At 53.6% G+C, this 57,671-nt stretch carries 46 protein-coding genes (1 of these 46 running past the window's edge); 22 read left to right on the top strand and 24 right to left on the bottom strand.

Going from position 1 to position 57,671, the window contains the following annotated elements; all coding sequences use genetic code 11:
• The 6 genes in view from VN12_RS00235 to VN12_RS00210 are tightly spaced (at most 33 nt apart) and all read right to left on the bottom strand, a layout consistent with a single transcriptional unit that may run on beyond the window.
• On the bottom strand, window positions 1-702 hold the 5' end (the start) of the coding sequence (locus tag VN12_RS00235; RefSeq protein ID WP_168164106.1) for a formylmethanofuran dehydrogenase subunit A. The gene continues 978 nt to the left of window position 1, outside the view; the window shows 702 of its 1,680 coding nt (coding positions 1-702); its start codon is at window positions 700-702; its stop codon lies beyond the left edge, outside the window.
• On the bottom strand, window positions 699-1,976 hold the full coding sequence (locus VN12_RS00230) for a hypothetical protein (RefSeq protein WP_146674940.1): 1,278 nt from the start codon (window positions 1,974-1,976) through the stop codon (window positions 699-701). Before VN12_RS00230 ends, VN12_RS00235 begins: the two co-directional genes overlap by 4 nt.
• Window positions 1,977-1,988: 12 nt before the next feature.
• Entirely contained in the window at window positions 1,989-2,348 is a 360-nt protein-coding gene (locus VN12_RS00225; RefSeq protein ID WP_240491272.1) for a P-II family nitrogen regulator, read from the bottom strand.
• A complete protein-coding gene (locus tag VN12_RS00220) occupies window positions 2,341-3,528 on the bottom strand; it encodes a PQQ-binding-like beta-propeller repeat protein (protein WP_146674939.1) in 1,188 nt (395 codons plus the stop codon). The genes VN12_RS00225 and VN12_RS00220 overlap by 8 nt, the downstream gene beginning before the upstream one ends.
• Before the next feature lie 33 nt (window positions 3,529-3,561).
• On the bottom strand, window positions 3,562-5,013 hold the full coding sequence (pyk, locus tag VN12_RS00215) for a pyruvate kinase (RefSeq protein ID WP_146674938.1): 1,452 nt from the start codon (window positions 5,011-5,013) through the stop codon (window positions 3,562-3,564).
• A 15-nt stretch (window positions 5,014-5,028) separates the two neighbouring features.
• Window positions 5,029-6,036 (bottom strand): NADPH:quinone reductase, encoded by a 1,008-nt coding sequence (locus VN12_RS00210; RefSeq protein WP_146674937.1) that lies wholly within the window; start codon window positions 6,034-6,036, stop codon window positions 5,029-5,031.
• Between the two features lie 157 nt (window positions 6,037-6,193).
• Here VN12_RS00210 and VN12_RS00205 point away from each other — a divergent pair, with 157 nt between their 5' ends.
• Genes VN12_RS00205 through VN12_RS00185 form a run of 5 tightly spaced genes read left to right on the top strand, consistent with a single transcriptional unit; the run spans window position 6,194 to window position 13,876 of the window.
• The gene (locus VN12_RS00205) at window positions 6,194-7,474 is read left to right on the top strand and encodes a hypothetical protein (RefSeq protein WP_146674936.1); all 1,281 of its coding nucleotides are present in this window, start codon (window positions 6,194-6,196) and stop codon (window positions 7,472-7,474) included.
• Window positions 7,447-9,345 (top strand): S1C family serine protease, encoded by a 1,899-nt coding sequence (locus VN12_RS00200; RefSeq protein WP_240491271.1) that lies wholly within the window; start codon window positions 7,447-7,449, stop codon window positions 9,343-9,345. The genes VN12_RS00205 and VN12_RS00200 overlap by 28 nt, the downstream gene beginning before the upstream one ends.
• Window positions 9,345-10,385, top strand: a complete 1,041-nt coding sequence (locus tag VN12_RS00195; protein ID WP_146674935.1) for a S1C family serine protease — start codon at window positions 9,345-9,347, stop codon at window positions 10,383-10,385. The genes VN12_RS00200 and VN12_RS00195 overlap by 1 nt, the downstream gene beginning before the upstream one ends.
• Window positions 10,386-10,388: 3 nt before the next feature.
• On the top strand, window positions 10,389-12,413 hold the full coding sequence (locus VN12_RS00190) for a trypsin-like peptidase domain-containing protein (protein ID WP_146674934.1): 2,025 nt from the start codon (window positions 10,389-10,391) through the stop codon (window positions 12,411-12,413).
• Window positions 12,414-12,415: 2 nt separating this feature from the next.
• Window positions 12,416-13,876, top strand: coding sequence for an NAD-dependent succinate-semialdehyde dehydrogenase (locus VN12_RS00185; protein WP_205855155.1), 1,461 nt, complete (start codon window positions 12,416-12,418; stop codon window positions 13,874-13,876).
• A gap of 2,296 nt (window positions 13,877-16,172) precedes the next feature.
• On the opposite strand, the gene VN12_RS00180 is transcribed toward VN12_RS00185, so the two are convergent.
• The 4 genes from VN12_RS00180 to VN12_RS00165 form a co-directional block, all read right to left on the bottom strand.
• Window positions 16,173-16,679 carry a hypothetical protein gene (locus VN12_RS00180; protein ID WP_146674933.1) on the bottom strand — a complete coding sequence of 169 codons (507 nt, stop codon included), beginning with the start codon at window positions 16,677-16,679 and terminating at the stop codon, window positions 16,173-16,175.
• A 130-nt stretch (window positions 16,680-16,809) separates the two neighbouring features.
• Window positions 16,810-17,163, bottom strand: coding sequence for a hypothetical protein (locus tag VN12_RS00175; RefSeq protein WP_146674932.1), 354 nt, complete (start codon window positions 17,161-17,163; stop codon window positions 16,810-16,812).
• A gap of 301 nt (window positions 17,164-17,464) precedes the next feature.
• The gene (locus VN12_RS00170) at window positions 17,465-17,896 is read right to left on the bottom strand and encodes a hypothetical protein (protein WP_146674931.1); all 432 of its coding nucleotides are present in this window, start codon (window positions 17,894-17,896) and stop codon (window positions 17,465-17,467) included.
• Window positions 17,897-18,709: a recombinase zinc beta ribbon domain-containing protein gene (locus VN12_RS00165; RefSeq protein WP_146679728.1), complete on the bottom strand. Its 813-nt coding sequence runs from the start codon at window positions 18,707-18,709 to the stop codon at window positions 17,897-17,899.
• A gap of 241 nt (window positions 18,710-18,950) precedes the next feature.
• Here VN12_RS00165 and VN12_RS00160 point away from each other — a divergent pair, with 241 nt between their 5' ends.
• The 4 genes from VN12_RS00160 (at window position 18,951) to VN12_RS00145 (ending at window position 24,814) form a co-directional block, all read left to right on the top strand.
• Window positions 18,951-19,514 (top strand): ECF-type sigma factor, encoded by a 564-nt coding sequence (locus tag VN12_RS00160; RefSeq protein WP_146674930.1) that lies wholly within the window; start codon window positions 18,951-18,953, stop codon window positions 19,512-19,514.
• Complete coding sequence (locus VN12_RS00155; protein ID WP_146674929.1) at window positions 19,511-21,802, top strand: serine/threonine protein kinase; 2,292 nt, start codon at window positions 19,511-19,513, stop codon at window positions 21,800-21,802. The genes VN12_RS00160 and VN12_RS00155 overlap by 4 nt, the downstream gene beginning before the upstream one ends.
• Window positions 21,803-21,939: 137 nt before the next feature.
• The gene (locus VN12_RS00150) at window positions 21,940-23,844 is read left to right on the top strand and encodes a PQQ-binding-like beta-propeller repeat protein (protein WP_205855154.1); all 1,905 of its coding nucleotides are present in this window, start codon (window positions 21,940-21,942) and stop codon (window positions 23,842-23,844) included.
• 601 nt (window positions 23,845-24,445) lie between these two features.
• On the top strand, window positions 24,446-24,814 hold the full coding sequence (locus tag VN12_RS00145; protein WP_146674928.1) for a helix-turn-helix domain-containing protein: 369 nt from the start codon (window positions 24,446-24,448) through the stop codon (window positions 24,812-24,814).
• A 428-nt stretch (window positions 24,815-25,242) separates the two neighbouring features.
• Here the strand turns inward: VN12_RS00145 and VN12_RS00135 are convergent, their stop codons facing one another.
• Window positions 25,243-26,787: an IS1380 family transposase gene (locus VN12_RS00135; RefSeq protein WP_146674927.1), complete on the bottom strand. Its 1,545-nt coding sequence runs from the start codon at window positions 26,785-26,787 to the stop codon at window positions 25,243-25,245.
• Window positions 26,788-26,817: 30 nt separating this feature from the next.
• On the opposite strand from VN12_RS00135, the gene VN12_RS00130 reads away from it, so the two are divergent.
• Window positions 26,818-27,330, top strand: coding sequence for a Fic family protein (locus VN12_RS00130; RefSeq protein WP_315850194.1), 513 nt, complete (start codon window positions 26,818-26,820; stop codon window positions 27,328-27,330).
• A gap of 124 nt (window positions 27,331-27,454) precedes the next feature.
• A complete protein-coding gene (locus tag VN12_RS00125) occupies window positions 27,455-27,694 on the top strand; it encodes a hypothetical protein (RefSeq protein WP_146674926.1) in 240 nt (79 codons plus the stop codon).
• A 62-nt stretch (window positions 27,695-27,756) separates the two neighbouring features.
• Here VN12_RS00125 and VN12_RS00120 read toward each other — a convergent pair whose 3' ends face one another.
• Both VN12_RS00120 and VN12_RS00115 read right to left on the bottom strand, forming a co-directional pair.
• Window positions 27,757-28,635 carry a hypothetical protein gene (locus VN12_RS00120; protein ID WP_146674925.1) on the bottom strand — a complete coding sequence of 293 codons (879 nt, stop codon included), beginning with the start codon at window positions 28,633-28,635 and terminating at the stop codon, window positions 27,757-27,759.
• Between the two features lie 8 nt (window positions 28,636-28,643).
• Entirely contained in the window at window positions 28,644-28,895 is a 252-nt protein-coding gene (locus VN12_RS00115; RefSeq protein ID WP_146674924.1) for a hypothetical protein, read from the bottom strand.
• 822 nt (window positions 28,896-29,717) lie between these two features.
• On the opposite strand from VN12_RS00115, the gene VN12_RS00110 reads away from it, so the two are divergent.
• The 3 genes from VN12_RS00110 to VN12_RS00100 all read left to right on the top strand — a co-directional run bounded on the left by VN12_RS00110 (window position 29,718) and on the right by VN12_RS00100 (window position 32,330).
• A complete protein-coding gene (locus VN12_RS00110) occupies window positions 29,718-30,176 on the top strand; it encodes a hypothetical protein (RefSeq protein ID WP_146674923.1) in 459 nt (152 codons plus the stop codon).
• A gap of 140 nt (window positions 30,177-30,316) precedes the next feature.
• Window positions 30,317-31,441 carry a hypothetical protein gene (locus VN12_RS00105; protein ID WP_168164104.1) on the top strand — a complete coding sequence of 375 codons (1,125 nt, stop codon included), beginning with the start codon at window positions 30,317-30,319 and terminating at the stop codon, window positions 31,439-31,441.
• 271 nt (window positions 31,442-31,712) lie between these two features.
• A complete protein-coding gene (locus VN12_RS00100; protein ID WP_146674921.1) occupies window positions 31,713-32,330 on the top strand; it encodes a hypothetical protein in 618 nt (205 codons plus the stop codon).
• A 413-nt stretch (window positions 32,331-32,743) separates the two neighbouring features.
• Here the strand turns inward: VN12_RS00100 and VN12_RS00095 are convergent, their stop codons facing one another.
• The 4 genes from VN12_RS00095 to VN12_RS00085 form a co-directional block, all read right to left on the bottom strand.
• Window positions 32,744-33,610: an IS3 family transposase gene (locus VN12_RS00095; RefSeq protein ID WP_240491269.1), complete on the bottom strand. Its 867-nt coding sequence runs from the start codon at window positions 33,608-33,610 to the stop codon at window positions 32,744-32,746.
• A gap of 26 nt (window positions 33,611-33,636) precedes the next feature.
• Window positions 33,637-33,918, bottom strand: a complete 282-nt coding sequence (locus VN12_RS26315; protein ID WP_240491268.1) for a transposase — start codon at window positions 33,916-33,918, stop codon at window positions 33,637-33,639.
• Between the two features lie 212 nt (window positions 33,919-34,130).
• The gene (locus tag VN12_RS00090) at window positions 34,131-34,595 is read right to left on the bottom strand and encodes a hypothetical protein (RefSeq protein WP_146674920.1); all 465 of its coding nucleotides are present in this window, start codon (window positions 34,593-34,595) and stop codon (window positions 34,131-34,133) included.
• 61 nt (window positions 34,596-34,656) lie between these two features.
• The gene (locus VN12_RS00085) at window positions 34,657-36,366 is read right to left on the bottom strand and encodes a DUF1598 domain-containing protein (protein ID WP_168164103.1); all 1,710 of its coding nucleotides are present in this window, start codon (window positions 36,364-36,366) and stop codon (window positions 34,657-34,659) included.
• A gap of 217 nt (window positions 36,367-36,583) precedes the next feature.
• Between VN12_RS00085 and VN12_RS00080 the strand changes: the two genes are divergently transcribed.
• The gene (locus tag VN12_RS00080; protein WP_205855153.1) at window positions 36,584-38,719 is read left to right on the top strand and encodes a prolyl oligopeptidase family serine peptidase; all 2,136 of its coding nucleotides are present in this window, start codon (window positions 36,584-36,586) and stop codon (window positions 38,717-38,719) included.
• Between the two features lie 76 nt (window positions 38,720-38,795).
• On the opposite strand, the gene VN12_RS00075 is transcribed toward VN12_RS00080, so the two are convergent.
• Together VN12_RS00075 and VN12_RS00070 are read right to left on the bottom strand one after the other, a co-directional pair.
• Window positions 38,796-40,592: an alpha/beta fold hydrolase gene (locus VN12_RS00075; RefSeq protein ID WP_146674918.1), complete on the bottom strand. Its 1,797-nt coding sequence runs from the start codon at window positions 40,590-40,592 to the stop codon at window positions 38,796-38,798.
• 148 nt (window positions 40,593-40,740) lie between these two features.
• Complete coding sequence (locus VN12_RS00070; protein WP_146674917.1) at window positions 40,741-41,193, bottom strand: acyl-CoA thioesterase; 453 nt, start codon at window positions 41,191-41,193, stop codon at window positions 40,741-40,743.
• Window positions 41,194-41,285: 92 nt separating this feature from the next.
• Here VN12_RS00070 and VN12_RS00065 point away from each other — a divergent pair, with 92 nt between their 5' ends.
• Together VN12_RS00065 and VN12_RS00060 are read left to right on the top strand one after the other, a co-directional pair.
• Window positions 41,286-41,954: a metallophosphoesterase family protein gene (locus tag VN12_RS00065; protein WP_146674916.1), complete on the top strand. Its 669-nt coding sequence runs from the start codon at window positions 41,286-41,288 to the stop codon at window positions 41,952-41,954.
• Window positions 41,951-43,030 (top strand): hypothetical protein, encoded by a 1,080-nt coding sequence (locus VN12_RS00060; RefSeq protein WP_146674915.1) that lies wholly within the window; start codon window positions 41,951-41,953, stop codon window positions 43,028-43,030. Before VN12_RS00065 ends, VN12_RS00060 begins: the two co-directional genes overlap by 4 nt.
• 25 nt (window positions 43,031-43,055) lie before the next feature.
• On the opposite strand, the gene VN12_RS00055 is transcribed toward VN12_RS00060, so the two are convergent.
• On the bottom strand, window positions 43,056-44,357 hold the full coding sequence (locus tag VN12_RS00055) for a phospholipase D-like domain-containing protein (protein WP_168164102.1): 1,302 nt from the start codon (window positions 44,355-44,357) through the stop codon (window positions 43,056-43,058).
• A gap of 219 nt (window positions 44,358-44,576) precedes the next feature.
• Window positions 44,577-47,402 (bottom strand): C45 family autoproteolytic acyltransferase/hydolase, encoded by a 2,826-nt coding sequence (locus VN12_RS00050; RefSeq protein WP_146674913.1) that lies wholly within the window; start codon window positions 47,400-47,402, stop codon window positions 44,577-44,579.
• A gap of 170 nt (window positions 47,403-47,572) precedes the next feature.
• On the opposite strand from VN12_RS00050, the gene VN12_RS00045 reads away from it, so the two are divergent.
• From VN12_RS00045 to VN12_RS00030, 4 genes are all read left to right on the top strand, one after another.
• Window positions 47,573-49,369: an AAA family ATPase gene (locus VN12_RS00045; protein WP_146674912.1), complete on the top strand. Its 1,797-nt coding sequence runs from the start codon at window positions 47,573-47,575 to the stop codon at window positions 49,367-49,369.
• 32 nt (window positions 49,370-49,401) lie between these two features.
• A complete protein-coding gene (locus VN12_RS00040; protein ID WP_146674911.1) occupies window positions 49,402-51,048 on the top strand; it encodes an ABC transporter permease in 1,647 nt (548 codons plus the stop codon).
• A 68-nt stretch (window positions 51,049-51,116) separates the two neighbouring features.
• Window positions 51,117-52,373, top strand: a complete 1,257-nt coding sequence (glyA, locus tag VN12_RS00035; RefSeq protein WP_146674910.1) for a serine hydroxymethyltransferase — start codon at window positions 51,117-51,119, stop codon at window positions 52,371-52,373.
• Between the two features lie 8 nt (window positions 52,374-52,381).
• Window positions 52,382-52,816 carry a response regulator gene (locus tag VN12_RS00030; RefSeq protein WP_146674909.1) on the top strand — a complete coding sequence of 145 codons (435 nt, stop codon included), beginning with the start codon at window positions 52,382-52,384 and terminating at the stop codon, window positions 52,814-52,816.
• 103 nt (window positions 52,817-52,919) lie between these two features.
• On the opposite strand, the gene VN12_RS00025 is transcribed toward VN12_RS00030, so the two are convergent.
• Window positions 52,920-53,960: an NAD-dependent epimerase/dehydratase family protein gene (locus tag VN12_RS00025; protein WP_146674908.1), complete on the bottom strand. Its 1,041-nt coding sequence runs from the start codon at window positions 53,958-53,960 to the stop codon at window positions 52,920-52,922.
• 355 nt (window positions 53,961-54,315) lie between these two features.
• Here VN12_RS00025 and VN12_RS00020 point away from each other — a divergent pair, with 355 nt between their 5' ends.
• Window positions 54,316-55,278: an acyl-CoA desaturase gene (locus tag VN12_RS00020; protein ID WP_146674907.1), complete on the top strand. Its 963-nt coding sequence runs from the start codon at window positions 54,316-54,318 to the stop codon at window positions 55,276-55,278.
• Window positions 55,279-55,381: 103 nt separating this feature from the next.
• Here the strand turns inward: VN12_RS00020 and VN12_RS00015 are convergent, their stop codons facing one another.
• Both VN12_RS00015 and VN12_RS00005 read right to left on the bottom strand, forming a co-directional pair.
• Window positions 55,382-55,747 (bottom strand): VOC family protein, encoded by a 366-nt coding sequence (locus VN12_RS00015; protein WP_146674906.1) that lies wholly within the window; start codon window positions 55,745-55,747, stop codon window positions 55,382-55,384.
• A gap of 271 nt (window positions 55,748-56,018) precedes the next feature.
• Entirely contained in the window at window positions 56,019-57,671 is a 1,653-nt protein-coding gene (locus VN12_RS00005; protein WP_168164649.1) for a DnaA ATPase domain-containing protein, read from the bottom strand.

Genomic DNA, 57,671 nt, shown 5'->3' with positions numbered 1-57,671 from the left:
ATGCGGTAGGCCAATACCATCGACAGCCCGAGCCAGCGTCAACAAAATATCCCGGGGTGTGATGGGATAGTGTGCGGCCTTTTGATCGACATTCAAATGCCGTTGGTTGAATTTGAATGCCTCGATCCCACCCGCGTTGACCACCTTGACTCCACAGCATTGATGAAGCCGTAACATCGTCGCCACATAAGCATCGATCTGCGATTGCGGAGCACGCTGCGCCATCCATTCAAGCAGAAGGCGATCGTTTCCCAGCATCAAATAGCCGCCCGTGTCCAACCAAGGGATATCAGCCATCTCGCGATGGGCATACCGAGCGTTTGCGGGAAGGACAGCGGGTTCGAAACAGGTCGTGTATCCCATCTCGAGATACCGCAATCCAATTTCACTAGCAGGTGGTACTGGCGATGTGAGGGGACGCTGCTCCGTCCAGCGATCGGGTTCCCTCGCCCCACCCATGGAAGTGTCCCACGCTACCAAATCGGGGAGTAGAAAACGAGCCAAATTGACTTTTCCACCCCCGATGTGGGTGTGCATATCGATTCCCCCCGCCATCACCACGTGACCACTTAGGTCCAAGATGGAATCTGGAATGCGATCGGGTGGCGTTCGATGGATCACACCATCGATCAAATACAAATCCTGGTGAGCAGAAAGCCCGACTCCGTCGACGCAATACCCATTCTTGAGATGTACGATCATTGCCGGGGCTCCTTCGGAAGCATGCTCTGTAGCCAGCGATCGCATCGAAACAATTCCTTGCGCCGAAGCTGTGCATCTCCTTCGGGATACGCCATGACCACCTGATCGGCTCGAAGAACCGTAGCCGGATAATCGACACCTGGCCGTCCAATAGGAATGCGCTGTCGAGTCAGTCGCTTTCGCCCAGGAACGAGTTCCACAGAATCCGAATCGCGATCCTGTGTAACCAATTCAATCACCTGCATTCGATCATCGGGTCTGGCGCCCCAAGCGGTGGTCGGTTCCCTTTCGGAGGACTCGTCAATCCAAATCAATAAGGCGTTCTCATTGTCTCGATTCCTTTCCAACCATCGATCGGTCGATGCTTCGGCGCGATCCCAACGCATCACTCCCGCTGCGAAATCGAGGCGTGAAGGAAATCCCGTCAGCCACGTACACGTATGCTGGAAGACACTTGCAGGAGGTGACAGCATCAGACCACTGCTTCGCGAATGCTCGTTATGTTGTAGAAACCACGTCTGCATGCGTTCTGCCCACAAGTCGATCGCAGGAATCGGCAGCGCGATGCTTCCCCAAATCACTACCGGATATTTTGCGCCGCGAACCTGCTGCATCCACTCCTCCTGCGTCTCCCCCCCGGCTTTTGCCGTAAGCCCAGTGGCCGTGTCTTTCTCGTGCCTAGTGAGTCCCGTGAGAACCTGAGGAAGCGACTCGCAGTCGCATGGACCGTCGAGGACTTTGGAAAAGTGCTGGCCCCAGCGCTTCCGATGTTCCCCGTCGCCACTCCCGATGAGGATGACGCAAGCCTCCGACTTCGGTGCACTACTGTGTTCGGTACCCATTCCGGATTCGCCACCCAATAGATGCTTGTTCAGAACCGCAGGGAGTTGTGGGAAGTGCTCTAACATCCCTTCCGGGTTGACGACGAGCAAGCAGTCGCTGGTGGATCGTGCTTCGGCTAAGGTTGTGAGATAAGCGCCGTGGGCGGCGATGGCTTGCGTCACATCGAACATTCCCGATGGATGGGATCCATCAATCGAAGCTTGATAGGCTCGTGCGAGTTGGATAGCGGCCCTGCTGGTCTCGACGGAATGAAACCGGCCTCCGATGTGAATCGAAGTCGCCGAGCCCAACACCGCGTTCAACGAGGCTGGGGATGAAGACAGCACATCCCTCGCTGGCGACGTGGATTGGGAGAGTTCGTGCAGGCGGCGGGGGCACGTGTCATGCAGGACTGGTTGGTCGCAGAGCAGGGAACATAGGCTGCAGATCATGATGGAGCTCGGTTATCGGCTGGGAGGAGCCCAATCCTCCGTCGACAAGACCATGATCTTTCCGTCCCCCATCCGACCGCTCCGAGTGGAGCGAACGATGGTATCCAGGACCTCTTCTAATCTCAGGTCATCGACCCACAGGGTAACCTCGACCTTGGGGAGGAAGGAGAGGGAGAATTCGGTCGACGAATACTGATCCAAATAACTTTTTTGTCGGCCAAACCCCTTCACCTCGGATACTTGTAACGCCTCGAGAGGAGCGAGTTTGAGATGATCTAGAAGTTTTTCCGCTAGGTAGGGACGAATGATGGCGATGACTTGCTTCATGATGAAATCTTGCTGGAATGATTCGCGAACGGTGCGATCACTCACCGAAGCAAACAATTGCTCCTTTCTCGGTCGCAATCACCAACTTGCCATCGGCGATAGCGGGGGAAGCCAAGATCTGCCCGCTCAATTGATACGTCCAACTTTCTTTTCCACTCTCAATATCGATCGCATAGACCATCCCGTCGGAACCGCCGATCCAAGCTCGTCCGTCGCAGATGACCGGGGATGCGTCGGATCGCTTTCGCAACACAGTTTCCCATTTCAATTTGCCTGTGGCCGCATCGAGACCAATCAATCGCTTGTTGCGACTGGGAACGACGACGACCCCTTCTAGCGTGCCATCTTTCCAAGTGGCGAGCGTCGCCGAGGAAGCTCGCATGTCGGCGTTTGCACCCCCATCTGGCTCATAGCTCCAAAGTATCTTTCCTGCTTTCGCGTCGATAGCGAACACCACTCCTGGTTGTGTGGGAACGATGGCCACGTCGCCAATAATATTGGGGGTGCTCAACGTCGGGGCCATCAACGGCTCCCCTTCGCTCACAGGCTCTCCCTTTGCGATATCGATTTTATGCAACTTGCTATCGCAGCCACCCAACAACGCAATTTGGTTCCAAAGACTAGCGGTCGATCGAAGTTGGTCACCCGTCGCGTAGGTCCACCGCTGCTTGCCGGACTTCAAGTCCAGAGCGTAGAGCGATCCCGAGTCGCTGGAAAGCAAGACCTCGTCGCCGACGAAGTTGCCTCCGCTCACGATGGCTTGATCCAACTCTCCGGTCCAAACCTCGGATCCATCGTGAACGCGATAGCAATAGATGTTGGCACTAAAATCACCCATGACGAGATAGTCGCCCTGGATAGCCCCTGCGGCCACGAACCCTTCCTTCGCTTTGACTTTCCACACGACTTGGCCCGTGGCGAGATCGAGCGCGTACACGTTCCCTTGGAAATCCCCTAGGAAGACTTTCCCCCCTGCGATGACCGGCGTCCCTTCAAATCCTGCTTGATCGTCTTCGGTCTTAAACTCCCAAAGAACTTTGGGCTCTTTGGGAAGCTTTCCAGTTGCAACCCCAGTCCCTTGAGAATTTCCGCGAACGACAGCCCAATCGTCCGCCTTGGCTCCTCGCTCTGCCGTGGCTCCCAGCACACACGACGCGACGATGCCAAAAGCGATTAGCAGCCCGTTTCGGTGCAAGGTAAAAAATGCGTCGCGTGCATTTAACATGTTGTTCCTACCTTCTGGTCAACGGAATCGGGATCAAGATTTGATCGGAGGAACTTCGTGCACAACCAGCAAATTGTGGGTGTTGTGAAGCAATCCAGTGCCCGTCACATAGACCACACGATCACCGGGACTCAAAATCCCCCTCGATACCCCCCAAGCAGTAACCTCATCCATGAGAATCTCTGGATTGTCCAAATTCTGCACTTTGTGAGGCATGATGCCCCAGAACAAACACATGCGCCGAAGCGTGTGATCCGAGTCGCTCACACCGAGCGTTGGAATATAATTCCGTTGCTTCGCTTTCACCCAAGCCGTTCCGCCAGATCGGCTGGCGACAACCACCAACTTGGCTTCGATGGCTTCAGCAATATTCGCCGCGTTGTGAGTCACCGCAGACGTTACCGGGTGCACTCGGCTAAAGAATCGCGTTTTCGATTCGTTTGGTTGCGTTTTGAGAAGCTTCTCGGTGCTCAACATGATTTTATTCATCGTGTCGACCGCGATAACAGGATAGTCACCGATCGCCGTTTCCCCGCTGAGCATGCAGGCGTCCGCTCCGTCGAGGATCGCATTGGCGACATCGCTCGCTTCCGCACGCGTGGGGCGGCGGTTGTGATGCATGCTTTCCAACATCTGGGTCGCGACTATCACCGGCTTGAGCTTCTCACGGCAGACTTGGATGATCCGCTTTTGAGCGACCGGTGTATCGGCGACATCGATTTCGACCCCCAAATCGCCACGAGCGACCATGACTCCATCGGCCGCATCGACGATCTCTTCCAGTTGTTCCAGCGCTTCTCGCTTCTCGATCTTCGCAATCACGAGCGCGGTGGCATCCATCGAGGCGAGCAAGTTCTTCAAGGAGAGAACATCCTGCGCCGAACGAACGAATGACAAACTGATGAAGTCAACGTGATTCTTGGCAGCCCAGAGTGCATTGTCTACGTCCTCAGGGCGCATCGACGAAACCGAGAGAGATGTGCCAGGAAGATTGATCCCCTGCTTCGAACGGATCGTACCACGCACGTTCACTTCGCAGCGGACAGCATCTTTTTGCTTCTCGATCACTTGCATCGAAATCATGCCGTCGGCGAGCATGACGCGATCCGCAAGATTCAGTTCATCGATCAGCTTCGTGTAGTTGCTAGTCAATTCGTACCGGCTCTTAGGAGTTTCCCCGCGGACGAAGGTGACCTCGGTCCCGATTTCAACGTCGAGGGGCTCCTGGTCGAAGAGTGTTCCGAGTCGAATTTTCGGGCCGGCCAAGTCGAGAAGCACTCCCACTGGGAAATCGGTCTTCTCGCGCACCCGTACGATCTTTTCGAGAACCCTCGCGTAATCGGCCTGTGTTCCATGCGCTGCATTGATTCGAAAGATATCAACTCCGTGGTTGACAAGCTCCGCGAGGATCGATTCATCCTCACAGGCGGGGCCAACTGTTGCGACGATTTTTGTCCGTGCTTCACCAAGCGTATTTCGCGTCATTCGCTGTCCGTGCCTTCAATGTTGGGAGTAGTTGGGTTCGAGAACGATCTTTCCAGCGAGAATGCTGCTCTTCTGTACCGTGTGCTGTTCTTGCAATCGATGGGCTTGAGCTGCTTCTTCTAAGGGGAGAACGCGGTCGATCTGCGCGCGAAGCGCTCCGGATCGGACCCAATGATTGATATCGGCAGCGGAGGCAGCCTGCGATTCGGCGGATTCCTTGAACATCGCAAAGCCGTGGAGCGAACAACCCTTCACGTAGAACGGGCCCACAGGGAAGTGCGGTCTCGCATCGCGACCCGCCATCAGAATCATCCGAGCGTTGGGTGCCATCGACGACACCGCAAAATCGAAGTCCGGTTCTCGGAGGGTTTCCCAAAACACGTTCACCCCGTCCGGCGCATACTCTTTGAGACGATCTGCGATCGACTCGCGGTTGTATTCGATGACGTGGTCCGCTCCCAACTCCAAACATCGTTGGGCCTTTTCCGAACTGCCCGCCGTCGTGATGACGGTAGCCCCGACGGCCTTCGCCATCTGGAGAACCATCGATGAGACTCCACCCGTACCACCGCGTACGAAGAGGACCTCTTTTGCCTTTAATTGCGCCCGCGAAAACAATCCAAGATGGGCGGTAATGCCCACCAACGCGATTGCCGCCATGTCTCGGTCCGTTGCCCCCTCTGGGGTGGAGTAAGCCCACTTGGGATCGATTGCAATCGTCTCCGCAAAAGTCCCTTGCCTGCCGAGGAGCCCTTGGTTGGAGCCCCAAACCCGCTGGCCGACTTGATGGGAACGAACATCTCGTCCAACCTCTATAACGGTACCGGCGAAGTCGCAGCCGAGAATAAAGGGGTTGGGCAGTGGCCAATAGTTTGCCCCACCGCGAATGTAGGTATCGATTGGATTGACCGAGACCGCTGCGACCCGGATCAGAATTTGATCGGCCGCACAGGCGGGAAGTGGCAATTCCCCATACTCGATGGCTTCAGGTGGCCCCGGTTGCCGAATATATGCCGCTTTCATCGCACCTCAAGTCTTACGAATGCGTTGAGTTCGTTCCTTGTCCGTTCCATTTGCGGTATACTACCAAATGAGTTGCAAGGACGCCGTACCAACTGCAGGAATTCTCACAACGATGAATCGAATCTGCTTATTTCAACGACACCGCCCAAGGACTTCCGTGCCGAGCTTCAACTATCGATCTTGGCGACCCCAATCTCGACCTCATGCAGCCTTCCGCTCGATTGGGCTGATGGCGATCGCGTCGGTTCTGTTTTTTGGGCTTGTTGGCAACAGCTCCAAAGCCTCCTTGAAAGCAAACCTTCAACAAGTTCGCATTTCCAAGATCGATGGTTCGAATTTGGATGGAGAGTTGCTGGAGCTCAGCCAAGCGTCGGTGCGTGTGCGAACCGGTGATGGCGAGCAATCGGTCCCTGCCTCAGAAATTGGAACGGTCAAACTGGCCTCCCCTCCCGCATCGGTGAAGCCCCCTGTATCAGTCCTAGTCACGGTCGATGGTTCGCAACTTCGATTCGATTCCCTGACTGGCAAGGGGGAGGAGTGGACTGTCGAGTCCGCATCTTGGAAATTGACCTCTCCCCTTTCCTCCAAGCAGTTGGTCTACGCGCAGCTCAAACCTTTTGAAGCGAATCTGGAGGGTCCATGGCGTGACATCCTCGCCGAGACCATTACATCAGACGGATTGATCCTGACGCGTCCGAGTGGGGAACTGACCCGTGTCGGGGGTACGATTGTCGAAGTCCGGCAATCGCAAGTGGCGTTTGGGTTCGACGATCAGAAATTGGAGATGTCGATCGAGAAACTCCTTGGAATGACTTGGTTCCAACCCACCCAACCCCGCATCACCCCAGCGATCGAAGTGGTCACCGTCGATGGCTCGATTTGGAACAGCACCCGCTTGGATTGGAAAAACGATCGCTTGGAAATCGAAACTCCGTCGAAGGTCCTCGGTTCAGTCCCTCTGGCGAACATCCTCGAGATCCGGTTTGGCACCGCAAACGTGCGCTGGGTCTCCTCTGCCGAAAAGTTGGGAGCTACGGTGGACGAATGGGGCAATTGGAAATTTCTTTCGCCCAGCACACCCAGTGCATTTCAACCTCGATTCGTGCGAGCCACCTCGTCCCGCGATCCCGGAGCGGCGAACCAAGACCTCCTGTTCTCATTGCCTGGCACCTACACGTTCCGAGCTCCGGAAGGGGTCGCACGCCTAGAATCCCGCGTGGAACGAACGCAGCGTGGAGATTTCCGTGCCGAACTCCAGATAGAAGTTCGCCAAGACTCTGAGGTGATTTACTCAGGAACACTCGCACCCGACCAAACCGTTCTAAGTATCCAAGCGGCAATCGCATCAGAAAAACGAATCACGTTGGTGGTCAAAAGTCGCTCACCCTCCCAAACAGGAACGGAAGTCCAATGGAAACAACCGCGACTTCTTCGTTAAAGAATACCCGGATCATTTCTTCGGCGCATCGGTTGGTAATGAAAGGCGAATGGATGAACCGCAGGGTGCTGAGTTGGCTAGGAGTCGTCTCGGCGATCTCGACTTTCTCGTTGAACGGGACATGGGCGTACGGACAGGAAGACGCGCCCCCCAACCCGCCGCAGCCGATTGTCTTGCAGGCCGAGACGGAGCGCATCGAAGCCATGCAGCGCGCGAGCCTCGCAACCGTCGCAGTGCATGGTGCGGATGGACAGGGTGGCGGGTCGGGGGTCTGTATTTCCAGCGACGGGTATGTGTTGACCAATTTTCACGTTTCCAGTCCGTTCGGACATCGCATGAAATGCGGCATGAACGATGGGAAGATGTACGACTGCGTAGTGGCAGGCATCGACCCCACTGGGGACTTGGCCGTTTTGAAAATGTTCGGCAGGGAGGATTTTCCTGTCGCGACGCTGGGCGATAGCGATAAAGTGCGTGCGGGGCAGTGGTGCTTTGCTGCCGGAAACCCTTTCGTATTGGCAACCAATCTTCAGCCGACCATTACCTACGGCTTGGTGAGCGGTGTTCGGCGGTACCAATACCCCAGTGGTACGTTTCTGGAATACAGCGATTGCATCCAGACCGACGCCGCTATCAATCCAGGCAATTCGGGTGGCCCGTTATTCAATATGCGTGGCGAACTGATCGGTATCAACGGACGATGCTCCTTCGAAAAACGTGGGCGCGTAAACGTCGGAGTGGGGTATGCAATCTCGATCAAGCAGGCGATGAATTTCTACTGGCAACTTCGTTCCGGCCGAGTCGTTGATCACGCTACGTTGGGATTTACCGTCGCCACCGACACCAAGGGACTGGTTACCGTCAGCAACATCTTGGAAACCAGCGATGCATTTCGTAGAGGGATTCGTTTCGGTGATGAGATTCTGCGAGTCGGGGACCGCGACATCGGTACGACGAACCAACTAAAAAACATCTTGGGTATCTACCCAGACTTGTGGCGTATCCCGGTCCGCTACCGGAGCGAAGATGGAGTTTTCGACACATACGTTCGACTCCAAAGCCTTCACTTGCCTAGCGAGCTTGAAGAAATTGTCGAAGGAGAAAGCAATCGACCTTCCCAACCTCCTCGGCGCGACCCGAAAGAAACGCCTGGCGAATCCGAGCCACCCTCGCCAACCGATCCGCCTGCCGTTGAGAAGGAAAACGAAAAGCAAGCCGATGCACTAGCGGATTTTTACGAAGCCAAAAAGGGATTTTCCAATTACTACTTCAATAAATCCGAGCTGGATCGCATCACTCAGCTTCAAAAAGCGCACACCCTCTTTACGGAAGCAGACGCGAATGCTGGGTTGTGGAAATGGCAAGGGGAATTGCCAGCTGAGAATCAGACTTGGTCGGGTGAATGGTCGGATGCGTCGCTGACCTTCAAAATGGGAGATCAATCCGAAACGCTCCCTGCTGTGCAAGGTTGGCAGCAAACGGTTAAGAAACAATCACCGATGAGCCTTGCTATCGCCCTCCGCGTTTGGCAACAGTGGCATGCAAAAGGGCCTCGGTTGATTGGCGAAGCAATCTACCTGGGGCGCAATCCGGTCGTCGGAGAGCGAGAACTCATGGACACCACAAAACTCACCATCGGTGAAGTCACTTGTTTGGTATACACCGATCCTGAGGACGGTATGTTTCGGCTCGTGGAAATTTTCCCCGATACCATCAGCGATCCGGCTGAGGTTTACTTCGAGAAAGCCGATTTTAACAATCGGCTCCGATTCCCGTCGGTACTGCGGCTCCAGTTTGGGCTCGAGACGAAACTCATCGCGCAAATCAAATCCCATCAGTTCCTTCAGCCGAGCAAGGAGGAGGGACTGTAATGAAACGCTTCCTGCGCAAAACTCTTGTCACACTCGCCGCGTTAACTGCATGGTCGCACTCCCAAGTTCTGACGCTCCCTGCCCTGGGGACGGAACCCGATTCCATCCTTACCACGCAGGAGCAATTGGTCGACCAGGTTCAAGAGAAGGTCGTCAAACTGTTTGGAGCAGGAGGGGCACGAGGTTTAGAGAGCTACCAAAGCGGCATTCTGGTTGGCAACAATGGACACATCGTCACCAGCTGGACGACTGTACTGGATGTCGCCAAAGTGCGTGTCGTGGTCTTCGATGGACGGAGGTTGGATGCCACGGTCGTAGGTGTCGATCCCGCGAATGAAATCGCGCTCTTGCAAGTGGAAGATGCGGGCCTCACCGGTTTCCCTTTGGACTCCAAACCTCAGCCGACGGTGGGACAGCGGGTCTTCGGGGTCAGCAATTTATTCGGGATCGCAACGGGCGACGAATACTGCAGCGTTCAGAAAGGGGTTGTCATGGCGATCGCCCCGCTGACGCAGCGGCGAGGTAAAACGAAGTCGCTTTATCAAGGCAAAGTCTATGTGCTCGATGTCATGACCAACAATCCGGGAGCGTCTGGCGGGGCATTGGTCAATCTCCGAGGTGAATGGATCGGAATGCTTGGCAAAGAGATTCGAGACGAACAGTCGGGCATCTGGCTGAACTACGCACTCCCACTCGAGGTGGTCCAATCTTCCATCGATCGCATCTTGAAGGGAACCGCGACTCTCGATTTGGAGACCGCCAAATCGGTGGAAAAGCCTCATCGACTTCCCGATCTCGGCTTGACGTTGATTCCCGATGTCCTTCCCAAAACACCTGCCTTTGTCGACGACGTCCGAAGCGGGTCTATCGCAGCCCAAGCAGGGCTGCAAACCAACGACCTCATTCTTTTGGTGAATGATCAACGCATCGACTCTCGAAAGTCCCTGGAAAAAATCCTCAGCACCATCAATCGGGCCGACTCGTTTCAACTCTTGGTGCAACGAGGACAAGAGCTCATTCGCATACAAGTAAGGCCGTAATCGATGCGACGCACACCAATCCCCTCGCTTCTTATCGCTTTCGTTTTGTCCCTGGTCTGTTTCTTTCCTTTGGCAGTGGCGCAACAAATCCCTCTCGACATCGCGGAAGAAGCTGCCATGCAGTCCGCCGCGAATTGGGCACAGGGAAGCGTGGTGCAGATCGAGACCTTTGGCGGGATGGAGATCGTCAATAAACAAGCTGTTGCACCTGGCCCATCGACGGGCACGGTCTTATCCAAAGAGGGATGGATCGCCACCAGTAACTTTTTATTCAAAGGGCAACCAGCATCGATCACCGTCATATTACCGAACGAAGAACGCAAGGCAGCAAAATTGGTTGCTCGCGATTTCAGCCGCGAAATCGCGCTGCTTAAAATCGATGGCGATGCAACATTGCGACCGATCGTTCCCAGCGATCCCGCTACATGGCGCGTCGGGCAATGGACCATTGCACTTGGAAAAAGCTTCGACGTCCGATCCGCTAGCCGCAGCGTAGGTATTTTGAGCGCCAAAGGTCGGATTTGGGATAAGGCGATTCAAACCGACTGCAAGATCTCGCCTCAAAACTATGGTGGGCCTCTGATCGATCTCTACGGGAAAGCGATGGGGATCCTCACCCCGATCAATCCGGGAATCGTAACGGAGGGTGAGGTCGAACAATGGTACGACTCGGGAATTGGCTTTGCCATTCCATTGTCCGATATCCTTGAACGACTACCTGTTCTTCAATCGGGGCAGGATATCTATCCGGGCAAGGCCGGGTTTCGCGTCCGAGGAAGAGACGAGTTTGCCGAGGGTATTGTGCTAAGCGGCGTTTCGCCGGGTTCGCCCGCTGCCAAGGCTGGACTCCAAGCAGGGGATCAGGTCGTCCGGGCCGGACGCTCGGAAACTGCCCTAAAACCGGTTGCGACGCACTCGAACCTCAAACATGCCATGGGGCCGATCGACGCGGGACAACCATTGGTTCTCGAAGTCACCCGGGGATCGCAGACGGTGCAGTCCTCGATGACTTTGGTGAAGGAGCTACCCCCTTATCGCGAACCGTATCTAGGACTCATCGCCTCGCGCCAACCCAACGGTTCCGAAGAGATCTTGCTGGTACTCAACGAAAGTCCTGCGAGCAAAGCTGGCCTCCAAGCAGGAGATCGAATCACGGGGTTTTCCAATGAGAGCCTAAGCAACGAGAAGCCGTTGGAACTGCTTCTTCCCTTTTGGGATTATCGAGAAGCTTTGCCGCTGAACGTTCTAAAAAAAGGTGAAAGGGACGATAAAGCGGCAGCGATTGTCACGGTGCAACCCTCTGTTCGGCCTGCTAATGATATTTCCCTTCCTCCGTTTACCTATCCCCGCCCGGAGAAAGCTCCGGTGGAATCGAAGGAACCTGCGGCCAAACAGCCCGCGAAAGGAACCGTTCAGATTCCGATTGGTGATGTGAAGAACAAAGCATTCGCCATCGTTCCCGCCAATTACACTGCCGATCTTGCCCATGGACTCCTGCTCGTATATGCCGATGCGGGGCAGCAAGAATCGAAAACTTGGTCCGATCTTTGGGAGCAGTTTGGCGCCGATCACCGTTGGATCATCGCAGTCGTTCAATCTGCAGACGAGCGAGCTTGGAGCTTCGAAGAAGTAGAAGTGGGTATGCGTGTTCGATCCTATATGGGAACCAATTACACGATTGACAAGCGGCGCACATGCGTGGCTGGAATCGCGTCGGGTGGTGTGCTCGGCCTAGTGACTGTTGCACAGTTTCCAGACGATTTCAACGCGGTGTGGCTCAGTGATGCAAAGATAGGGAGTCGCGTGCGACTGGCGAGTGCCGAGCCGGGCAAATCTCCTCGTTTCTTCATCAATGGAGACGATGAAAGCCTATCCGGCTTTGTCGAGCGAATCACGGAAGCGGGATACGCAGCTAGCTACTACAAGGAGACTTGGAGCACCCTCAAAAGTTCCGATGCCGCAAATGCTCAAGACACGCAGATCTTTTCCAAAGTCCAACGTTGGCTTCAACACTTGGAAGCTCTCTAGTCATGTTCGATCACTCAATGCCCCATCCGCTGCTTCGAACGGAGGCCTTCATTGGAGGAAACTGGTACCGCGGCGAAAGGGAGCGACGAACTGCGATTTCCAATCCTGCAACAGGGGCCGTGCTCGCTGAAGTTGTCGATTTGCAACAAAAGGACTTGGAATGGGCCGTCCAGTGCGCCTACCAAGCCTTTCCGTCGTGGAGACGAATGGTAGCTGGCCAACGAGCGCTACTGCTACGGGCGTGGTACGACGAGATCATGCAACATGTTGAGCCGTTGGCTGAGATTATCACATTAGAACAGGGTAAACCGATCACGGAATCGATCGCGGAAGTTCGTTATGCAGCCTCCTTTATCGAATGGTTTGCAGAGGAGGCGAAGCGTTTGTACGGGGAGCTGGTGCCACCCCATATGGCCGACAAAAGGATTATGGTGACGAGGCAGCCTGTGGGTGTGGTGGCGTCCATCACACCTTGGAACTTCCCCGCTGCGATGATCGCTCGAAAGGTAGCACCGGCTTTAGCGGCCGGTTGTACCGTGATTGCCAAGCCAGCGCCACAAACCCCCTTTACGGCGTTGGCCCTGGCAGCACTTGCCGAGAAAGCAGGTTTGCCAGCAGGTGTCCTCAACGTCGTTCCGACAACCGATTCGGAGATGGCTGGCAACTTGCTCACCAGCGACTTGCGCATTGCCAAGATAAGCTTCACAGGCTCCACAGCCGTTGGCAAAAAGCTGATGGCGGCTTGCTCTGGCACACTGAAACGTCTCTCGCTGGAACTGGGCGGAAATGCTCCCTTTCTCGTCTTCGATGACGCGAATTTGGAAGATGCCGTTCAAGGCGCAGTGGCGAGCAAGTATCGCAATGCAGGACAAACCTGTGTTTGCGCCAATCGATTCCTGGTCCATCGCTCCGTTTCGGATGTGTTTGCATCGAAACTGGCAGCGGAAGTCCAGAACCTGCGAGTCGGAAATGGGATGATGCGAGGGGTTGATCAAGGCCCATTGATCAACGAGTCGGCTGTTCAAAAAGTGGAGGCCCATGTGCAGGATGCGATCAGCAAAGGGGCAACACTCGTTTGCGGTGGAAAGCGTCATCCGCTTGGAGGAACGTATTTCACTCCAACTGTTCTGACAGGTGTCAATCGAACCATGCTTATAGCACATGAGGAGACGTTTGGGCCCGTCGCTCCTATTATGACGTTCGATTCCGATCAGGAGGCAATCGATCTGGCGAACGATACCCGAGCCGGACTCGCCGCCTATTTCTACACCGAAAGCTACCAGCGTTTTTGGAGAATCTCCGAGGCCTTGGACTACGGGATCGTAGGTCACAATACCGGTCTGATATCCACGGAGATCGCTCCGTTTGGGGGCATGAAGGAATCGGGGGTGGGGCGAGAGGGCTCCCGGCATGGAATCCTAGACTACACCGAGCTGCAGTACATCTGCTCTCACATCGGTTAGCCTTTTTAGGGTCCATCCGGCATCACCGTGGGTAGTGCATAATTTCAGGGGAAAGGACCCCACTGAAATGCAACTTCATGGTCTGTCTCCGAAGTCAGTTCAAAACCACCCTCTTTGGTCACGTGCCTCGCGTGAAGTGTCCCGAGCATGGCGTCAAGTCGGTCGCTGTTCCTTGGGCCGAGCCGCAAGTCGCTTCACCATCATGTTCAAGAGATCGAGCGTGGCAAAGCCCGAAAGGAACGCTCCTTGCTTCCAAGAATGGGTATCGACGAGAAGGCGGCTTTCGAAACATCGAGAACTGCAATAAAGCTTCTAGTTCTACTGTGACGGACTTGATCCTCAACCACGGAAATGCCGTGGGACCTGGATATTGCTAGAATCGACAGTTCAGCGTTTTGAGAAGGCAGGAACACTAATCTCCACTGATTCGCACTAATCAAAAACCGCGACAATCTTGTTGCTACTCCTTATTAGTGGTGATTAGCGACGATTAGTGTTCTGCTCCCATTCAATCCGAGGAGTTGAGTGGTCGCGAGGCCATAGGTTATCGATCCCATGTTCGGTAGCATACGATTGTTTGGATATCAACCAGAAACGTCCTACAAGGCCGGACCAGCGGGCGAGCAACGACATCATTGCGAAGCCCAATGCCTATCGGTTGATCAGGTAAAGGATGAGCTTGTGCAGAGGAAACCAATGCTCTTATCCGGGGAGATCTATACAGCTCCAGGGAGTAAGTCATCTCGAAGACTGAAAGCCAGGAACGACGCTACGAAAGCAGCGCCGGGCTGTATAGAAGTCAGCAGAGGCCGTAGTACTGACCTTCCAACGCCAATGGAAGCAGGAAGGGCCGAACAAGGAAGAGCCATCAATCGACTTGCCGCGAGGGAACCACCCTATGCCAGGAGATCCGAGTTTACTGGAATCCTTACGCATGGAGACCGCAGGCTCAACAGTTCGAACCGATGATACCGCGACAGCGTCCATTGAGAAACCAGCCTTGAGTTTATTCCCAATGTCTCTCATGGAGGCGTTAGTCGCCCCCTCGAGCTTAGCTCGATATGAATACGTAACCACTTCTTGGCGTAGCCAAAAAGGGAATGCTAGTCTTAGTCCCGGCAGGGACGAAAGACAATAGCCCAGTCCTTCAGGGCTGGGGTGGACGCCACCGCGTCACCCAAGTCCCGGTAGGGACGAAAGAAATCCCGGCGCGGTAGACCGGCGTCGCGATGAATTGAGTGTTACCGATTCGTTAACTTGAGTTTCCCATTCCATCAATCGCGATCGCAATACGCTTAGGATCGAAATGGTGGCTCGCTACGCGAGAGGTCAGGATCATTCGCCCAATCGTGCAACGCGTTCTTTCGTCCCTGCCGGGACTGAGGAGCGTTTGGAACACCTACCCAGCACTGAAGTGCTTGGCTAGTGTCTGCCGTCTCTATCGGGACTAAGGCAATCGGCGATACGACACGGTAAAAGCCGTAAAGGTCCATGGCATATGTCGAAGACCATCGCGAGCGGTGTAGGACTAACGAATGCGTGGTTATCGGCCCAAGGGGTCTTAAGCATGAAGACATTATGGGCAGAGCTTGAGCATCTTCGCTGAACCGCCGTATGCGGACCCGCACGTACGGTGGTGTGGGGAGGGTGCCCGGCAACGGGCATCCTTACCCGATTCGCCTCGCGTTCATGTATTTACGAGGTCGAATTGCACGAATTGTGAATTCAGTCGAAAGTGAACTTGCGATCCCAATGATAAACAGGCAAGTAAATTCGAAAAACATACCACGACGCTTTATGAAAACCTGCACCGAGTCGAGAGCACCATACTGGATGACGCAATACAACAATGGGAAGCCAATCCCAAGCATTAAACCACCGGTAGCTCGAATCCAAATGTGACTACGTCTTGTAGTACCAAGCGTGCTCCGGTCGTAGCCCAAGTTTCCGAGACAAAATGAAATGAAAGCAAACACGGCGAATTGAACCAGTAATCCGTCGGAAAAGAAACGACCCATAAATGGCAAAAATCCCTCCGGAATGGATCGGCCAATTGCAAGTCCAATGACTGCACCGATCGTGAACCACGCAAGGTGCCGCGGATTCTTTCCGTTGCCTTTTGTCCCAACAAAGGTATCGTGTTTTGACACGGCGTACGGGTTTTGTGTTGTGATTTCTAGCAACTCCTATCCAACTGCCAATAGGTACGAACGACCAAATTCATCGAGTGCGAGGAAGAGACTCAACGCAAGTCAAAACGCACGACCGAGCACTTCGCTGCAATTTTTTGTTCGTCCTATTCTACCCGATTGGTCGATCGAGGTACGCGATATGGATTATCAGTTTCATAAGGTTCCTGTTGAATGCGATCGTATTCAGGCGACGCGATGTTTTCGTTTTCGTCAAAGTCACCTCGGTGCGATCTGAATCTCCATATCGCGAGCGAAATTATTCCAGGAGGAATATAGTTCATTGCAACCCAGGTAAGCGAAAACACCATTCCAGTAATAGGTGCCAACGCGCGACCAGTATCGTTGGTCAGACGCCCCATTGCCTCTTCCATCGCAGGTGTGACCTCGGCGCCACTGAAGGACCTGTCACCATTAAGATCATGCTTATAGAGTTCGGCTTCGAGGTGCGAGTCAAGCAAATGGACACCGAGAAGCAACACACAGTAACACCCCACAATCGCAACGGGCCATAGAATAAGCCAATGTAAGCGGTTGCGTAAAAACAAGCGGTTCAGAAACCACAACGACGCAGGCAAGCCCAAGAAGACATAGTAAGCGACATGCCAGCTCATTGGCTCCCCTCTCGCGGACGAACGTGAAGCATCACCGAGCACGAGCGGTTGACTTAACGCAAGTCAAAACGGCCGATCGAGTGCTTCATGTGCATGCCATGGTTCTGTCTTTTCGTCGTCCGGTGCTGAATTAGTCTTCTAGGATTTTCCATCCAAGTTCAGCCGCAACCCTCCGAACATAGTTTCGCTTTGACTCAAGTCGCTCCTCTTCAGTTTCGCCAGTACGCTGTTTCTCGGGATCAGAAACTCGATCATCGTGCACAGTAATTCGTACAGTATCACCGGGAACTAAATCAAATTTTCCCCATCGCGGATGTTGGCCATCGACAGAGTCCAACCCACCCAGTTCAAGTTGTACCTCGTCAGAGGAGCTGGTATCGCGATCACCGTGGTCGACCACGGTAACCATTGCTGTCAGCACTCCCGCTTCCGGTAGCGACATATTGATCTTTTGATCACGAAATTCGATTGCAAGTCGTTTCATGCGGAAAGGATTCGCGACTCAGCTGAAGGACAGAACTAGTAATTCTCCGGCGCCCACGCCGGAAAACAAAAATCTCATTGTAGCCCAGCAACCGGGTCAATTGGGCTGCCTGCCCTCCAGATTTGCGTCTCACTCTCTACAAGGAAACCTGCGTTATTTCCAGGGATTTCCGCCCCAAAATGGCCTGAAGGCGTTCTAGGGACATCCCCAGCGGGTGCAGATGTGTTGCGGCAACTCGGCGTACAGTATCTCGAATTATTCGGTGCTGATGGTAATTGGCTAATCGTCCGAATTAGCCATTTCACATGGTATCAGAATCGTCGCTGCTAGGTGTCCCGAACACAGTCTCGAACAAGTATCTTTGCTCCTCCCATTCTTCGAGCATGATGATTTTACGAAGCGACTTCTCTGAGATCTCGGGTTTCCCCACGGAGAGGCGTGGCAAGAACAGTAGCTGCTCTTGGATCTCAGGGGCGAGTTGGTTAAGGGCCATGATTTGGCTCATGCGTGGTTGAGTAACTTGCTCGCGGTCGGCTAACTCGACCATGTCGGATACTTCTCCTGTTCGAAGCAGCTCATCGAAATGGATCGCAAGGGCCATCAGCCTGGAAATGCGAGGGACTCGGCCTGATGGTCTTTCTCTTCGTTTCGCTTTGTTCGGATCAATGGATCGGATCTGAATTCGACCATGCGCAGCGATGTTGATGCTGAGTTTCTGTTTGATGGTAACCATTTAGACCTCCAAGGGTTGTTGCTCTAGCGACTCGACGCCGCTGTCGTGAAACGAGATGGCGATGGTGCTTTCGCCATGGTCGAATTCGACTTTCGAAACCACCAAGGCAAGAAGTTGTGCTTTTTCCCGAGTCGTGAGAGATTCCCAGATCCGATCGAAGTCGATGATAGCCTCTTCGATCTCTTGAATGGAAAGCTCCCGCTTCTCCCAATCCGCCAGCTCACGACTGACCTTGGCAAGACTCCTTTCCGCACCCTCGATGCGTAACTGAACGTCTGCGATTCGATGCGTGATCGACTGATTGGGATCTTTGTGGATGACCAGCTGCCGTATCTCGGAATGATCGCGGTTCAGTTGCCGCGTTAGCTGAACCTTCTGCGCTTCGAGCTCCGTTGTCCCTTGCTCGGTAGACGCCATGGCTTGTCGGATGATTTCGCTGCGGATCCCCTCGTCCCGTGAAATGATTCGAATTTGGTCGGCGACGGCAGCTTCCATTTCTCCTGCGGGGAGGGAGGGACACTCACAAGCCCTCCGCCCACTCTTGATCGCTCGGACGCATGTGTAGCAACGGTAGACACGGGACTTGCGCTTTGTTGTATTGTGGACCATGGCAACATTGCATGTTGGGCAGCGAATGAGGCCATTGAGCAACCCTCCATGCTTGCTGGGCATTCGGTTCCCACGATTGAAGCTGTTCTCGCGTAGCTGGGCCTGGACACGGAGGAAGGTTTCATCGTCGATAATGGCTTCATGCTGCCCCGGGAAGAGTTCGGTCTTATGTTTGATCTTTCCACAGTAGATGGGGTTGATCATCCCCTCCAGGACTATCTATCCAGTTTGCATGTCGCGCGCCCCATAACCTGACGCTTTTTTCGGTTTTAAGGAAGGCAATTCACCCCGGAGACGACCGGTTCTGCATTCTTGGAAATATTTGGCCACGATGCTCTGGGGATTCCGCATTAGAATTGTGACTACCAAGCTAAACGGGATCGGAAGTGGTCCCCTCGAAGAAGTCTGAATGCTAACGATTAGGATGCCCCTTCGCGAAAGTCGCATGACAGAAGTAACCAAAATCCTGGAGCAGATTGAACAAGGCGATACGGCTGCTGCAGCCGAGTTGCTGCCGCTTGTATACGCAGAATTGAGGAAACTAGCGGGCTACCGACTAAATCGTGAAAAGGCTGAACAGACTTTGCAGGCGACTGCGCTGGTCCACGAAGCGTATATCCGCTTGGTCGGGAATGCAGAGATCAAGTGGGACGGTCGTTCTCATTTCTTTGCTGCTGCGGCCGAAGCGATGAGACGCATCTTGGTCGATCATGCCAGGCGTAGAAAGAGCGTGAAACACGGGGGGGACTTTGAGCGGCAGGAGCTGTGCGACGATGTGGCGATTGAGATCGGTGACATAGATCAGCTACTTGATTTGGATGCAGCCCTCACTAGACTCGCGGCAGAAGATCTCGCGATGGCTAGACTCGTCGAACTTCGCTACTTCGCGGGGCTAAGCGTTGAGGAAACAGCTAATGCCCTGGGCGTGTCGCCGCGAACAGTGAAACGCAATTGGGCGTACGCGAGAGCTTGGCTTGGGCGCGAGTTGAATGGGGGCGAATCAGAATGAGACCAGTTCGATCTTCAGAGAAATCGATCTTCTTGGAGGCCCTCGACATCGAGTCCAGCGAAGATCGCACAGCATTTATTGAATCAGCATGCTGTGGCGACGCGGCTTTGCTTGCCTCGGTCACTGCCCTTCTGCGTGAGCATGCGCGAGACGACAATCCAGTCGATACTCCGATCGTTGCCAGAGGTGATGGTCCCCCATTCGCCAATATTGCAACTGAATCGTATGTTGCCATGAACCATTCATTCTCCGGACAAGCTCTCGGAGCGATGATTGGTCCTTACAAGTTGATGGAGCAGATCGGTGAAGGCGGATTCGGACTGGTCTATGTTGCCGATCAGCAATCGCCGATTCGACGTAGAGTGGCTCTCAAGATCATCAAACCGGGTATGGAATCGCGCGAGGTACTGACGCGCTTTGAAGCGGAACGCCAAGCAATCGCTTTAATGGATCATCCAAACATCGCTCGAGTATTCGATGCTGGTGTTACAGAATCAGCTCAGCCTTACTTTGTGATGGAGCTTGTCCGAGGCGTCCCACTTACCGATTATTGTGACGGTCATCAGCTCGATATCTCCGAACGTCTCAAACTGTTTGTTGATATTTGTAACGCAGTCCAGCACGCGCATCAGAAGGGTATCATTCATCGCGATTTGAAACCTTCGAATATTTTGGTGACGCTCCAAGATGGCCATCCGCTGGTGAAAGTCATCGATTTCGGAGTGGCTAAGGCAATTGGCCAAAGCTTGACCATCAAGACGATGTACACTCGCTTCGCTTCCATGGTGGGTACGCCAGCCTACATGAGTCCCGAGCAAGCAGGCATGAGTACTGGCGACATTGATACTCGTAGTGACATCTATTCATTGGGCGTGTTGCTATACGAGTTATTGACCGGCACGACACCATTTGCTTCGGAACGATTACAAAGTGCTGGCTTCGATGAACTGCGCCGAATCATTCGCGAAGAAGAACCGCACCGACCTAGCACTCGGCTGAGTACCCTTAACAACCAACTTGCCACCACCATCGCGGCAAATCGCAATCAGGATCTTGCCAAGCTTGCCTTTTCGATGAAACGCGATCTGGATTGGATCGTTATGAAGGCCTTGGACAAAGATCGAAACAGACGTTACGCAACAGCCGGATCCATGGCCGAAGATGTGTCGCGATTCCTCGTGCATCAGCCGGTGGTCGCTTGTCCGCCATCAACTTGGTATCGCTTTTCCAAGTTCGCTCGACGCAACAAGGTCGCAATTACCACCGCATCCTCTGTGACAGCCGCATTATTGTTGGGGACGATTGTTAGCGTTTGGCAGGCGCAAGTTGCAATTCGTGAACGCGATGAGAAAGTGATCGCGCTTAACGAAGCGAAAATGGCAGAGGAGACCGCCAACAGGGCTCGTGAGGATCTGGAAGGGTTTAATCAAGGACTGAATTCAACCACTGTCTTACTTGCATCAGGTAGAGTTCACGCGGATGCACAACGATGGTCTGAGGCATACAAAGCTTATACCGAAGCGACCGAGATACTTCCCAAGTACTTCTTGGTTTGGTTGGAGCGAGGGAGACTAAATGCAAAGCTGGGTCGATGGGATGCTGCAGCAGCAGATTTTTCACAAGCTGTCGAGATTGGTTGTTCGGCTCAGCAAGCAGAGCTCTCTGGAGTGCCGCAGTTGCTGTTTTTTACAGACCAAACGAGAGCTTACGAAAAAATCACTCAGGAAATTGGGCCGCTTGGTGCAAACGATCCAGCTTCCGTGGTGACGCGTGCCTTGCTCGTCGGAGAGATCTCGCAAGACAAGGCAGCCGAATTGGCTAGCCTAGTTGAGCATATGCTATTGGATGTCGAGAACAAATCCGGTTCCAACAAAAAACTCCAACACAAATACGCATCCATGTATTACGCCGCCAACCTATACGTCGCCGGGTGGGCACATCTTCGCGCAGGCAATGTGGAAAAGGCAATCGAGCGATTGGAGCAATCGAACGATGCCGAGTGGTTTGGAAAGGGAATCGCCCATCCGCTCATCGCCATCGCGCATCACCGTGCGGGACGAGCCAACGAAGCAGTCATGGCGTTCGAGAAATCTCAAGCCTTGGTGGACCGGTTGCTCAACGAAAGTGTTAGCCGTCAATCGGGCACGCCAATGGTCCCCTGGATCGATTGGATTGAGTTACTGCTGAACCACCGTAATGCCAGCATCGTGGTGAAGGGGTACACGCCGACCGACGATCCTCGATTCAGCCAAATGCAGTTGGCTGCGGACAATGCCATCGCTAACTAAAGTATTTAAAAAGTTTGTGCAGATTCTTTGGCCCCGCTGCTTCAGCGATCTCGCATTACTTTTCTAGAGGCATCCCGACCAGTCCAAGCACGCGACTGGCTGCTTCACCCAATCCCAATACCCCTGAGGCAAATGCTATGCGGCGAATCACATGTTACCTGGCACTCTTGCTGTCGAGCCAAGTTGCCTGTGCTGAAGATTGGCCGCAATGGCAGGGACCAAATCGTAACGCTGTCTCGAGTGAAACCGGCTTACTTAAGACATGGCCTGAGGGTGGACCTCGATTGGCTTGGCGAATCGAGGGTCTCGGTGGCGGTGACAGTGCGCCTGCAGTGGCTGGAGGAAAAATCTACGGGCTTAGCAATCGTGACGGCCAAGAAATCGTATGGGCTTTATCCGAAGTCGACGGCAAGGAGCTTTGGGCAAGCTCGCTTGGTGATGCCCAGCCTCAAGATGTACCCCAATCGAAAGAAGGTCCCGGAGGAACGCCAACCGTCGATGGCAACCGTATCTATGTAATTGGAATGAGTGGTCGGATTGCTTGCCTCGATGCTAACGAGGGAAAAGTTCTTTGGAAGAAGAGCCTCAAAGAGGACTTTGGTGGAACCGCACCCATGTGGAACTTTCGCGAATCGCCACTTATCGATGGCGACAAGGTGATTTGTACGCCGGGCGCCTCCAGCGCAATGCTCGTAGCACTGAACAAAAACAGCGGCGAGGTGATTTGGAAAACAACTGCCGCTGCGATTACAACGCCAAATGCACCCGCTGCTACTGCAAGCCGTCCCAACGAAGGTGAGCGAGGTCCGCGAGGCGGTCAGCCACAAAGTGGCAATGCACCACAAGCGGCCGTGGTTACCGGTACCGAAGATTCAACGCTGTATGTCAGCGAGCACTGGGGGATGACTGGCTTCAATCAGAAGCTACCCAACGGCAAATACCAAGTGAACCTACACTTTGCGGAAACCTATCAAGGTATCACTACAACCGGGCAAAGAGTTTTCACATTTACGGTCCAAGGCAAGGAGTTCAAAGACTTTGACCCATTTCAAAAAGCTGGAGGACTTCGAAAGGCATATGTTGAATCGGTTCCAGTTGAAGTCACAGATGGCGAGTTGAAGATTACTTTCAAGCAACAAGTTGAAAATCCAGCGATCAAAGCGATCGAGATACTTCCACAAGACTCGAGCAACAAGGACCTGAAGCCAATTCGCATCAACGCCGGAGCCTCTGAACCTTTCACCGATTCCAAGAAGCAGGTCTGGAGCCCCGACCAAGGGTTTGTTGGCGGACAGGTAAATCCAGGCACCTTTGGCATGGCAGGTAGAGGATTCGGCCCCCCTGGAAATGCTGGGGGTGGCGGCCGGCGAGGTGGCTTCGGCGGTGGAGGCCGTGCAGGAGCGGCGTACTCATCCATTATTGCCATCGATCATGAAGGATCTCGACAATACGTGCAGATGACCTCCAGCGCAGTGGTGGGCGTATCGGCGGATACCGGTGAGATACTTTGGCAATATAACAAGCCATCGAACGGGATGGGCATCAACTGCTCGACCCCGATTTATCAAGACGGCCTCGTCTTCGCAGCCTCCGCGTATGGAGCAGGCGGCGGCGCGGTGAAGTTAAAGAAAACCAGCGACGGTAAGTTCGAAGCAGAAGAAGTCTACTTCACGACCAGTATGCAGAATCACCACGGAGGAATGATCGTTATTGATGGAGCACTTTACGGTGCTAATGGTGGAAACGGTGGTGGGATAATGACATGTATCGACTTCCAAACAGGCAAGATCCTGTGGCGAGATCGAAAAGGTCCGAAAGGAGCTTTGCTTTATGCTGATGGCAGGCTTTACCTTCGAAGTGAGGAAGGGCCGATTGTACTGATTGAACCATCGAAAGAAGGCTACAAGGAACTCGCGCGATTCGAGCAACCTGATCGCACCAACGTGCCAGCTTGGGCGCACCCGATCATTGCTAACGGCAAGCTCTACATTCGCGACCAAGGGATGTTGCTTTGCTACGACGTGCAAGCCTCCAAGCAGTAGTCTGTGTTGGCGAGATGAGCCGACTTGTAAATCCGGTTTTTCAATGTGGCTGTAACCGATGCAGATTTGACGTCGCGCGCCCCATAACCGGGCAAAAATTGTTTCGTAACCGGGTTCTTCTTAGTGAGCCAGACTAGCAGTGAAATGGTCCACTCTAGTGATCCAACCAGATGATTACCCCGCGGTCAAAACCCCATAACCCAGAGAGGTTGAGAGATTTTCTCTCTGTTTGGGCACTCAGAACCCCTCATCCTCGGCCCTTCTCCCCGAAGCGGGGCGAAGGGAGAGAGTGGGCAAATTCGCTGGGAATACGAAAAAAGCTGGTGATTTGCGTAGGGTGCTAAACACCAGCTAAATCGAATAACCTACTGCGGTCATTTTCCCAACCTATCAGAGCAGTTGAGTGAACCGCACTCTCCCCAAAACCGCTCGCGAGACGGAACAAATTGACGTAAATCGTTTTCGCCAAACGCCTTGTGAACAACGCCACGAAAGTATCGCCTATGAACTGGCTTGCTTTTTGTTTCATATGTGCAACAATACATAAGCCGTTTCTTCTTCTTGCCGCCGGTCATGAACAAGTCCCTTTGGATTGTCAGCTATGTCGATTTCGACGTTACTTCAAAGCCGGGTCAAAGAACTCGATATTTCGGTTTCCGACCTTGCACGGCGCAGTGGTGTATCACGGGCAACAGTGATTCGGATTCTCGCTGGAAAGGACGAGCATTACTCGGTCTCTAACCTCCAGGCCATTCTCTCAGCGCTCGGAATGACACTGGATTTCGTAGCGATTCCAGCGGAGGAGTTCAAGGATTCGGTAGCCACGCAAAAGGCTCGGCGGTTAATCGCACTTACGCAGGGAAACGTCGCCTTGGAGTCGCAGGCCGTCACCGCAAAGTCAGCAGAGCAGTATTTGAATGTGACCAAGGCGAGGATCGCATCGTCCAGGCGAAAGCTTTGGGCTTCCTAACTCTTGACGTATTGGAACAACTTTCCCCGTGAATCCATTTGGTTCAACAGGCAAAGATGACGACACACCCTTTGATGGATCGGGGTTGAGAGTAAGATCGATCAAAACGCGTCGCCAACTCAATGATGCTGAGTTCGAATCGATCCTGCGAGTGACCGAGAAGTACTTGCTAAACAAACCAAGCCACAAGCTAGCTCCATTTACCTTTAGTTGGCTACTAGGCCTCAAACAAGCGAACGCTTGTTCGTCTTAGCTTGATTTTCGCTGCGCAGCGGTCACCGAGCCAGCAGTGCTGGTCGCTTTTTTTCAATTGCTTGCTCTCCATTGTTTTATTTTATCTGGGTTAGGCGTTGCGGTTACGGTTCGCTTTGGACTTACGATGCCCCAAGCTCTTCTTGCTAGCTCGTTTCCGTGCTAGCGATTCGATGCTACAGATTGAGCACAGCACACAATCGGAAGAATGCTGATGTGTAGTCCGTCCAGTTCAGGAGCCGATGAATCGTTTTCCTGGCATGTCGTAGAATTTGGCATGGCACATGAATGAACACGGACAGAAACGTTTTAAATTCCATTGTTAGGAGCCGTTTCTTTTCTGCTTGATGTTCTTGCTCTTGACCAGTCACCACGGGGGTCAGTAGTGCAGACCAGGATTTTAGGTTCCACGCAATACTCGTTATCACCATATACGCCCAGTTGCTTTCCAAATTGTCCACCGGAGCGCACAGCGATCGAACTCCACCGGAGAGTTGTGCTATCAAATTTTCTTGGTCGCATCGGTCATTGCAGCCAAAAACAATGTCCTCGCTCGATACCGAGGGCATGTCGTTGCTGATGTAAAAGAAGTAGCGGATCTCGTCGATGAGCCGAACATCGCCCTGCTCTTTGGAGACGTTCTTCCGAACAACCACCATTCGATACGTTTTCTCGCAGGCGTTGGGTTGGTATTCGAACTCGGCCACTTCCTCATGTAGTAACTCCAGATGGACGTAATTGCGTTCCCGAATGATTTGGCGTTTGACATTGGTGGGTTTGGTACGAGTTTCATTGGTCTTGTTTTTTGGCAAGGCGCGGGTGAGTTTCTTCCATGCCGACGCATCCAAGTTGTCTGCGATTTCCTTCAGATTCGCTCGCGCCTCATAACCGAACTGGAAGCGTACTCCCAGGGCGTCCCATCCGTCGAGATACTCCGTCTGCGAGAACTTGCAGTCCCCTCGCATTCGAATGCGCCGGAAGCCTCCAGCGATACAAGTGCAGATCGCCTTATCTAAGTAGGCTGCCGCGTTGTGAGCGCTGTGAACCGAACCGCTGCGATTCACAATCGCAAGTACTTCTTTGGTGTTGGCTAAGCTGACCAGCAAAGGGTGGTATCCCCAACTCCCCTTGTACGAGATATCCATTCCTTCTTTGCACTCGGCTGTAGTTGCCACGATAACGCCATCGACATCGATAAGGGCTTGGTCAAAGAACGCATCATCCTGTTGTCTCCATACGTTGATCCTGGCTTCGTTAATAGCTTGCATCAGGGAGTCGATGTCGGATTGATGGAATCGACGGCAGAAATCGCCTGCCGTGGTTGGATCAGGAATCGAATCGGCACCGATCGCATCGAGGAATGTCGAATCGTTTCGAAGACGCTCCAAATGCTCCAGCCTCGTTCCGTTGCATAGAACATTCATAACCATCGCGAGGACGTGGTCGGATTCATGATAAGGAGCATGTGACTTTAAGAGTTGGACACGATGATTGATGGCATCGGTCAATCCGACATGCCCGGCGAGCTTGAGCATGGCGGAGACACCAGCGTAGCTGATGGCATGGGTGCGATCAGCAAGTTCGTATTTGACAGAGTTGGTAGCGAGAACGGGATTCGGATTCGAGATACCACGAGAGAAGCGATTCTCCCTTGCTACTGCGAGCCTTTTCAGGATTTGCTTCTTGCGTGCACCGATACGTTTTGCGAAACTTGACTTCACCTGAAACCCTCCGTGTGTGTGGCTTAATCGATTTGTTGTTACTTCGTTAAACCGCAAAAACACCGGGAGGTTTCAGGTTTTTTTACGAAAATCTCAAACGAACTCAACCAAGCTTCGCTTGATCGAGGACTAGATCTGCATCGAGAAATGCTAGGGTCGATTTGGAGTTGGGCGGGTCAATTCCGAACCACCCAAAAGAACATTGGCGTGAGCCCTAGCATCGTTGCCGCTGAACTCGGCGTCATTGCAATCGAAGCGGAGACGCGTCATAACGAATCCGGCGATCTCGTCATCGCGACTGCTGCCGAGTTCCATCATCGCGCAGTTTGGGTTCATCCGTTTGAGGATGGCAACGGTCGCTGGGCGAGACTCCTCGCGAATATCTGGTTGATGCAACACGGCCAACCGGTGACCATCTGGCCTGCCACCGACCTCCGCAACACGGAAAGCCCGATTCGAGGTGAGTACATTGCTGCTATGAAGCAAGCTGATATGAGAAACTACGGACCACTCGTAGATCTTCATAAAAAGTTCAGCGAGTAAAGCACTCTCTGCTTGTACCGGACTCGAACGGACAAAAACATGACTCCAAAAGAACTGCCATGGGCGAGTGGGTCGGGGACTTTGATGTATGGCAGTTCATTCGATCCTTTGAGGAAGGTAAGCTATGATCCAACCTAATCCAGACCGCAACACCATGTCGATGGACGAGAAAGTGGCTGCCGCTTGCCGCGATGCAGGGCGACAGGCGATTGAAGTAGCAGAACGAACCGGGACCGAAATTGTGACTTGGCAAGATGGTAAGATTGTCCGCCTAACCGCTGCTGAAGCACGCGCTCAATACGATCAGAAACAACTCCAGGCCTTGACGTTACGAAACAGAGCAACGGAACATAACGGAGATTGAATTGGAAATTTTTGACGAGTCGTTCGTGCCATCGGTGTAAGACGCTCAGCAAGCCACGTCTTTCAACCGAACCAGCCTGAGAGCACTCCACGAATTGTTGCTTGATCGCCCTCGCGCCATTTCCGCTCAAGCTCTTGAACAACAGGTATCGGGTTGCCTGCAAAGTCGTTCTGCCAACATCGCTTCGCTGCATCGAAAACGTCAGTTTCGATTAGAGACTCGACTACTTCACTTGCACGATCACGTTCTTCCATCGTCATCATGGCGATGACACGATACACATCGTGAGCATGTTTTGCGGCTTGCAAACGACTGAACACCCGCGATTCTTCATCCCTCGCTAGATCCTGCGATATGGCCCAACGGTCGCGGGTCGCCGTCAGCTTCATCACACTCCAAGTGACAGGGTTCGGGACGACCAAGTTGACGCCGTCTAATGAGAATTCGAATGGGTGCAGTTCGGATCCAATTGCTTCTGGATTGGTCCGACCGTGAACGCCTTGTTCCCCCAGCGATGGCTTGTGCTTGTCGCGTTTGTCCGTCGCAGTGATACCATCCACGCTAGCATCAGGTCGTTGAGCGTGCATCTCGACAACGATCAACTGATCCTCTGCAAGTCGTTTGAGAAACTTCCAACGTTGTTCAGACTCGCGATCGCTGGCGTCGAAGCCATTCTGCTTCAGGGCAGAGACGACAGACTTCTGATGGCTCGCATCCTTGATCAGATCGAGTCCGAGAACCAGGTCCACGTCTTTAGTAACGCGTGGTGTTGTGTCCAGCCAGTTTGGAATCGGTACCACGGTGGGCAAACTTGCGGAGCTTGATAGCGAGCGCTGCTTGAGGAATAGACCGTATCCGCCAGCGACGAGGATGCTGGTTGAAGAAGTAACAACGAGATCTTTCCAAAGCGGCTGAAAGTGTGGCCACAAAAGATCATCCATGATTCCCACTACGTCTTCGATGCTTTGATGATGGACGGATACAGATCCTGCGCGGTTTCACGCTGGCGAGCATCGCCAGAGTTAAGCTCAATCCAAGTCTGGATTCTACTGGCATAGCGAACCCCATCTTCGTCTTGCTCGTTGGCAAAGAACGCTGCAGCGTCTTGCGTTTCGATCAGTACGATATCCGCGAAACTGGGGACGGTCTCAGGAGTCAACGAAAGTAGCGATTCAGCCACCTTCAAGTCGCTAACTGCCACCTTTATTGGTCCGCCTTGAGCGATCGCGCAATAGCGTGTCGCTGAGGACTCACCGGTAATGGCTCTGCGAGAGTATATGACGCGTCGGGACGATCGACCGGCCGTGTGGAAAGTCGAAAAGGTTCGACTCGCTTCTACAGCAGCAGCGGTAGCATCATCGAGCGATCGACAACGAGCGGCGATCTCACACGGTTCTACGACAAATCGGGTCGAAGTATCGGAACAAGCAGAACCTCGGGGACGTCCACGCGATTTTACAGTGCTTCCGGAGCGTACCAGGGAAAAGCGGAGAAAGCCAGCAGCGGTTCAACCCGCTACTACGATTCCTCTGGCAGGTCGCTCGGAACCAAACGCCCGAAGAGTTGATCGCTTCGCGAAATGGCAATGGCAGGCATCTTTGTATCGTCGATCGGGACCGCGTTGCACCATAGTCCCTATTTGAACCAGCACGTCTATGGTCTGTCCCAGGTGGTCTTGTTTAGCTCAAGTGGAGGCGATTTGGATATTGAGTGCTCTCGAGCGCGCTGACTGCGAAGCATCCCAACTCTTACTTTTGCGTTCGCCTCAAAACCTGACGGGCCAGGGGTATTGAATCTGGTCCTTTTCCTAGTTAACGACAAATTTCTGGAAAGTAATGTGAAATTTCGCGGAACCTTCTAGCTCCGGAAGAGGAATTCAAGGCGTTGACTGACACCTACCTGTGTTAAAAGCGTTAAGCTGGTTAGGGTGATCGTGGCGGGCTTATATCGGATCGGCGTCTCTGCTGCCACCCCCGGTGCCCTCCCATCAAAGGTTCGACTGCAGAGTAATAGGAGAGAAGAAATGAGAACTCTGACACTGTATTTGCTTCTGTGCATCACAGTCGTTGCTCAAGATCAAACGCCGAATGACGCTGGCGGAGGTCCACTTCCCGCAGAGTTTGGAGATTCTCAAGATCTCAATTCGATCCAATACACCCAGATTGCAGCATTAAAGGAGGCGGTTCTCCCTGTGAGACAACGGCATGAGGGAGGTCTTCTCGACATCGGAATCCTGCTTGCAACTCGACGAGAATTGCTTGAGGCTCAGTTAGATGCAAGCAAGGAAAAGACGGAACGACTGGATGCAATTCAGGATGCCTTTATCGATAGCCTTAAAACATGGCAAAGAATCAATGTGCTGAGGATTAGTGGGAGAAAGGGGGGCGAGCCGGACGCAGAAGGTAGGGCTCGAGCAGAGCTATTTCGATTCCATGAAATGTGGCTCGAAGAAAAAGACCAACAAGAGAAAGCTCGAAACTAAGATCAAAGCTATCTTGTTACTCTCGCTTACCCGACCGAAATAGGAACCAAAAAGTTTCCTTCGGGTTTGACGGAAGACGCCAGCTTCGAAGACGTTCGAAAGAATGACTTGAAGCACTTGAGCAGGTTCACTCAGCCCTCATGGCGAGAAATGAGGGTGGCTTGACCGATATCCAGATCGTCCAAGTCGCCGAGAGGGATCTTGCCTTGGCAAAACTCGAAACGTCAGCAGGCAAAGAAGAGCGACTCGATCATATTCGTGAAGCATTTGAATCTACACTGAAAACTTGGCAACGCGTTTACGAACTTGGGCGAAACAAACGGCGAGGAAGTGAGCCTGACTCGGAAGGGGCAGCAAGAGCAGCCCTTTTCCTGTATCGAATCATGTGGTTGAAGGAAAACTCCATCGAAGCAAATGTACCCGGAGAGCCTAAACAAGCAGTACCACCAAAAGAAGATTTTTCGGAGCAGCTCTGGACCGGAAAGTCTCCTGATGGTCTTGTCGGTGTGTTTGATTTGAACGCTTTGGAAAGATTGCGAATGGAGGCCGCATCACAGAGTGCTAAGGCCTTGTGGGATCGCTATATGGGAGGACTAACCTATATCTCTTTCTTGATCGACGCACTGGAGGAATTAGCCAATGCTCAGCTAGATTCGAAAAGCGACCCAGAGCAAAGATTGAAATACATGAGTGAAGCGCTGAACGCATCGATAGATCTCTGGCGAAGGACCGAGGAACTAAAACGAGTAGGGCGACGGGGAGGCGAACCTGACCAAGTATCATTAGCGAAGGCAGCCGTGTTACGCTACCGCGCAATGCTGTTGAAAGAAGAAGAGATGCCGAAGAAAGCCGACAACGGTGTTCAATGCAAGATACGTCGATCGCTTCCGGTTGTAGAAGCAATCGCGATCATCGAAATCGATCGACTCGCCAAATTCAAGGATTTCACGCATATTTCCGCTGGCCTAAATACGACGCAGTTTGCTAAGAAGGTTGGTTTTTCAGCATCACCAGAATGGGCAGTAAGATGGAAATCCGGTCCGATTCGCTTTTTCGCAATCTTGGAATTACGCACCCGCCGATTGACGATCATTAAGTTGCAGGGAGATTCTGAGTGGTACAATGTTTGTGAAGGTCCGTTCGACGACGAAGAAGTCTCTCACCATATCAATACCTATTGTAAAGAATCAGGACATTCCGACTTTTTAATTAATCGCCTGGTCGAACTCGACTTGTTTAAAATGACGAGAATCGTTGCGGAATGATCTTGAACAAGAGAAACGCATTGCATTCGGGCGTTTATGATCATTGTATTCCTCATCCCACGCTCATCCTTTCCCTGATCAACGGATAGGTGTTGAGGTTCGCAATATTGCGCTTGCACGCCCTCTAATCCCTACTGACCAACGCCTGTGCCGGGCGTACACAATCTCATGAACCCCGAGCACGCGATCGGGCGATTTTGGTATGATGGCCTCACTCGCACGTGCCGAGTGAAGGCTGTCGTTCGTCGTTCTGAAAGCCTGAGGTGCCAAGATGGAAAAATTTAAACTCGGCCGATGGTTTCACGAGATGGTTGGTGTTAGGCTTGGCGACTTTCAGTTCGTCGCGATTCCAATTCTCGCTGGGTCGGTGGTTGTTCCGCTTCTTGCATGGTGGCTGCAGCGTCGACATGTAATCTCGGCTGGCGCGCAACGCATGGTAGAGATTGTCTGGCTTGTATTGCTGATCTTGGTTTCGATTATTGACTGGGCGATGTGGGCTGTTGATTATTGTGAACGCATCGCCGAAGATCTTGTCACCCCCTTTGCTAACGGTATCTTCGCGGGTATTACGATTAGCGTGCTCAGCATCTCGGGTATCCGCCAGTGGCGCGACAACAAATGCCTTGCAGTGAAATCCTTGGTTACCGCTTTGATTCTGGTCGCAACACATTGCGTTATGTTCTACATTTGCACAATGGCCGTGGGTATTGTCGGGGTATCTCTTCTGATTGCTGGCGACAGTCCGCTGGCGACATTCTTTCTTCCGGATTGGTTTGGCCAAATCGTCCTGCTGTTAGCATTTGCACTCTATTTATTGATCGTGGCGTGGGCTGTTCCAGCGATACACCATCGTTTGAAGATACACCAAAATGCAGACAATATTTCGTAGCTTTTGACATCGTGTTCGAAATGACCAGCCAGCGGTTGGCGAGAAAACACCAATCGAGAAATAGACGAATCGGGTAAGAATGCCCGTTGAAGGGCCCCCCCACATCACCACGTACTCGCACTTCCGTAGTTGTCATTTTGTATTCGACTGCAGACACCAAATAATCCCATACTGCCCTTTCTTGACTAGCTGAGTAGATTTTGTATTCACGGTCTGACTCTGCCCGCTTTTAGGAGCTTCGGAATCATTTGATCGAGTTGCCCTCTGGCATTGGTCGAGTATAGCGTCCCGTCTGCATCGATGAGAAACACAACGGGGATACCGTCTAACCGAACGTGCTTACCGTGCGTTGCGCATTGCAATGGCTGGTGGAGTGCCCCAGTTTTCTGTACCAGGAGTTATGAAAGGTTTGGTTAGGTAGTTGGTAATGGCGTAGCCATCTCGTTGTGGTGGTTCGCTGGAGCGAGCGAAGGCGAAGCTCCACAAAGACGCGCGAACTCCGAGGGGGTTAAGTAGCCCAGCGAACTGTGCGGACGCTTCTCGTTGAAGTCGTTTTGCCAAGCCCTCGCCTTGAGTCGTGCATCTTGTTCGCTCAACAGTTCGGTCTGGCTCAGGTATTCATCTCGTAGTTTGCTGTTGAAGCTCTCGCAGCCTCCGTTTTGCCAAGGTGAACCAGGCTCGATGTACAGCACCTCGATCCCCAGCGACGACAGCCAACGCTTGATCGCCGCTGATATGAACTCTGGGCCGTTATCACTTCGAATCCGCTTAGGTACTCCAAGCATGGCGAATAGCTCCGCCAACGTGTCAATCGCATCCTCACTTGTAATGCTCCGGCTTGCCTTGATGCTCAGGCACACCCGAGTGTATTCGTCAACGATGTTCAAGAAGCGAATCGTCTTGCCACCAACCGTCGAGGCTTGAACGAAGTCCCAGCTCCAAATATCGTTCTTACAGCCCGCAGGCTGCAAGTGACAAGCGTTTTCCTTTTCCCCAGTGGCTCGCTTTAGTCTGCTTTTTCTTGGTACTTTCAAGCCTGCTGCTTTCCAAAGGCGATAGACTCGCTTCACATTGATCAGTTCACCACTGCGACGCAACAACTGTGTGATGCGCCGGTAACCCCAGCGTGGTCGCTCACGGACACAATCCAATATCTTCTTCGTCAGCCGCGCATCATCATCCTTGGGCTGCCCCACAAATCGTTGCGTCGATCGCGGTTGATCGAGCACTCGACAGGCACGACGTTCCGATACAGAGAACTTCGCTTGGAGCTGTTCCACGGCGGCTCGTCGTGACTCGGGGCTGGTCAGTTTCCCCTAGTGATCTCCTTCAGCATTTGGATGTCCAGTGCTTGCTCGGCAACCAACTTCTTCAGTCGTTGGTTCTCATCCTCAAGTTGCTTCAGCCGCTTGGCTTCCTCTTTCTTCATGCCCCCGTATTGGGCTCTCCAACGGGACAAGGTCGGTTCGCTGATCTCGAGGGCCTGTAGTACCTCGCCGACACTCTTGCCCGCAGCCAGCATTGCATCGGCGTCTCGTAGCTTCTTCACAATCTGGTCGGCCGAATGCCGATTTCGCTTTCTCGTCATCAAAGTCCTCCTGCCGTTTGCGGCGATAGACTTTCATAACTCATGGATCAACTTTTGGGGAGCACTCCACGACCTCAACCGCTTTGCGAATCGATCCGAAGCGACGCTCTGCAGCGGATGTTACCTTCGAATCGACAAGTCGAATTTGATGGATCGTTACCTCCGGAATCAGCTGCCGTATTCGCGTTAGGACTTTTTCGTCATCCCATTGCTCACGCACCTCCGCATCGATGCCGGCAACGACCACCCGCCTTGTTAAAGCTACCGAATCGGTTTTTGGCAGCAGCGAACAAACCGTAGTCTTCGTAGCGAGTGGCGGGGAGATCGTGGCCCTCGGCCCGCCGACGAAGGATCGCTTCAATTACTTTCTGGGGAGTCCACATGCGTCGCAGTTCCGATCCCAAGCCAAGGGATTCAACCGTCTTCCGCCAGCCCCCAAAATGCTTCCTGCAGGAGCGCCGCATCTTCGGGGCATTGTGCGACTTACGAGTCAAAGGTAACTCGCGCTCATACAAATCGATGATGCATAGTCGAACCTCATCGATAGCGAGCTTATGTCTATCAAGCGACGGGCTGGCGGCCTTCAAAACGTCGAGAGCTTCAAAAACGCTGACTTGCTCTACTGTGGCGGACTCGATCTTCACCCACGGTAATTTCGGATCGACCCTTTTGAGCACCGTGGAACTCGCGACGGGTCAACGGAAACGAAGTCCAGAGTCGATGAGAGATAGAATCCAATTAACGATTCGATCCGATGTCTTCACGCCAAAACGGCGATTTTGAATTCAGATTCCGTTCGACCGTTACCGCTTGCAGATTCGTACCAAGAGACAGTCGTTTCGCAAGGCCTAAGGTTCGAATCGCTACGCCGCCGCTGACGACGGCGTAGCGGGTGCCGTCTTTCGCTTGATGCGTGGACGCAATTGACTGAATTCGAAGCGGCGTGCGCGGCATGTGAGGTTGGATCGCCAAATCGTGAAGGCATAGGAAAGGCGCACCGCGTTCTTTCATCATCTCATTTCGAATCAGCTCCATGACGACGGCCAGATCCAGAATGTGTCTCAATCTCGCTTGGACGACCGAGTGACGTTGGATCTCTTCGTGTTTCTTCGTGAAGTGAGTCGCGAATGCGTCAGCGGCAATATCGGGCAAATTGGATACGACGCGATCTCCCTGCTCGTTGATGAACTGCGATTCGCTCAACACTTTCACATTCTGAACCGAAATCTTGTAAACGGCTTGTTGGGAATCATAGGGAATCTTGTTGGTATGAAGCGTGTACCACCATCGAACCAGTCCGTTTGGAGATCTGGATTGCAAGAATTCTGTTTCGTGCCAATAGGATCGCAGTGTGGGAGGTAACGGTTCGAGCCCGAGTCCCATCATCTTCATCTCCACATCGGCCTTGAGAAGCGCGAAGGCAGTAGGTGAATCGGCGGGCAGCCCTACGATCGTTGTATTCTGCTCCCCCAAAAGCTTGCGCCAGTTCTCGATCCATCGATCGGGAGTCCGTTGCAACGAGCGTTGAGCCCCTGGTTGCATCGCATACTCGTAGGCTTGTTGGAGCCTCTTCGTGTCCGGGTCGATGGAGCATCCAAACTCACCTCCACCGCTGAGCACATGCGGTGCAATGGTGATCAAGTCTTCGAGAAGGACAGGAGGAAGCCGCAATTGCTCATGAACCAATTCCCCGTCTACGTTGGGGACAAGACTGCCAGCGGGACCCCCGATGAGCCATTCGTTCGAGTCGGAATCCCATGCCAGGTAGTCGATGCGAACGATTCCGCCGAGCAATTCCAGCTCGAGTTTGCCAAGTCGTCCTTTTTTTCGCAGGCTGTCGACCAATCGGTCGACTTCATGCAGCGAAACCCAACGGAGGTCGGAGGGTTTCTGCCAATCACCGAGCGCATCCCACCGCATGCGACCGATGCGCTTGGCTTTGGCTATTGCTGCATCGTGCTCCACAGGTCCAATCCGCTCGATCAATCCTTCGGTGGAGATTCGGACTCCGTTTCGATAGGGGACAATCGTGGAAGTACCCCCATTGATGAGCCAATCTCCGTCGATGGTCGACTCAATAAGCCGGATCAGATCATCGTAGTTGGCGAGCGAAGCACCGCCCCCAGGCGCCGCCCGCAAGTCCGGATTTGCGTCGCCATTTCCGGTACTCGATGGAAGTGTCGCCGACGCCTCTCGCAGAGATTCGAGCATCGAAATCCGCTCTTCGGACGATACGGAACGGTAGCGTTGAGGCGAGCCAGGCGGCTCTTGCGAACTGGACACCGACGCACCGATCGCTGTCCAAACCAAGCAAGCACCCCACAGAAGCACTGTCGACCCAAGGGGACGCCGTCGAGGTGGTCTCGCGACAGAGCTATCGCACTCATGTCCCCAAAACGTTGCGGATTCAAAATCGTCCCGGGAGCCGACAGCGAATGTGCGTACCATGGTCACGCCCTTGCCCATCAACGTAGTTTTGAATCGGCATGGTGTTCCCACCCTAAAATCTTGGGAGAGACCCACGAGGTCATGGCATGCCGTGGAAGAGATTCGTCCATCATACCGATTCCGACCCGCGGTTGCTACAATCAACCTCCCCTCTCCACCCTACGTCCATTCACATGCAACCATTACCGTCCTATTCCCCTTGAAGGCACCTTGCGCTATGGAATTCAATCTCTCGCGATGGGTCACCTATGCTGTCGCCATCGCTTTTTCTTCTGCCCACTTCCTCTATCTGAACCCCGTGACGATGTCGCAAGAAATCGAATCCAACCCTTCCGATCCTTATGTCTGGCTCGAAGACGTTACGGGCGAAAAAGCTATCGAATGGGTGAAGTCCAAAAACGAGGTAACGCTCTCCAAGCTTGCGAGCTCCTCCGAATTCAAACAGCTTGAATCCGATTTGCTTGCGATCCTGGACTCGAATGAGCGGATCCCATTCGTCTCCAAAAATGGAGAGTACTACTACAACTTTTGGCGTGACAAAACCAACGTTCGCGGGCTTTGGCGGCGAACAACGTTAGCGGAGTACAAGAAAAAGGATCCGAAGTGGGAAATCCTGCTGGATTTGGATCAGCTGGCGAAGGAAGAGAACGAGAACTGGGTTTGGAAGGGAGCAAGCCTTCTGCGCCCCAATTACGACTTGGCCCTGATCACTCTTTCTAGAGGTGGGGCGGACGCCGATGTCACGCGTGAATTCAACATCCCCTCGCGTGGGTTTGTGAAGGATGGCTTTCAGCGACCGGAAGCGAAGGGTGGCATGAGTTGGATCGACCGAGACCATGTCTTTATTCAGACCGATTTCGGCCCCAATTCCATGACAGAATCGGGCTACCCTAGAATTGCCAAACGATGGAAACGTGGTACGCCCCTGGAATCGGCTGAAATAGTCTATGAGGGGAAGGCGGAAGACATGTCTATTTCCGCTTTTCATGATGACTCTCCCGGGTTCGAGCGAAACTACGTCTCGCGTACCATCGCTTTCTACAACGACGAGCTCTTCGTCTTGGACGATAATGCAAAGTTGATCAAAGTGGATGCTCCGAATACCGCGAACAAATCGGTGTTCCGAGGTACTTTGGCAATTGAACTGCGCGAGGATTGGGACCTGGGTGACAAAGTCTACAAAGCTGGGTCGCTCCTCTTCACCAAACTGGACGACTTCCTCGCGGGGAACGGGACGCTCGAAGTCATTTTCGAACCCTCCGAATCCACTGCCTTGGCAAGCATCGGTTTCACTAAGGATCATGCCATCCTCAAAGTCCTGGACGATGTGAAGGACAAACTTTTTGTGCTTACTCCGAGTCGCAAAGGCTGGCAACGCGCGACGATGGTAGGTGCCCCTAGCTTTGGAACGATCGGTGTCACCGCAGTCGATCCCGACGAATCCAATGAGTACTTTATGACGAGTACCGACTACCTAACGCCGACCACTCTTTATATGGGCAAAATCGGATCGGAACCGGAAAAGCTCAAAGAGCTGCCCTCTTTCTTCGACGCAAAGGGTCTCAAGATCTCCCAACACTTCGCCAAGAGCAATGATGGGACTCGCGTTCCGTACTTCATGGTCGCTCGCGAGGACATTGAGCCCAATAGCAAGAACCCTACATTGCTATATGGTTACGGCGGATTTGAAATCTCCCTGCAGCCCAGCTATAGCGCTTCGGTGGGACGGGCTTGGACATCGCAAGGAGGCGTGTATGTCGTCGCGAATATCCGTGGCGGAGGCGAATACGGCCCCCGTTGGCACAAAGCGGCCTTGAAGGCAAATCGTCATCGCGCTTACGAAGATTTTGCCGCGGTCGCAGAAGACCTCATCGCTCGGAAAGTTACTTCCCCCGATCATCTCGGCATCCAAGGCGGTTCGAACGGTGGACTCTTGATGGGAAACATGGTTGCACTCTACCCTGATCTATTCCAAGCGGTCGTATGCCAAGTCCCTTTGTTGGACATGCAGCGCTACAACAAACTCCTCGCTGGAGCGTCATGGATGGCAGAATACGGAAACCCCGATATTCCGGCGGAGTGGTCCTTTATCAAAACGTTCTCGCCGTATCACAACGTTTCGCCGGATCGCAAGTATCCGAACGTTCTCTTTACCACCTCGACTCGAGACGACCGTGTTCATCCTGGACATGCTCGCAAGATGATGGCAAAGATGGAACAGCAGGGGCACTCCGTTCTCTACTATGAGAATATCGAAGGTGGACACGGAGGAGCAGCGAACAATAAGCAATCCGCGTTCATGCAGGCGCTCGCCTATACATTCCTCCGAAAGCAATTGTTCCCGACAAAGTAGGGGTCGATACCGCGAATCCGACTCGTATTCTCAATCGCAGCATGCCACTGCCGGACTCCAGGGTGTCTGGTGGTGGCTAGCGTTTGAGGATCGCGTCAATGAATGCGTAAGCGGCATCGCGTTGATCCGCGGGCCATTCGTGGGCTGCGTCCGGAAAAGCTGCCTTCAATTTCTCGCGTGCGTTCGCCTGCTCGTAAACCGGCTCCACTTTCGCGAGCACATCCTTGACGCCGGTGACATCGAAATTCGCGTCATGCAAGGGTGCCATCACATAGATCGCTCGAGGGAAGATGGAGATGAGTACGTCGTCGAAATCGAACGGAACGCGCTGCGGATCGTTTTGGTAAACCGATGCGATTTTCGGCATGTAGCGATCGCTGGTCCAGCCCTTTAGATTTCCACCGTAGTATTTTCTGAAACTGCAAAAACCGCAGCTGGTTACAGCAACCTTCAACCTGCTGTCAAAGGCGGCGGTGAACAAAGAGTTATGCCCTCCGAGCGAATGCCCGATGACACCGATTCGCTCGGCGTCTACCTCGGGCAACGAACAGAGGAGATCGACGGCACGCATGTTATTCCAAATGGATTTCATCGTTCCGCTCTCGAAACGACCCTCTAGAAAGGCTCGCTGAAAATCAAATCGATATTCGCCAAAGCTCGGATAATCCGGAGCCAAACAAACGTAACCTCGCCGAACGAGATGAAGAGCTTGCCTTTTGCTTTCCTGCTCTCCCAGCCCAACAGGTTCATCTTTTCCAATCGCGATGGTTTGGTGGAGGCAAAGCATGGCGGGCGCACGCTGGACTCCATGCGGAATCAATAGCCATGCCGGGACTCGGTCTCCTGCTTCGGAGGCATAAGTCAGATGAATGCGGTCGTACCCATCCATCGACTTTCGCTCTCCCCACTCCACGTCGAGCGGGACAATCCGTGAGGGTTCGGGTAGTTTCCCCATGACCTTCTGCATTCGCTGCAATCGTTCGTTTCGGGTTGCATATCGTTCCCCCACCGGGATCGCGAAATTGACTTTATTGGAGTCCGGAGGCAACGGGCAAAGGGTGTGTGGCGAGAACGCGCAAGGCGGATTGTAGGAGCGATTGAAATCGAGCTGGACCGTTCCCTCCGCTTTGCCATGGAGATCGGGAACAGAGAAGTTGAGGAATCGACACGCTGGATAGGCGCCTTGGCCGCACATAGCGTCACGAAAAACGATCAAATGCTCATCGTCGCTTTCGGCTTGAACAATCCATTGCACCGAAAGCCCGTCGAGTTCGAATGCAATCTCGCCCACTTGCTCCACTCCCGCTTGCTCCCCTTTCGAATTTGCCTGAGTGACCCACTTGCTCTCAGGATAAGGAGTGAACGTCGCGGAAACACGGTAGTATGCATCGATTGGGAACCAGAACTTTCCAGGAAACTCTTGGATCGTCGAGGATTCCGGATCCCGCACTCGGAGAGCAACTCGTCCGTTGCGTCGAACCGCTTGCAGGCGATAACGGTCGGCTAGGATAAGTACATCGGGGCAATCCGCATCGAGACCGAGCGGAAGCTTGAGCGAGGCTGATTCCATGGCTGGGAGATCGCGGATACTGGATTCGGATTCCGCAATGGCATCAGCGGAATTCGCGCGAGTCGACTGCTGCATTTTGAGTGTGTGCTGGGAGCGAGTCCGCACGCGAACTTCATTTTCGATCGTCATCGCCTGAACATGAAGATCGGAGGGGGCATCGCTCCCTAGGTGGCCAGGAAAGGATGGGTCCCCTCCAATGTCCATCCAATGATGATCAAGCCAAAGATGAGCGGCTAAAGCGAGCCAACCGGTGGGGGATTTCAAACGATCGCTGTTCGCTCGCTGCCATTGGGTGGTATCCATTTCGTAAGTTCTGGCGTCAAGAGACTGCGCGTCGGTTCGTTGTAGCAAGGCTTCGAGACAAAAAAGGAGTGAGATGCAAGTTAGCAGGAAGCCGTCGAGTCCGCGAAATCGATCCCTTTTTAGGAGCCCACTCCTAACGAGTTTTTGATCAATCCCCCGAGAGGCTGCGAAACAACTGTAGCTCTTTCGGCAGACGGCGAACTTTGCCGGTTCGGTCGACGCAGGCAATACTGCTAGTTCCCGTAACGACGATAGGGCCAATCGATCGGGATAGATCGGATTCGGGGGGGCGTACAATTCGGTATCCATGGTCGATCCTCGCTCCGTAGCTGTGGTTCAATGAAGTCACCAATTCTAATTCTTCATCGAACTCGGCGGGGGAGTGAAACTCGACTTGCATGGATTTGACGACGAGCATCAATCCAGACTTCTCGATTTCCTTGTAAGAGATTCCGAAGCTGCGCAGCATTTCGACTCGCCCCCGTTCGAAGTAATTCAAATACTGCGAGTTATGCACTCGGCCTTGGCCGTCGATCTCGCAATACCGCACGCGCAGGGGAGTGATATGTTCCGGGGGTGACGATGGTGGCTCTGAAGTCATAGCGTCTGGATGATTTGGCATGTTCCGAGTGCGGTTTAGCGAATAAGCTGAAGGATGGATGAGACCATTCCAACAGAGGGACGCGACAGCAAATGGAAAGAACGGTTGTTATTGGGGACATTCACGGATGCTTGGACGCATTCAACGCTCTCATTGAGGCGATCGAACCATCCTCGAACGACACGATTGTTACGGTTGGTGATTATGTCGACCGCGGGCCAAATTCCAAAGGGGTCATCGACCGGCTGCTGGAATTGCGCGAAGTCTGCCAGTTGGTGTCATTGAGAGGAAATCATGAGGATATGATGCTCGAAGTCCTCCGGGGGGAAGTCCCCCCGTTTTCCTGGTTGAACCACGGCGGTGTCCAGACGATGGACTCTTACGGATTTGTCGGGGATCTCAACTGCGTCCCGCGCAGCCACCGCGATTTTCTCGAAAACCTGCCGAACTTCTTTGAAAACGACACTCATTTTGTGGTCCACGCGAATTATGACCCCGACCTCCCGCTCGACGAGCAACCGGACGATCTGCTCCGTTGGGTCAAACTGACGCAGGAAGTCCCCGGTCCCCACATGTCTGGAAAGCGAGCAATCGTTGGCCACACGCACGATCGCGAAGGGAGGATCATCGAGCTGCCGCATCTGATTTGCATCGACACGTATTGCTACGGCGGCAAATGGCTCACAGCGATGGAACTGGAAACGGGGCGGGTCTGGCAAGCCGATCCATATGGCAACCTCTTAACGCCACCTGCTCCATGAGCGGACGTATCGTCATCGGTATCGACGAAGCAGGGTACGGCCCTAGCATGGGACCACTGGTGATCGGGGGAACGGCATGGTGGATTCCCGATCGATGGACAATCGAAGAACTCGGCCAGGCATTAGCCGTCTGCTTTCAGCCAAAACCCTCCTTCCCTCGAAACGATTTTCTGAGTATCGGGGATTCCAAAAAGATCCTCGTGGGAAAGTACGGCTGGCCAAGCCTATCCTTAGCCGCGGAATGGCTCCTTTGGTCCAGTTCCGGAGGCGCTGATACCGACTTGTCGCTATCAAGGCTTATGGCGACGGATTGGGAACGCCTCCAATCCGTTCCATGGCTTTGCGAACTGGTCGCAGGCGGCTCGCTCCCATCTCACACGTATCTGAACGATGGGTTGGATTCTGAATGGGGGCCCCATTCGCGTCGATCGATCCTCGCAACGTTAGGTCCTCGGGTGACCCAGCACCTTGCTCCAACAGGGGTGAAACTCCTTGGAGTTCAAGCTCGATGCATCGACGAGCCGGAATTCAATCGATTGGTCTCGGAAGCGGGCAACAAATCTTCAGTGCTAAGCGAACTCTCCCTTCAGCTTGCCAAGTCTCTAGCCGAATCCTGTTTGGCCCAATCACCTGTAGAGCAGCCAATCGAGGAAAGCTCGCCAAACCAACCTAGTCGCGAAAGTCCTAGGTGCATCGACATGTTTTTCGACAAACATGGTGGCAGGAATCGCTACCAAGCTATCGTGATGAATGCGTTGGACGGCACTTGGGTCCAGATAGGCAGTGAAAGCCCAAGGCTATCCACCTATCAAACGCAATGGCGGGAATGCAACGTAGCGATATCGTTTCGGGTGGGGGGAGATTCGCTCCTTCCGTCTGGTGCTGCGAGTGTCATCGCCAAATGGGTACGAGAACTATCCATGGCCAGCCTGAACTCCTACTGGGAGAAGGCATGTGGCAAAAAAATTCGACCGACCGCGGGCTATTATGTCGACGCGTGTCGATTTGCCAGTGAGATTGAATCCGTCGCAACGAAGCTCGGTATTTGCCGATCGCAATGGTGGCGTACCAAATAGACCTGCGGTCCAAACGAAGCTCTGGCTAAAGGTATTTCTGTATGAAGGGGGCTGCGAAGCGAAGTCGTCGGAAAGACCTCAGCTCGTCCCGGTCGACACTTTGTTCCCTCGCTTCGTAAAGCAAGAGTTCGCCCGTTTTCAACAGACGCGATTGCCGTAAAAGAGCTTGGTAGATGTCTTGAACGACATGCGAGAAAGAGGCATCGATCACCAACAATGCGACTTCCGAGTTTCGCCTCTCCGAAAGGTAATCCAAGTTATGGCTGCCTATCACCGAGCACTTGCCATCGACGAGAATCAACTTGGCATGGAGGGTCGAACATCCTTGGAACTCGTATACCTGCACCCCGTGCCGAAGCAGCCAACGACGTTCGTTCGCAAATCCGGCATGCGCCGCCACTTGATCGGTCGTTTCAAGCGAATTGGTGAGAATCCGAACTTGAACCCCTCGGTCTCGGGCTGCGATCAAGATTCGTTTTAGCTGCGGTGTGATGACGCAATAAGGCGTGCAGAGATCGATTGAGGACCTCGATCCCTCTAACAGTTGGTGGATTCGCGACGTGATTGCGCAGGGAGCATTCTTCTTGCCACCGACCACATCGTGTAGGAACTGGATCTGTTCGCATTCGATGGGTACCGTTTCGAGTTCGAGCTTGCCGCAGCGGGATGTGTCGCATGCAGCTAGCGGCTCTGCTCGACACTCCGCCAGCCACTTTTCGATTTCGCAAAGGGCTTGTTCGCGGAGCATGTTGTTCCATTGAGGATGCACTTGCTTCTTTACCATCCGCTTGGCCTCTTCACCATAGAGTCGTGGCTGTGCGGTGATGCATTCATTCCATCGACAATCAATGTAGTCCGCGATCGATGCGTGGTAGATTCCTTGAATATAGAAGTCTTCGTCGACGTAGATTCTTTCTCCAATACCGAAGTAGTCCTGCTCGATGTTTCTTCCTCCGATGATGAGGTGCTTTTGATCGATATGCAGGAGCTTGTCATGAAGGCGAGGACGTCCAAGCTCGAGCCGATAGCGAACATCGACCGGTCGCTCCCGAAACTGGATTCCGCTGCGGATGAGATAATCCATAAGTGGTTTGGGAAGACTGTTGCTACCCCAATGACCATCGACCATCACACGGACACATACGCCTCGCGACGCCGCGTCGACCAAGTGCGCGAGGACTTGTCCTCCTGTACGGTCGTCTCGGATTTGAAAGGAGACGAGGTCGATCGAATGCTCCGCAGCCTGGATCAGCTGTAGACGCAATTCCAAAGCCTCTTTCTCGGAGGTCAAGGCACGTAACTCCCCCCCTCGGCACTCCACGAGCATAGGGCACTCCACGAGTACAGTGGAACCCCATCCCATTAGGAGCAGTACGGCGACAATTTGCCTGATCGACATCCGTGCGACAGTCCGCGGTTGGGTTGAAAAAGAAACTCCGTTCTATTCAACCTATGGGAGGCAAAGCATGCGAAGTCAAATACCGCCACGGAAACTTCAAGAGACAACAGGGAATCGACGCCGTACAATTGCGATAAAGCAGAGACTTTACTGTTGTTTCGCAATCGTCGCGATCTCTTGGACGATGCCTGGTAAGAGCAGGGCGCCGCTATAGTGATCGGCTTCCAGTTCAATATGTTGGGATGGGGGAATCTTTGCCGCTTCTGCAAAAAGTTTCGAGGAGCGGGGTGGTACGACGTCATCGTATTTTCCGGAGTAAAGCCAAGTTCTCTGAGAGGAGATTCGATGGGCCAAGTGGAGTGGTTCGACGGCATCGAGCGCTCGGTCTATCGCGTCATCGTTCATTCCTCGCTCCAACATCTGCTTCCGGAACCCTTGCGCGTCCTTTTTGCCATCCCGGACGACGGATATTAAATCCCCTCCAGCCAGGAGGATAACCAATCGGTTGGGGCGATCGTCGAGTCCAGCAGTCGTAGCAGCGACGAAACCGCCCAAACTGGTACCTTGCAGCGTGATACGCGTCGCATCAACCCCGGGGCACTTCGCAATCGCATCCAATCCTCGCCGTACGTCCATGATCGATTGCCTGAGCGCCATCGCAGGATCGGCTTGGTCTGCCAATTCGGTTCGGCGCACACCGTAATGGGGCAAATGGATCATGAACGCGTGCACACCCTGCGAGGCCAGCCCGCGCGCGATCATCTTCCCAACGGTCATCCCTTTCCCGGATTCGTGGACAACCAATACCGCCGGATACGATGATACTGCTTCATTCGATTCCTTGGCAGGAAACCACTCCAGGGCAACGAGATCATTATTGGGATCCTCGGTGGATAATGGAGATGGAAATCTCAGGAATCTCTTGTCGGCTAGGTGTTCGACATGCACAGGAAACTCTGCCCCTTTCCAAAGCAATCCAGTCAATATCTCCGTTGATTTGGCAATGGGATCGACAGGCGAAACGGGGATGCTATCCGAAGCCTTCCATGCGATTTCCGATTGTACCTGGATCTTCGCTATCTTTTCTTGGAGTGAAATGCGAGTGTAAGAACGATCGGCAGCAGGTTTGTCGTGGCTCGCGTTCGCAACATAAAACACCCCATCTTCGGGCACGAATAAAACGTTATGGAGGTTCGAATCCATTGCCACGGGGCGACACATCAATTGCTGTCCCACTTCTGCGTCGATCTTCCCGTGTGAATTTCCAATCCGCCGCTTGAGCTCGGTCAATCTTTCCCCGGCGGACAGGACGACCGCATCGGGGATCCCATCTCCGAGCAAAGGATGCGACTCCCCAGGTGCAACAAACTGCAATGAATCGGGAGTCGCAGCCACACCGACCGCCGTCCGGCTTTTTCCATCGGCAAATACGTAGTAGTACTCACATGTGCGAGGACTGGTCGTCCATAACCTTTTCACTTCCTCGATGGATTGGCACTCCTCCAGAGCGCGGCGCATCAAGGTCGCCATCGGGACACCATCCCATTTCCCTTCGCCTCGGCCCCCCATTTCCCCAAGGGAGACTTGCGAGGAGTTCATCCCACTGACACTCCCCACAAATCCACCATAACCGATCGTTGCAAATGGAAGGTAACCAGTGGGTGCCATCACGAAGGTGGTCGCGGAATCTTGCAAGCCGATCGTCGTCATATAATCCAGGACACGACCGTGATAGAGTTTTCCATCTTTCGTTGCGGAGCCAAAAACGGCGAATCCCGAACAGTGAAACAACTCGGGGAAAACGTTGACTACCGCCATCAACCTTCGTTCGACCCCCAACGAATCCGCCAATGCGTCGGTTTCTGTTTTGTGGCGATCGGGAATGAATGGGGCCAGTCTCTCGTACGCGGACTCGAGTTCGCTGCGAAACCATTTCCCCGTTGCAATCGTCTGCACCGAACCAAATCCATAGACGACTGAATCGATACATCGCCAAGATTCTTCTTTAAGCAACTCGCCGTGGGCTTTCCCGATTTGCTCTGGCGTTCCCCAGAGGAGCGCGATCCGCTCCCCATTTTCCCATTCCAGGATCCCATGGTCGACCGATCGGGTCTTTTGGCTCGGCTGTTTGAGCCGGGGAGAAGGAGCGAGGACCTCCATGGCTCTTCGAAGCCCTCGTGAGAATGTCCGCTCCAATTCGGCGCGATCGAGCGATTGGATCTCGAAGTCGGTCCAGTATTCCTTGGCAACGATCGTGTCGAATTGCGATAGATTCTTGAGAGCTTGTTGTGTCCTCGGGTCGTGCGCGGCGAGAAATTCGCAAACGACGTTGGCTCCGTCGCTTTGGAAGCGAGCTATTTCGTCCGAAATCCAGAGGGAAGATCCGTTGGGCAGCTCCCAATAGGGCTGATCGTTGCTCGAGGAAGTTCCGTCGATCGACTTTGGATTCATCTTTGAGAGAAAGAGAATCGCGCCAGCTAGATCGGTCGCCTCGGTGGACTGAAGTAAATTTTTTGCGGCGTAGAGCCAAGTCCCCTCACTGAGCCAACGGTCAAGAAATTGGGTCGAACGCAGATGGTGTATCGCATCCGTCTCCCCTTGGGTGAAGAACACTGTTCGATGCTTTGGCAGGACCAAAGCCGTGCGGTATTCGGATCTCCAAAGAGTGGCTTCATAATCAGGGTGTTTGCAAGCGAGGGTGTATCGATCCGCCGTGACTCGAACGAAAAGGAGCTCGATGGATTGCGGTTTGCGGTCGATCTCGACTTGGCAAGAGATATGCACCGCGAGCGGATTAGGAGTCTCGTTCCAGCGATCCAGCCAGGGCGAGATTTGATCGGCTAATATCTCCGCGGGATCAACGTCGACCTCGCCCGAGGCAGCGATACCCGTAGAAATCAAGCAAGGAAGGGAGGCAAAGGCCATCAATAAGGCGATGGCTACTGGAATGGTCGTGAAGACTTTATTCAGCATGTTGGCAGGCACCCAGGGGAGAGCGGGGGCGGAAATCGAAAGAGGAAAAGTTCGCGGGTTTCATTCAGTGTATCGCTTTTTAACGGTTCTGTGCCCAGCACGTACCAGAAGCGATGCACAAGCTATAGAATGCGACCATTCGTGAACGTCCCCTTCTCGATCGGTTCCCAATGAGTCAATCATCCCCTGTTCAGTTGCCGACCAACGATCTTCCGGCAGCAAGCTATCCGTTCTTTTCGCAACTTGCTCGTGTGCTCAACTCGGGGCAATCCCGATCGGTTGTCCTCTCGGGCAACATCTACGATTTGTATTTCGATGGTAAGCAATATGTTCCCATCCTTCCGTTCTTGGTTTCCAAAACCCAGGTGGCGGGATTGATACAAGTCGTATACGAGCTCAACGGACCAGTTCGGTTGAGCGACGAAGATCGCAACCGACTCCGCGAAGCTTGGACCGCATGGAAGAACGGGGTGGCCGTCGACGCGATCGCGATGCGTGAAGTGCTCCAAGATGGAAGTCGGTTCGAATTGCGACGTCGCGAGTTCGACCAATATCTTCGGGACGCCATCGGCAATGCGACGCAGGCACTTGAATTTCTGAGGCAGCTGACCATCTGCTCCCGAACTTGCTTGAAAGAGAATCTGCTGATCTTCATCGAGGGGGCGGATATGCTCTTACCTGCGGGAGACGGCGATGTAGCCAGGATGAACGACGCGCAACTTCGGCGCATCGCGATTGTCACGGATTGGTTTAGCGATCCGGCGTTCTTCAGCGGTCGGGATGCGGTCGTTCTCATCGCGGAATCGCGAAGCCAAATCCACCCTCGTGTATCGCGGCTTCCTCAAGTTCTTAGTGTGGAGATCCCAGCACCGGATCTAGCGGCTCGTCAGCACTTCATTACGGTTCATAGCGCTGCGAATCTTTCTGGCCAAAAGCATGATCCAGATTTGGTGGGAATTGCGATTGCAGGGTTGAGCCTGCACGCCATGAGACAGCTTTTGCTTTCTGCGGATTATCTTCAAAAGCCTGTGACGCGAACCGACACGACCAAGCAAGTGGAAGCGTTTATTCAAGGTCAGCTTGGTGAGGACGTCATTGAATTCAAAAAACCGATGCATCGACTCTCTGATTGCGTGGGCTTTTCCAAACTGAAAGAGTTCCTCCATTCGTATTTGATACCCCGCATGAAGCTACCTGACGATCGCGCCCTTCCGGGGGCGGCCATTGCGGGCCCGATCGGGGGAGGAAAGACATTTATCTTCGAAGCCGTCGCAGCGGAGTTGGACATGCCGGTGTTGGTTCTCAAAAACATTCGAAGTCAATGGTTTGGACAAACCGATGTGATTTTCGAGCGGTTGCGTCGGGTGCTCGAGGCCTTGGAGAAGGTTGTCATCTTTGTCGACGAAGCGGACACGCAATTCGGCAGCGTCGGCGAAGGTGCCCATGAAACCGAACGGCGGTTGACCGGAAAAATCCAAGGCATGATGAGCGACACCCAGTTGCGAGGCAAGGTGATTTGGCTTTTGATGACGGCCCGAATTCACCTTTTGTCACCCGATATCCGCAGGCCAGGGCGGGTCGGGGATTTGATCATTCCGATTCTTGATCCGACCGGCGAAGATCGCAAGGACTTCATCCGTTGGATGATAGGTCCAACCGGGATGCTCAACGAAAGTCTTGTCGATTGGCTCGATCGAGAGGGATTGGAGCAGGACTATTCGTCGGCAGGGTTTGCGGCTCTCCGAAGCCAGTTCAAAGCGATTCCTCCCAAAGACGAGGAAGAGCTCAAGTCCATGATTCGAGACTTTATCCAGCCGGCGATCAAACAGACTCGTCGCTACCAAACGTTGCAAGCGCTCGTCAATTGTACGAGGCGATCGTTATTGCCCGACCCCAACATCACCGAGGAGGATCGGGAAGCGATGGAGCGGGAGATTCGAGCGTTGGAGCTCGAGGGGATTCGGTAACGGATACACGTTTTATAGACTGAACTCATCGCATGTTTCTCTTTCAAAACCCAGTGCTCCAGCGCGAGCTAATCGTCAACCTGCGCACGCCCCGCGCATTCCTGTTGATGCTCCTCTATCAAGTCGCTTTGGCTGTGGTCATCTTGATCGCCTATCCGCAGGATGCCAAGATCGATTTGAGTCGCGAATCCGCTTCGGCGCAGCGGCTTGTCGATTTCTTTTTTGTAGGTCAATTCGCCATCGCGTCGCTGATGGCGCCAAGCTTTACGTCCGGCGCCATAACCGGTGAGAAGGAACGAAAAACCTATGAAATGCTCTTGGCGAGTCCCCTTCGCCCCGCGGTGATCGTTGCAGGAAAACTGATTGCGGCATTGGCGCATTTGGTTGTGTTGGTGTCGGGTTCGCTCCCGATCATCATGCTTTGTTTGCCGTTGGGAGGCGTTTCCATCTATGAGTTGCTCGGGGCCTATATCGGGTTGCTGTCCGCGATCTTTCTGTTTGGCTCGATCAGTATGTATTGTTCTAGTCACTTCAAACGAACCAGCTCTTCGTTGGTGGTGAGCTATGTTTTCATCTTGCCGATTTTGATCACCGGGGTAGTTGCATGGTTGTGGCTCGCCAAACAAAGCGATTTACGACTGTTCCTGGCGACCACTATCGTTCCGGCGTTTTGCATAACCATCGGTTCACTCCTCTTGTGGGTGACTGCCCATCGATTGCTTTATCCGCCTGATATTGGAAGCCAGGGAAACGAAGTCGTGGACTTGGAGAAGGAGCAGCGAGAAGCAGTTGGGCTAGTTATTCAACGCGATCAGTTTCCCGACAATCTCTTCGCCCCACCTCGTCGCAAGACGCTGATGCAAGACAACGCGAACCCAGTCTACGACAAGGAAATGCATGCCGAGTTGTTTAGCCAAGGGAGCTTGATGCTCCGCTTGGTCATTCAGATAAGCATGCTATTGGCGATTCCATTGATGGCGGCATTTCTGTTTTTGATGCCCATCTACGCGGCTTACTATGCCGGGTTTGTGTTGGTGTTCAACATATTGGTCGCTCCTGTGTTCATGGCCGGTAGCATCACGAGCGAGCGGGAGAGACAGACCATCGATTTGCTGCTCACGACCACGGTTTCCTCGTGGAGCATCCTTTGGGGCAAGCTATTAGCCGGATATCGCGTCTCGTTTGTCCTCACCTCCTTTCTCATGTTCCCGATGGTACTCGCCCTCCTGCCATTGACGGAATTATCGGACAACTGGCCATCGATGCTCGCGTACTTTGGCATCATCGTGGTGGCCTCCATGTTCAACGCCATTCTCGCGTTGTTTTTGTCCACCGTGGTTCGCAAAACGAGCACCGCCATGATGCTCACCTACTCGACCCTGTTAGGACTCTACTGCCTCCCGGTCGCGATCTACTTTTTGGTCTGGTCCTTTTCGACCCAAGAATTGGATTTGACGGCTTTGAAATTCATTGGGATTTCCAGTCCTTTCATGGCGGTCGACAGTGCGCCTTTAGCAGCTATGCAGGCTGGGCCGATGGCAGGGCGTGGAGTGGCGAAAGCCGGTTCTTGGGGGCTTATTGCAGCCTATATCGCGTTGACGCTCGGGGCTTCTGCAATTCTACTAGCGATCAATGTGTTGCTCTTCCGCGCTAGATGGCGGTTAACCGGCCGAGGTTGACGGTTCGCCAAGACCTCGAGACAATTCTCCCATCTTCCATTTGTCACTATTCTTGACCGACGACTCCGATGTCCATACTTCAAAATCAGGATCCCGCTATTTGGTCTGCGATCGAGAGCGAGGCTTTGCGCCAGCAGGAAGGCCTCGAAATGATCGCCAGCGAAAACTACACCAGTCCTGCAGTGATGCAGGCTGTCGGTAGCATCCTGACGAACAAGTACGCGGAGGGTTATCCAGGTCGCCGCTATTACGGCGGTTGCGAATATGTGGATGTCGTCGAGACGATCGCAATCGATAGGGCCAAAGAGCTCTTCGGAGCCGAGCACGCGAATGTGCAGCCTCACTCAGGTTCTCAAGCGAATACAGCGGTCTATTTGTCCGCACTGCAACCGGGCGATGTCGTCCTAGGCTTGGACTTGGCACAAGGGGGGCATTTGACCCACGGCATGCACCTCAATATCAGCGGGAAGCTGTACAAGTTTTTTGCGTACGGCGTCGATCCGGTCCACCATCGCATTGACTTTGACCAGGTCGCTAAGTTGGCTCGTGAGCACAAACCCAAACTGATCGTCGCTGGCGCTAGCGCGTATCCACGGGAAATCTTCCACGATAAATTCGCTGAGATCGCAAAGGAGACCGGGGCGAAACTGTTGGTAGACATGGCCCACTATGCAGGTTTGGTCGCGGCAGGCATTCACAACTCGCCGGTTCCCTATGCCGACTACGTCACCACCACCACGCACAAGACATTGCGAGGTCCCAGAGCGGGCCTCATTCTTTGCAAGAACGAATACGCAAAAGGGATCAACAGCGCAGTCTTCCCTGGAATTCAGGGTGGGCCCTTGATGCACGTTATCGCCGGCAAGGCCGTTTGTTTCGGAGAAGCCCTGCAGCCGTCGTTCAAAGAATATGGCAAGAACGTGGTCGCCAATGCGAGCGCTTTAGCAGATTCGTTGCTCGGTCATGGCCTGCGATTGATCAGCGGCGGCACCGATAACCATTTGGTCCTCGTCGACGTCACCAGCTTCGGAATCGGCGGTAAGATCGCAGAAAAAGCTCTCGATGCGTGCGGTATCACCGTGAACATGAACATGATTCCATTCGACACCCGAAAACCGATGGATCCCAGCGGTATCCGAATCGGCGCCCCAGCTCTGACGACACGAGGCATGGGAATCGAGGAGTTCAAAACCATTGGTGGGTGGATCGCGACAGCCCTCAAGAAACATGACGATACCGATGCACTCGCCGGGATTCGCGAAGAAGTCAAACAACTCGCCAATCAGTTTCCAGTTCCGGCCGCCGGTTTGGCAGTCGCCGTTTAGGAATCCTTATGAGCACCCCCAAGATTCTGATCGCGGACGACAACGCGCAAAACCGTGAACTGCTCGAGGCCTTTTTGGCGAAGATCGATTGCGAAACGGCGTTTGCCGTCGACGGCCAAGACACCCTCGACAAAGTGGCATCCTTTTCGCCCGATCTGATTTTGCTCGACGTGATGATGCCCAAGCTCAATGGATTTGAAGTTTGCAGGCAGCTAAAGTCCGAGAAACAAACATCTCGAATCATGATCCTCATGGTCACCGCACTCAGCGAGCTCGGTGACATCGAACGGGCGGTCGAAGCGGGCACCGATGACTTTCTGTCCAAACCGGTCAACTCGCATGAGCTTCAAAAACGCGTCAAAAACATGCTCCGCCTCAAAGGTACGGAAGACGAGTTGGAGAGGCTGCGAGAATACATCCGTTCCATGGAAGAAGCCAACTGATCGCGCTCCTCATTCCTTGTGCATTCCTTGTGCGATGGATGGAGTTCGTGCCACTTGGTTTCGGTACCAACCAAACGAGTGCACTCACCGTGACGCCATGGGGCTAAAGAAGGCCCTGATGCATACAATCGACGATCCAAGCCTTCATGGTTTCTCGCAAAGGCATCTTTGGGGCCCAGTCCAGTTGACGAGCGGCCTTCTCGGGACTTACCCACCAGCCCGATGCCGTCGCTTCGCGAATCTTGTCACGCGTCAAGGTCGAGGACATGCGAGTCAACTTTGCCGTCCCCTCCCCGAGCGCTCCCAAACACCAGGCTAGCGAGGCTGGCATTCGAAGAGGCAGAACCAATCGACCAGTTGCCTCACGAAAGATACGACCAAGCTCATAGATCGAGAGCGGCTCCGCATCGGCTGCATTGTAAATCCCTTGACCGAGAATCGGTGCGGCCCCATTGGGTCGATCGTCACTCGCAATCCGCTCACCGCGATCCATGCATCGAAGGAGCAGCGTAATCAAATCGCTGACTTCCACGAAGGCTAATGGCTGTCGCCCAGTCCCGATCAACGGGTTGAGTCGAACGCGATACAACGCCTTGATCAATCTAAGAAATTCCTTGTCCCCGGGACCAAAAACGATTCCAGGCCGGATGATCGTGGATGGGAGCGAGGAAGCGAATTGGCGAACTATCTCCTCACCCGCCAGTTTGCTCATTCCGTAATGCGAAATGGGTTTTGAAGGATCCGATTCCTTCTTGGGACAGGATTCGCTCGAAGGGCCTCCAGCTGCCACAGAACTAACATGTATCAATCGCGTCCCAGCACCATGCCGTGCATAGTAGTCCGCGATCTTTTTCGTTCCGACCTGATTGACAGCATTCATTTCTTCCGGGGAGCCAGACAATTTTCCTGCAAGGTGGAACACGGTCCCTACGTCCGGCAACGCTCCGGGAGTTAATGGAAAGGAAGCTCGTTCCAGGTCGATTCGGACGGGATGGCAGCCCGCTGAGCGCAACACCTCGTCACCGGCTGCGGAACGGGAAGTTCCATAGACTTCCATCCCATGTTGAACCAGAGCAGCCGTAAGATGCCGACCAACAAATCCAGTCGAGCCGGTGATAAGAATCGCTTGAGAATGGGAACGCATGGTGCAGTCGATTCGAGATGTCAGGGCGCTATGGAGCTTCGACGTACCGGTGGGTCACAGGTCCGTATGCACATGTGCCGAAGCAACACAATGGGATCGCGACCCAGTGGGAGGAATGTCGCAATCTACCTTTCTCCGATTTGTCATTTATGGACAATATCGGTAGCTCGGGCCTCATAAAACATGGTCGCAATCAAAAACTCTCTAACATATTCGCGAGCCCAGCAGAATGGGATCGGAAACGGTACAATTTTTTCTGTTTCGGTTGTCGACCATTTTCCTTTAACAGGTGATACTGGTCGGGCCTAGTCGCCATCCATAGCTCCTCCGATTTCCAACCAAGCCTGAAGACGCAATGAGCGTTACTGATTTAATTGAAGAAGCCAACGCAGACGCGGAACTTGTTGCTACCACAGATCTCATGCAGCGGGTTCCTTACCCGAAAAGCGCGACCCCGCTTCGGATCTACTGGCTCTATCTGATACCGCTGGTCGTCCTGCATGTTTTAGCTTTGCTAGCCTTTGCACCATGGTTTTTCACCTGGTCCGGCTTGATAGTGGCTATCGCTGGGCACTTTGTTTTCGGAATGCTTGGGATCACAGTCGGCTACCATCGCTTGCTAACGCATCGTGGCTTTACGTGTCCGAAATGGTTGGAGCATACGTTTGCGATTTTGGGAATTTGCAATTTGCAGGATAGCCCCGCCCGCTGGGTTGCGATCCACCGCATGCATCACCAGCACAGCGATCACCAGCCTGACCCGCACACGCCTCTCGCGAATTTGATGTGGGCACACGTAGGGTGGGTTGTCTACAGGAATCGGGATCATGATTCCGTGACCAGTTTCGAGCGCTACGCCCGAGATCTGCTCAAAGATCCGTTCTACATGAAGCTAGAAAGACGGGGGATGTGGGTCAAAGTCTTTTGGCTCCATGCCGCCATCGTCGCCTTGCTCGGTGGAATTTTTGGATGGTTCTTCGATGGCTGGAATGGCTTCATCCAGACCGGGGCAAGCTGGTTGGTATGGGGCGTGTTTGTTCGGACGATTGTCGTGTTACACGGCACATGGAGTGTGAATTCGATTGGCCACGTGTTTGGTTACAAGAATTACAAGACCCGTGACGATAGCCGCAACAACTGGTTCGTGGCCTTGATCTCTCACGGTGAGGGCTGGCACAACAATCATCACGCCCAGCCCCGCGCAGCCCACCATGGCCACCGCTGGTTTGAATTCGACATGTCGTGGTGGGTGATCCGCGGACTGGAAGCGGTCGGCCTTGCGAAAGATGTCGTGAGAGCCAAACCAACGGCGAGCTAAATCGACGCAGCGAGGAACGGGTGCGGACCAAATCGGATCGAGGCGTCTAGATCTGCTCACGCACGTTTAGAAATTGATCCCACTGGGATAACGCTCGTCTTTTCTAATCGGCGGCGTCCGAGTCGGACCAGACCGCAAACTCGCTCCCGCATGGCTCGGTGAAGTGGAAACGGCGGCCACCGGGAAACGAAAACGTTGGTTTGACAATCGTGCCACCCGCATCCACAACCTTGGCAAGTGTTCGCTCTAGGTTGTCGCTGAAGAAGACCAAGAGTGCGGCCCCATGCGACGTACTGGAGCACTGATCGGAATGGAAGAATCCGCCGTTCAATCCCTGGTCCGAAAATGAGGTGTAATCAGGGCCGTAGTCGACAAACGTCCAACCGAATGCCTTTTCAAAGAATGCTTTTGTCGATGGCAAATCGGATGAAGGAAGCTCGACGTAATCCAGCTTTTCATTTTGTGGCATGTGGCAATCCTCAATCTTTTCTTGTTTTGTACGATCGTTTCCTCCGCATGACGGAGGGCCCAGTGACCCAATGGCTAGTCCCCATGGGAAGCATTGGTTACTCCCTTTAGGGGCTTATTCTCGATGCGTCGTGAACTCCGTGCCTAGGGGGTAGCGCTCGCGATGCGTTGGGAATAGGTTCGAGTTTGCGAACGGTGGGACCGGTGTTGGCGCTCATCGCAATTAGGCCATACGACTCTTCGCGGATTGCTAACATGCATCCGAGCCGGCTCTACCCAACACGGAGGGAGGACTCCAAATTTTTGACGATCTCTTTGACTGCGAGTTTGCCGCGGCCGCATTGAATCAATTCGTCTTCACCCAACCATGACTCCACTTTCTTTTGCGCGGAGATAACAGTGGAATGCTGGCGATTGCCAAAATATTCGCCGATCTCCGAGAGGGCGCTTCGCGTGTACTTTCGTGCTAAGAACATTGCGAGCATGCGAGGCTGGCTGACTTGTTGACACTTTGTCTTTCCTCGCAGTGCCTTCTCCTCTAGACCGAACGCATCGCACACCACTTTTTCGATATCCGACATGCGTACCACGGGTTGGCTAGCGCGGAGCAAGTCGAGGGTGCACCGAATCGCTTGATCGTGCGTGATCGTTCCCCCCACCATTCGCTGCTGCGCCACCAAGCGATGCACGACTCCTTGCAGGACGCGTGCGTCCCCAGCGGCTTGGGCGGCCAACTCGTGGATCGTTCCGATGGGGAGCTCCACTCCGTGTTTGGAGCACAGTTGTTCCAGTAACTTAGCGCGGGTTCCGACATCGACCGGTTCGATTCCACAGGTCATTCCGCCCGCGAGGCGTGCATGGAGATCGGCACTTAATCCGCTCAATTCATTCAGACTGCGGTCAGCAACCAAAATGATCTGCTTTCGTTCCCGCAGAAGCATGTCGATCGTGTTACGCAATTCAGCCAGCGTGGCGGATTTGCCTAAGCAGAACTGCAAATCATCGATCACGAGGACATCTACATCCCGGTACTTGCGTCGGAAGTTCGCAAAACCTCCTCCTCGTGCGCTTTCGGTGAACTCGATGGTGAACTGTTCACCTGTGAGCACCAGAACGCGACGCATCTTGTAAGTCGTTCGCAGTTTGTGGGCGAGGCCGATAGCCAGATGGGACTTTCCCGATCCGTGCGGACCATGCAAGAACAATGGTGTGATCTGTCCGGGCTTCTCAAGGACCATTGTGGCGGCGGTGTAGGCCAGACGGTTGTGATCTCCCTGAATGAAATCGTCCCAGCGTCGCTCGTTCTCACGACGCAACTCCGAGAGCCTCTCCACGGTCGACAACGCATCATGATGCGACGCTTGAATAGACGGAAGACTCGGCTTGGTGGCTCCGATGGCAGGAGAACCCGCATCGCCCTTCACCGCCTCTCGGTGCAGACGCAACGTCGCAGCGCGATCCAATCCTCGCGATTCGTCTCTCGCTTTTCGGATGCTCTCTAAGGTCGGCTGTACAGGTGGCACGTCGCGTGGATCGTTCTGCTCGGAGGCTAACGGGGGAGTATCTCCCCGGAGCGAAGGAAGCCGCGGAGAGCTATCGGGAGCGTGGCTGGATCGCCGTGACGCAGTATCTAGCGAAGACATCGATGCTGGGATCTTCCCAACGAAGACACGATATCCAAAGCCATCCCCCGCAACTTCTTCGATTGCCTGCACGAGCTCGTTGCGAAACATGCGCGTGACGCAGTCGGCGACGAACTGGCTGGAAACCTCCACTCCGACCGTATTATTACCTACAACGGACCATTTCGCATCGGCTCCGAACCAAAGATCCATGCGATGTGCCCCCAGCTTTTGCCTGAGAGAGGCAATTACCCGCGTGGGGATGGTGCTTTCGCCATTTGTCACGTCGTGCGCCAAATTCAT

The organism is Pirellula sp. SH-Sr6A (genome assembly GCF_001610875.1).
Lineage (GTDB): Bacteria > Planctomycetota > Planctomycetia > Pirellulales > Pirellulaceae > JBKCUI01.
The sequence above is the reverse complement of the archived record's forward strand: the minus strand, read 5'-3'. Positions and strand labels throughout refer to the sequence as shown.

Excerpts from the sequence above, each read along its gene's own strand:
- pyk (WP_146674938.1), bottom strand. The coding sequence starts at position 5,013 with ATGACGCGAAATACGCTTGGTGAAGCACGGACAAAAATCGTCGCAACA.
- VN12_RS00230 (WP_146674940.1), bottom strand. The coding sequence starts at position 1,976 with ATGATCTGCAGCCTATGTTCCCTGCTCTGCGACCAACCAGTCCTGCAT.
- VN12_RS00190 (WP_146674934.1), top strand. The coding sequence starts at position 10,389 with ATGCGACGCACACCAATCCCCTCGCTTCTTATCGCTTTCGTTTTGTCC.
- VN12_RS00025 (WP_146674908.1), bottom strand. The coding sequence starts at position 53,960 with ATGCGTTCCCATTCTCAAGCGATTCTTATCACCGGCTCGACTGGATTT.
- VN12_RS00080 (WP_205855153.1), top strand. The coding sequence starts at position 36,584 with ATGGAATTCAATCTCTCGCGATGGGTCACCTATGCTGTCGCCATCGCT.
- VN12_RS00020 (WP_146674907.1), top strand. The coding sequence starts at position 54,316 with ATGAGCGTTACTGATTTAATTGAAGAAGCCAACGCAGACGCGGAACTT.
- VN12_RS00220 (WP_146674939.1), bottom strand. The coding sequence starts at position 3,528 with ATGTTAAATGCACGCGACGCATTTTTTACCTTGCACCGAAACGGGCTG.
- VN12_RS00185 (WP_205855155.1), top strand. The coding sequence starts at position 12,416 with ATGTTCGATCACTCAATGCCCCATCCGCTGCTTCGAACGGAGGCCTTC.
- VN12_RS00200 (WP_240491271.1), top strand. The coding sequence starts at position 7,447 with ATGGAAACAACCGCGACTTCTTCGTTAAAGAATACCCGGATCATTTCT.
- VN12_RS00150 (WP_205855154.1), top strand. The coding sequence starts at position 21,940 with ATGCGGCGAATCACATGTTACCTGGCACTCTTGCTGTCGAGCCAAGTT.
- VN12_RS26315 (WP_240491268.1), bottom strand. The coding sequence starts at position 33,918 with ATGACGAGAAAGCGAAATCGGCATTCGGCCGACCAGATTGTGAAGAAG.
- VN12_RS00120 (WP_146674925.1), bottom strand. The coding sequence starts at position 28,635 with ATGGATGATCTTTTGTGGCCACACTTTCAGCCGCTTTGGAAAGATCTC.
- VN12_RS00125 (WP_146674926.1), top strand. The coding sequence starts at position 27,455 with ATGATCCAACCTAATCCAGACCGCAACACCATGTCGATGGACGAGAAA.
- VN12_RS00045 (WP_146674912.1), top strand. The coding sequence starts at position 47,573 with ATGAGTCAATCATCCCCTGTTCAGTTGCCGACCAACGATCTTCCGGCA.
- VN12_RS00105 (WP_168164104.1), top strand. The coding sequence starts at position 30,317 with ATGGCGAGAAATGAGGGTGGCTTGACCGATATCCAGATCGTCCAAGTC.
- VN12_RS00040 (WP_146674911.1), top strand. The coding sequence starts at position 49,402 with ATGTTTCTCTTTCAAAACCCAGTGCTCCAGCGCGAGCTAATCGTCAAC.
- VN12_RS00195 (WP_146674935.1), top strand. The coding sequence starts at position 9,345 with ATGAAACGCTTCCTGCGCAAAACTCTTGTCACACTCGCCGCGTTAACT.
- glyA (WP_146674910.1), top strand. The coding sequence starts at position 51,117 with ATGTCCATACTTCAAAATCAGGATCCCGCTATTTGGTCTGCGATCGAG.
- VN12_RS00110 (WP_146674923.1), top strand. The coding sequence starts at position 29,718 with ATGAGAACTCTGACACTGTATTTGCTTCTGTGCATCACAGTCGTTGCT.
- VN12_RS00180 (WP_146674933.1), bottom strand. The coding sequence starts at position 16,679 with ATGAGCTGGCATGTCGCTTACTATGTCTTCTTGGGCTTGCCTGCGTCG.
- VN12_RS00055 (WP_168164102.1), bottom strand. The coding sequence starts at position 44,357 with ATGCTCGTGGAGTGCCGAGGGGGGGAGTTACGTGCCTTGACCTCCGAG.
- VN12_RS00065 (WP_146674916.1), top strand. The coding sequence starts at position 41,286 with ATGGAAAGAACGGTTGTTATTGGGGACATTCACGGATGCTTGGACGCA.
- VN12_RS00075 (WP_146674918.1), bottom strand. The coding sequence starts at position 40,592 with ATGGATACCACCCAATGGCAGCGAGCGAACAGCGATCGTTTGAAATCC.
- VN12_RS00100 (WP_146674921.1), top strand. The coding sequence starts at position 31,713 with ATGGAAAAATTTAAACTCGGCCGATGGTTTCACGAGATGGTTGGTGTT.
- VN12_RS00175 (WP_146674932.1), bottom strand. The coding sequence starts at position 17,163 with ATGAAACGACTTGCAATCGAATTTCGTGATCAAAAGATCAATATGTCG.
- VN12_RS00145 (WP_146674928.1), top strand. The coding sequence starts at position 24,446 with ATGTCGATTTCGACGTTACTTCAAAGCCGGGTCAAAGAACTCGATATT.
- VN12_RS00085 (WP_168164103.1), bottom strand. The coding sequence starts at position 36,366 with ATGGTACGCACATTCGCTGTCGGCTCCCGGGACGATTTTGAATCCGCA.
- VN12_RS00155 (WP_146674929.1), top strand. The coding sequence starts at position 19,511 with ATGAGACCAGTTCGATCTTCAGAGAAATCGATCTTCTTGGAGGCCCTC.
- VN12_RS00060 (WP_146674915.1), top strand. The coding sequence starts at position 41,951 with ATGAGCGGACGTATCGTCATCGGTATCGACGAAGCAGGGTACGGCCCT.
- VN12_RS00165 (WP_146679728.1), bottom strand. The coding sequence starts at position 18,709 with ATGATCAACCCCATCTACTGTGGAAAGATCAAACATAAGACCGAACTC.
- VN12_RS00030 (WP_146674909.1), top strand. The coding sequence starts at position 52,382 with ATGAGCACCCCCAAGATTCTGATCGCGGACGACAACGCGCAAAACCGT.
- VN12_RS00050 (WP_146674913.1), bottom strand. The coding sequence starts at position 47,402 with ATGCTGAATAAAGTCTTCACGACCATTCCAGTAGCCATCGCCTTATTG.
- VN12_RS00005 (WP_168164649.1), bottom strand. The coding sequence starts at position 57,671 with ATGAATTTGGCGCACGACGTGACAAATGGCGAAAGCACCATCCCCACG.
- VN12_RS00160 (WP_146674930.1), top strand. The coding sequence starts at position 18,951 with ATGACAGAAGTAACCAAAATCCTGGAGCAGATTGAACAAGGCGATACG.
- VN12_RS00015 (WP_146674906.1), bottom strand. The coding sequence starts at position 55,747 with ATGCCACAAAATGAAAAGCTGGATTACGTCGAGCTTCCTTCATCCGAT.
- VN12_RS00170 (WP_146674931.1), bottom strand. The coding sequence starts at position 17,896 with ATGGTTACCATCAAACAGAAACTCAGCATCAACATCGCTGCGCATGGT.
- VN12_RS00070 (WP_146674917.1), bottom strand. The coding sequence starts at position 41,193 with ATGACTTCAGAGCCACCATCGTCACCCCCGGAACATATCACTCCCCTG.
- VN12_RS00210 (WP_146674937.1), bottom strand. The coding sequence starts at position 6,036 with ATGAAAGCGGCATATATTCGGCAACCGGGGCCACCTGAAGCCATCGAG.